General features: G+C 34.5%; 56 protein-coding genes and 1 pseudogene (2 of these 57 cut by a window edge). 40 read left to right on the forward strand and 17 right to left on the reverse strand.

Annotated features, from left to right (window positions below):
• From JF53_RS16100 to JF53_RS18095, 10 genes and pseudogenes are all read left to right on the forward strand, one after another.
• Positions 1-300, forward strand: partial view of a glycerophosphodiester phosphodiesterase gene (locus JF53_RS16100; protein ID WP_047982585.1) — the final stretch only. The gene continues 396 nt to the left of window position 1, outside the view; the window shows 300 of its 696 coding nt (coding positions 397-696); its start codon lies beyond the left edge, outside the window; its stop codon occupies positions 298-300.
• 431 nt (positions 301-731) lie between these two features.
• On the forward strand, positions 732-1931 hold the full coding sequence (locus JF53_RS16105) for a glycosyltransferase family 4 protein (protein ID WP_047982586.1): 1200 nt from the start codon (positions 732-734) through the stop codon (positions 1929-1931).
• Positions 1932-1941: 10 nt separating this feature from the next.
• Positions 1942-3222, forward strand: a complete 1281-nt coding sequence (locus JF53_RS16110; protein WP_047982587.1) for a glycosyltransferase — start codon at positions 1942-1944, stop codon at positions 3220-3222.
• Between the two features lie 29 nt (positions 3223-3251).
• Positions 3252-4508, forward strand: coding sequence for a nucleotide sugar dehydrogenase (locus tag JF53_RS16115; RefSeq protein WP_047982588.1), 1257 nt, complete (start codon positions 3252-3254; stop codon positions 4506-4508).
• A 26-nt stretch (positions 4509-4534) separates the two neighbouring features.
• Positions 4535-5359, forward strand: a complete 825-nt coding sequence (locus JF53_RS16120; protein ID WP_047982589.1) for an ABC transporter permease — start codon at positions 4535-4537, stop codon at positions 5357-5359.
• A gap of 21 nt (positions 5360-5380) precedes the next feature.
• Positions 5381-6289, forward strand: coding sequence for a teichoic acids export ABC transporter ATP-binding subunit TagH (tagH, locus tag JF53_RS16125; RefSeq protein WP_064965391.1), 909 nt, complete (start codon positions 5381-5383; stop codon positions 6287-6289).
• Between the two features lie 130 nt (positions 6290-6419).
• Positions 6420-9299, forward strand: coding sequence for a glucosaminidase domain-containing protein (locus tag JF53_RS16130; RefSeq protein WP_053072040.1), 2880 nt, complete (start codon positions 6420-6422; stop codon positions 9297-9299).
• A 202-nt stretch (positions 9300-9501) separates the two neighbouring features.
• Positions 9502-10932 (forward strand): glycosyltransferase family 39 protein, encoded by a 1431-nt coding sequence (locus JF53_RS16135; protein ID WP_053072045.1) that lies wholly within the window; start codon positions 9502-9504, stop codon positions 10930-10932.
• Between the two features lie 140 nt (positions 10933-11072).
• Positions 11073-11948 (forward strand): UTP--glucose-1-phosphate uridylyltransferase GalU, encoded by an 876-nt coding sequence (gene galU / locus JF53_RS16140; RefSeq protein WP_047982590.1) that lies wholly within the window; start codon positions 11073-11075, stop codon positions 11946-11948.
• A 106-nt stretch (positions 11949-12054) separates the two neighbouring features.
• Positions 12055-12368: pseudogene (locus JF53_RS18095) on the forward strand (IS256 family transposase); the annotation flags it as partial.
• Between the two features lie 291 nt (positions 12369-12659).
• Here the strand turns inward: JF53_RS18095 and JF53_RS16145 are convergent.
• The 8 genes from JF53_RS16145 to JF53_RS16180 all read right to left on the reverse strand — a co-directional run bounded on the left by JF53_RS16145 (position 12660) and on the right by JF53_RS16180 (position 20950).
• The gene (locus JF53_RS16145) at positions 12660-13679 is read right to left on the reverse strand and encodes an acyltransferase family protein (protein WP_047982591.1); all 1020 of its coding nucleotides are present in this window, start codon (positions 13677-13679) and stop codon (positions 12660-12662) included.
• A gap of 214 nt (positions 13680-13893) precedes the next feature.
• Entirely contained in the window at positions 13894-14292 is a 399-nt protein-coding gene (locus JF53_RS16150; RefSeq protein ID WP_047982592.1) for a GtrA family protein, read from the reverse strand.
• Between the two features lie 5 nt (positions 14293-14297).
• Positions 14298-15242 (reverse strand): glycosyltransferase family 2 protein, encoded by a 945-nt coding sequence (locus tag JF53_RS16155; protein ID WP_047982593.1) that lies wholly within the window; start codon positions 15240-15242, stop codon positions 14298-14300.
• 95 nt (positions 15243-15337) lie between these two features.
• The gene (locus JF53_RS16160) at positions 15338-17101 is read right to left on the reverse strand and encodes a glycosyltransferase (protein WP_047982594.1); all 1764 of its coding nucleotides are present in this window, start codon (positions 17099-17101) and stop codon (positions 15338-15340) included.
• 18 nt (positions 17102-17119) lie between these two features.
• The gene (locus tag JF53_RS16165) at positions 17120-17440 is read right to left on the reverse strand and encodes a hypothetical protein (protein WP_047982595.1); all 321 of its coding nucleotides are present in this window, start codon (positions 17438-17440) and stop codon (positions 17120-17122) included.
• Positions 17437-18588, reverse strand: a complete 1152-nt coding sequence (locus JF53_RS16170) for a glycosyltransferase family 4 protein (RefSeq protein WP_047982596.1) — start codon at positions 18586-18588, stop codon at positions 17437-17439. The genes JF53_RS16165 and JF53_RS16170 overlap by 4 nt, the downstream gene beginning before the upstream one ends.
• Before the next feature lie 209 nt (positions 18589-18797).
• Positions 18798-19811: an LCP family protein gene (locus JF53_RS16175; RefSeq protein ID WP_047982597.1), complete on the reverse strand. Its 1014-nt coding sequence runs from the start codon at positions 19809-19811 to the stop codon at positions 18798-18800.
• Between the two features lie 158 nt (positions 19812-19969).
• Positions 19970-20950: an LCP family protein gene (locus tag JF53_RS16180; protein ID WP_047982598.1), complete on the reverse strand. Its 981-nt coding sequence runs from the start codon at positions 20948-20950 to the stop codon at positions 19970-19972.
• 248 nt (positions 20951-21198) lie between these two features.
• Between JF53_RS16180 and wecB the strand changes: the two genes are divergently transcribed.
• Positions 21199-22323 (forward strand): non-hydrolyzing UDP-N-acetylglucosamine 2-epimerase, encoded by a 1125-nt coding sequence (gene wecB, locus JF53_RS16185; protein ID WP_047982599.1) that lies wholly within the window; start codon positions 21199-21201, stop codon positions 22321-22323.
• A gap of 46 nt (positions 22324-22369) precedes the next feature.
• Here wecB and JF53_RS16190 read toward each other — a convergent pair whose 3' ends face one another.
• Together JF53_RS16190 and tagD are read right to left on the reverse strand one after the other, a co-directional pair.
• On the reverse strand, positions 22370-23539 hold the full coding sequence (locus JF53_RS16190; protein ID WP_047982600.1) for a CDP-glycerol glycerophosphotransferase family protein: 1170 nt from the start codon (positions 23537-23539) through the stop codon (positions 22370-22372).
• The gene (tagD, locus tag JF53_RS16195) at positions 23532-23927 is read right to left on the reverse strand and encodes a glycerol-3-phosphate cytidylyltransferase (protein ID WP_047982601.1); all 396 of its coding nucleotides are present in this window, start codon (positions 23925-23927) and stop codon (positions 23532-23534) included. The genes JF53_RS16190 and tagD overlap by 8 nt, the downstream gene beginning before the upstream one ends.
• Positions 23928-24090: 163 nt before the next feature.
• Between tagD and JF53_RS16200 the strand changes: the two genes are divergently transcribed.
• Genes JF53_RS16200 through JF53_RS17610 form a run of 7 tightly spaced genes read left to right on the forward strand, consistent with a single transcriptional unit; the run spans position 24091 to position 31344 of the window.
• A complete protein-coding gene (locus JF53_RS16200) occupies positions 24091-24897 on the forward strand; it encodes an ABC transporter permease (protein ID WP_047982602.1) in 807 nt (268 codons plus the stop codon).
• 20 nt (positions 24898-24917) lie between these two features.
• On the forward strand, positions 24918-25715 hold the full coding sequence (tagH, locus tag JF53_RS16205) for a teichoic acids export ABC transporter ATP-binding subunit TagH (RefSeq protein ID WP_047982603.1): 798 nt from the start codon (positions 24918-24920) through the stop codon (positions 25713-25715).
• A gap of 59 nt (positions 25716-25774) precedes the next feature.
• The gene (locus JF53_RS16210) at positions 25775-26548 is read left to right on the forward strand and encodes a WecB/TagA/CpsF family glycosyltransferase (protein ID WP_053072047.1); all 774 of its coding nucleotides are present in this window, start codon (positions 25775-25777) and stop codon (positions 26546-26548) included.
• Positions 26549-26562: 14 nt separating this feature from the next.
• On the forward strand, positions 26563-27276 hold the full coding sequence (locus JF53_RS16215; protein ID WP_047982604.1) for an IspD/TarI family cytidylyltransferase: 714 nt from the start codon (positions 26563-26565) through the stop codon (positions 27274-27276).
• On the forward strand, positions 27273-28298 hold the full coding sequence (locus tag JF53_RS16220; RefSeq protein WP_047982605.1) for a ribitol-5-phosphate dehydrogenase: 1026 nt from the start codon (positions 27273-27275) through the stop codon (positions 28296-28298). Before JF53_RS16215 ends, JF53_RS16220 begins: the two co-directional genes overlap by 4 nt.
• 3 nt (positions 28299-28301) lie before the next feature.
• Positions 28302-29438 carry a CDP-glycerol glycerophosphotransferase family protein gene (locus tag JF53_RS16225; RefSeq protein ID WP_047982606.1) on the forward strand — a complete coding sequence of 379 codons (1137 nt, stop codon included), beginning with the start codon at positions 28302-28304 and terminating at the stop codon, positions 29436-29438.
• A gap of 13 nt (positions 29439-29451) precedes the next feature.
• A complete protein-coding gene (locus JF53_RS17610) occupies positions 29452-31344 on the forward strand; it encodes a CDP-glycerol glycerophosphotransferase family protein (protein ID WP_064965392.1) in 1893 nt (630 codons plus the stop codon).
• Positions 31345-31387: 43 nt separating this feature from the next.
• Here the strand turns inward: JF53_RS17610 and JF53_RS16235 are convergent, their stop codons facing one another.
• Positions 31388-32437: an LCP family protein gene (locus JF53_RS16235; RefSeq protein ID WP_047982607.1), complete on the reverse strand. Its 1050-nt coding sequence runs from the start codon at positions 32435-32437 to the stop codon at positions 31388-31390.
• 293 nt (positions 32438-32730) lie between these two features.
• On the opposite strand from JF53_RS16235, the gene JF53_RS16240 reads away from it, so the two are divergent.
• Together JF53_RS16240 and JF53_RS16245 are read left to right on the forward strand one after the other, a co-directional pair.
• The gene (locus JF53_RS16240) at positions 32731-34107 is read left to right on the forward strand and encodes a polysaccharide pyruvyl transferase family protein (protein WP_047982608.1); all 1377 of its coding nucleotides are present in this window, start codon (positions 32731-32733) and stop codon (positions 34105-34107) included.
• An 86-nt stretch (positions 34108-34193) separates the two neighbouring features.
• Entirely contained in the window at positions 34194-36674 is a 2481-nt protein-coding gene (locus tag JF53_RS16245) for a glycosyl hydrolase family 18 protein (RefSeq protein ID WP_047982609.1), read from the forward strand.
• A gap of 89 nt (positions 36675-36763) precedes the next feature.
• Here JF53_RS16245 and JF53_RS16250 read toward each other — a convergent pair whose 3' ends face one another.
• Complete coding sequence (locus tag JF53_RS16250) at positions 36764-38122, reverse strand: DUF2628 domain-containing protein (RefSeq protein ID WP_047982610.1); 1359 nt, start codon at positions 38120-38122, stop codon at positions 36764-36766.
• Positions 38123-38384: 262 nt separating this feature from the next.
• On the opposite strand from JF53_RS16250, the gene JF53_RS16255 reads away from it, so the two are divergent.
• From JF53_RS16255 to JF53_RS16305, 12 genes are all read left to right on the forward strand, one after another.
• Positions 38385-38609, forward strand: a complete 225-nt coding sequence (locus tag JF53_RS16255; RefSeq protein ID WP_047982611.1) for a DUF1659 domain-containing protein — start codon at positions 38385-38387, stop codon at positions 38607-38609.
• Positions 38610-38645: 36 nt separating this feature from the next.
• The gene (locus JF53_RS16260) at positions 38646-38858 is read left to right on the forward strand and encodes a DUF2922 domain-containing protein (RefSeq protein WP_047982612.1); all 213 of its coding nucleotides are present in this window, start codon (positions 38646-38648) and stop codon (positions 38856-38858) included.
• A gap of 65 nt (positions 38859-38923) precedes the next feature.
• Positions 38924-39058 (forward strand): YvrJ family protein, encoded by a 135-nt coding sequence (locus tag JF53_RS17365; RefSeq protein ID WP_083443666.1) that lies wholly within the window; start codon positions 38924-38926, stop codon positions 39056-39058.
• Between the two features lie 200 nt (positions 39059-39258).
• A complete protein-coding gene (locus JF53_RS16265; RefSeq protein ID WP_047982613.1) occupies positions 39259-39729 on the forward strand; it encodes a hypothetical protein in 471 nt (156 codons plus the stop codon).
• Positions 39730-40327: 598 nt separating this feature from the next.
• Positions 40328-40507 (forward strand): diguanylate cyclase domain-containing protein, encoded by a 180-nt coding sequence (locus JF53_RS18100; protein WP_157052555.1) that lies wholly within the window; start codon positions 40328-40330, stop codon positions 40505-40507.
• Complete coding sequence (locus JF53_RS16275; RefSeq protein WP_047982615.1) at positions 40497-40841, forward strand: PilZ domain-containing protein; 345 nt, start codon at positions 40497-40499, stop codon at positions 40839-40841. The genes JF53_RS18100 and JF53_RS16275 overlap by 11 nt, the downstream gene beginning before the upstream one ends.
• Before the next feature lie 72 nt (positions 40842-40913).
• The gene (locus JF53_RS16280; protein ID WP_053072049.1) at positions 40914-41669 is read left to right on the forward strand and encodes a hypothetical protein; all 756 of its coding nucleotides are present in this window, start codon (positions 40914-40916) and stop codon (positions 41667-41669) included.
• A gap of 105 nt (positions 41670-41774) precedes the next feature.
• On the forward strand, positions 41775-42209 hold the full coding sequence (locus tag JF53_RS16285; RefSeq protein ID WP_047982616.1) for a YkvA family protein: 435 nt from the start codon (positions 41775-41777) through the stop codon (positions 42207-42209).
• Between the two features lie 68 nt (positions 42210-42277).
• Positions 42278-43042, forward strand: a complete 765-nt coding sequence (locus JF53_RS16290) for a tyrosine-protein phosphatase (protein WP_047982617.1) — start codon at positions 42278-42280, stop codon at positions 43040-43042.
• Between the two features lie 330 nt (positions 43043-43372).
• On the forward strand, positions 43373-44287 hold the full coding sequence (gene galU / locus JF53_RS16295; protein ID WP_047982618.1) for a UTP--glucose-1-phosphate uridylyltransferase GalU: 915 nt from the start codon (positions 43373-43375) through the stop codon (positions 44285-44287).
• A 7-nt stretch (positions 44288-44294) separates the two neighbouring features.
• On the forward strand, positions 44295-45461 hold the full coding sequence (locus JF53_RS16300) for a nucleotide sugar dehydrogenase (RefSeq protein ID WP_047982619.1): 1167 nt from the start codon (positions 44295-44297) through the stop codon (positions 45459-45461).
• Positions 45462-45596: 135 nt separating this feature from the next.
• Positions 45597-46121, forward strand: a complete 525-nt coding sequence (locus JF53_RS16305; RefSeq protein ID WP_236686967.1) for a restriction endonuclease — start codon at positions 45597-45599, stop codon at positions 46119-46121.
• Positions 46122-46151: 30 nt separating this feature from the next.
• Here JF53_RS16305 and JF53_RS16310 read toward each other — a convergent pair whose 3' ends face one another.
• Positions 46152-46625, reverse strand: a complete 474-nt coding sequence (locus JF53_RS16310) for a competence protein ComK (RefSeq protein ID WP_047982620.1) — start codon at positions 46623-46625, stop codon at positions 46152-46154.
• Between the two features lie 82 nt (positions 46626-46707).
• Complete coding sequence (locus JF53_RS16315; RefSeq protein ID WP_053072051.1) at positions 46708-46959, reverse strand: helix-turn-helix domain-containing protein; 252 nt, start codon at positions 46957-46959, stop codon at positions 46708-46710.
• Between the two features lie 279 nt (positions 46960-47238).
• Between JF53_RS16315 and JF53_RS16320 the strand changes: the two genes are divergently transcribed.
• The 5 genes from JF53_RS16320 (at position 47239) to JF53_RS16340 (ending at position 52708) form a co-directional block, all read left to right on the forward strand.
• A complete protein-coding gene (locus JF53_RS16320; RefSeq protein WP_047982621.1) occupies positions 47239-47778 on the forward strand; it encodes a sigma-70 family RNA polymerase sigma factor in 540 nt (179 codons plus the stop codon).
• Positions 47779-48006: 228 nt separating this feature from the next.
• Complete coding sequence (locus JF53_RS16325) at positions 48007-49035, forward strand: ABC transporter substrate-binding protein (RefSeq protein ID WP_047982622.1); 1029 nt, start codon at positions 48007-48009, stop codon at positions 49033-49035.
• A gap of 14 nt (positions 49036-49049) precedes the next feature.
• Positions 49050-50171, forward strand: a complete 1122-nt coding sequence (locus JF53_RS16330) for an ABC transporter ATP-binding protein (protein WP_047982623.1) — start codon at positions 49050-49052, stop codon at positions 50169-50171.
• Positions 50168-51868, forward strand: a complete 1701-nt coding sequence (locus JF53_RS16335) for an ABC transporter permease (protein WP_047982624.1) — start codon at positions 50168-50170, stop codon at positions 51866-51868. Before JF53_RS16330 ends, JF53_RS16335 begins: the two co-directional genes overlap by 4 nt.
• 21 nt (positions 51869-51889) lie before the next feature.
• Complete coding sequence (locus JF53_RS16340) at positions 51890-52708, forward strand: HAD-IIA family hydrolase (RefSeq protein ID WP_047982625.1); 819 nt, start codon at positions 51890-51892, stop codon at positions 52706-52708.
• Here JF53_RS16340 and JF53_RS16345 read toward each other — a convergent pair.
• A complete protein-coding gene (locus JF53_RS16345) occupies positions 52665-53231 on the reverse strand; it encodes a glycerol-3-phosphate responsive antiterminator (protein WP_047982626.1) in 567 nt (188 codons plus the stop codon). The two genes, JF53_RS16340 and JF53_RS16345, sit on opposite strands and share 44 nt — an antisense overlap.
• 149 nt (positions 53232-53380) lie before the next feature.
• On the opposite strand from JF53_RS16345, the gene JF53_RS16350 reads away from it, so the two are divergent.
• The 3 genes from JF53_RS16350 (at position 53381) to JF53_RS16360 (ending at position 55839) form a co-directional block, all read left to right on the forward strand.
• Positions 53381-55081 carry a DUF2207 domain-containing protein gene (locus JF53_RS16350; protein ID WP_047982627.1) on the forward strand — a complete coding sequence of 567 codons (1701 nt, stop codon included), beginning with the start codon at positions 53381-53383 and terminating at the stop codon, positions 55079-55081.
• A gap of 79 nt (positions 55082-55160) precedes the next feature.
• Positions 55161-55430, forward strand: coding sequence for a ribbon-helix-helix domain-containing protein (locus tag JF53_RS16355; RefSeq protein WP_157052556.1), 270 nt, complete (start codon positions 55161-55163; stop codon positions 55428-55430).
• Positions 55417-55839, forward strand: coding sequence for a type II toxin-antitoxin system VapC family toxin (locus JF53_RS16360; protein ID WP_047982629.1), 423 nt, complete (start codon positions 55417-55419; stop codon positions 55837-55839). Before JF53_RS16355 ends, JF53_RS16360 begins: the two co-directional genes overlap by 14 nt.
• A gap of 147 nt (positions 55840-55986) precedes the next feature.
• Here JF53_RS16360 and JF53_RS16365 read toward each other — a convergent pair whose 3' ends face one another.
• Together JF53_RS16365 and JF53_RS16370 are read right to left on the reverse strand one after the other, a co-directional pair.
• Positions 55987-57159 carry a hypothetical protein gene (locus JF53_RS16365; RefSeq protein ID WP_047982630.1) on the reverse strand — a complete coding sequence of 391 codons (1173 nt, stop codon included), beginning with the start codon at positions 57157-57159 and terminating at the stop codon, positions 55987-55989.
• Between the two features lie 156 nt (positions 57160-57315).
• On the reverse strand, positions 57316-57671 hold the final stretch of the coding sequence (locus JF53_RS16370; RefSeq protein WP_047982631.1) for a metal-dependent hydrolase family protein. 910 nt of this gene lie beyond the right edge of the window; the window shows 356 of its 1266 coding nt (coding positions 911-1266); its start codon lies beyond the right edge, outside the window; the stop codon is at positions 57316-57318.

The following is a 57671-nucleotide window of genomic DNA, read 5'->3' on the forward strand; positions in this document are numbered from 1 at the left end:
TCGTTTAATCATGATTCATTATTTAAGTTACGAACTTTATCTAAAGACATTGCTCTTGGTCCTTTAGTTAATAAAATACGTCCTCACCATTTAAGACTAATTAAGAAATTGCATGCACAATACTTTGCGGTGAATTGTAATAATATAAAGGAAAAACATATTAAAAAATGCGAGAACACGGGAGTACAATTAGTCGTATGGACTGTCAATACGATTGAACAAATGAGAAGCTTCCAAGCGTATCCATCGGTTTTGATTACTACGGATGAATTGGAGAGGTATAAGGCACTATCTATATAGATTTGAATTTAAAGTGGATGTCATATTTAAGTATAATGGTGGTTTTCCTTATGTTAATCCGATTGTGAAGGTATTACTTGTGAAGAAATTAAGTCGAGAACAATATGTAAAAATATAGAAGGAACCTCTCTTTATAGTGTTTGTCGGGAGGTTCCTTTTGCGTATATTTTAGTACAATTAGATACTCCTACACTTCAAGAATAAATTTGCAAGAGTATCATTACTTCGCTATAATTCTACGTAGTAAATAACGTAAAATCAAATTTGGTCGAAATTTCGAGTTGAACCCGTGTTTTCTACATTAACACGGGTAGAATTGTTTTATTACATAAATGTAAAGTCTTGTAAAAGTATATTAATTATTCTAGAATAAACATTTGTGATAAAATGTGTTACAGACTGATCACTTATCCTTTTTAGGGGAATCAAAAATGACAAAGAAAGTATTAATCATGACACAGAATTTTTATCCTGTAATCGGTAGTGCTGGCAATAGGATGAAAAACATCTTTCAATTATTAAACGAAAATAATATTGAAACAAAAGTATTAACCATAGAACCTTCATATCCAAATAAAAATCTATATAAAAGCAAGGAATTTTGGGATGATGAGGAGTTAAATAAGGAAACAAAAAAGATTATTCGAGTACCAATTAAAAATAAAAAGTATTCGAATAGTATATTTAGCAGATTGTTTTTTTACTTAGAAATAATGGTTCGATTCATTATAACTCTTTGGAAGCTGAGAAAAGAAAAGATTGATTATATATTAGTAAGTACACCACCGATTTTTATTGTATTTTCAGCATTTATAGGAAGGTTTTTAACTAATTCCAAAATTATCCTAGAGGTTCGTGACTTGTGGCCAGATAGTTTGTTGGGGGTTAAAGCTTTTGACTCTCATTTAACGATTCGTTTCTTTCGTTTTTTAGAAAAGAAAATGTATCAGAAGGCGGATGCTATTGTTATAAATAGTAAGGGCTTTGAAAAACATATAACTGAAAAATTAGGACATGATGAAAAAACTATAGTATATATACCGAATGGACCAAGGGAAAGTGAATTAACAAAACATAGAGAATTCAGTTCAGAATTTAGTGTAGTTTATACAGGAAACATAGGATTAGCTCAAGATATTGGAAGACTGAAGGCTATAGCAAAATCTCTTCATGAACATAATATTCGATTTAACGTAATTGGATATGGAATTAAGGTTGCAGAGTTGGTTAATTTCATTGAAACAGAGAATTTATCTAATGTAAGAATTTTTAATCCGGCAACTCGAAAAAAGAGTTTAGATTTAATTAGGGAAAGTAATATAGCGATTGCTTTCTTGAATGATGAAGACGTTTTTTCAACTGTGCTCCCGGGAAAAATTATAGATTATATTACCTGTAGCACACCTGTTATTGCAGGTGTGGAAGGTACTGCTGCAGACCTTATTAACCACAATAAAGTTGGTTATGCATATGAATCACGAGACATTGCTAAAATGATTCATAAAATAATGGAGCTAAAGCAGGATAATAAAAAACTAGAAGAGTTATCGGATAACTGTGAGAAGGTAATACAGCAAGAGTTTTTATGGGAAACCAATATATCCAAACTAATTGGAATCATAGATAAATGAGGGAAAACTAATGAAACGAGTAGGAATGTTCGTGTGGAATCATTTTACGAACGATGCAAGAGTGTTAAGAGAATGCACAACCTTATCTCAAAATGGATATGATGTAGAATTAATCTGTATAGATGATCCAAATGATCCAACCATATCGAAATATGAAGAAGTGAATGAACACTTTAGGGTATATAGAATGCAACGGTATCCAACGACTTTACTACTGCTTCAGTCGTTATATCGTTTTATAATTGGGAAAAAATGGCCAATAATTCCCTTTTTAGCAATATGGGGTATATTAGTATACTTTATGCCTTGGTTAACTATTGGATTAACTATTTTAGCGGGCTTATTGTTAAAAACCAAGGTTCGGGTTATTTGGATAAGAGGTGCGCTCATCCTTCGCATGATAGTAAAAGGTCATCGAGGTAATTATGATATATACCATTCAAATGATTTAAATACAATGCCACAAGGTTATATCAGTGCCAAATGGCGGTTTAAGAAAAAACCTCTAATATATGATTCACATGAGGTGCAAACTAGTAGAACAGGGTATGATAGTGCTTGGTATAAGCGCTTCGAGAATTTCTTTATCAAAAGAATGGATAGTATGATCGTGGAGAATGACACTAGAGCAAAATACAATGAAGAACTTTATGGGTTTTACCCACATGTTTTGCACAATTATCCTTCACTTGAAATACAGCAGACTGATGAAAAAGTCGATTTGAATAAAATGTTAGGACTTCCTATTGATGAAAAAATTCTCCTATATCAAGGTGGAATTCAAGCGGGAAGAGGTTTAGAAAAACTCATAGAAGCGTTTCCGCAGTTTAAAGAAGGAACACTAGTTTTTATTGGCGATGGGAAAATCAAAGATAAGCTACAACATATGGTTCAAGAAAGAAATCTAGAAGAAAAAATTCGCTTTATTCCTAAGGTACCAGTTCGTGATTTACCTAAATACACTAAAAATGCTTATTTAGGATTTCAAGTGTTGAATAATATTAACTTTAATCATTGGTCTGCTTCATCTAATAAATTATTTGAATACATGATGAATGAAGTACCCGTTGTAGCTTGTAATTTCCCAGAAATTAAAAGAGCTGTGGAAGATGGAGAAGTAGGGGTTATAGTCGACCCTCATGAACCATCAGATATAGCTAGAGGAGTAAATTACTTGATAGACAATCCTGATTTGCGTGAAAAATACAGTGCTAATTGCAAAACAGCACGAAAGAAGTATAATTGGGAGAGAGAACAATCTAATCTATTAGATGTTTATCGTAACTATTAAATAATCACCAAGAAAGAAGGAATTTAGTAATGAAACTATGTACTGTTGGACTAGGATATATTGGGCTTCCCACATCAATTATGTTTGCGAATTATGATGTAGATGTAGTTGGGGTAGATGTAAAAAAAGAAGCGGTAGATATGCTAAATAGTGGTCAAATTCATATAGAAGAACCTGGGTTACAAGAAGCGCTTGAAAAAGCAATCAAAAAGGGTAAATTTAAAGCCTCTCTTGAACCAGAAAAAGCGGATACTTTCATTATTGCTGTACCTACTCCAAATAATGATGATGAATACATGTCTTGTGATTTATCTTACGTATTGCAAGCAACTAAAAATGTTATTCCTTACTTAGAAAAAGGGAATGTTGTTATTGTAGAGTCAACTATTGCACCTAGAACGATGGATGATCATGTTAAGCCTTTATTAGAAAAAGCAGGCTTTACAATCGGAGAAGACATATTCCTAGTACATTGTCCAGAACGTGTACTTCCAGGACAAATTATGCACGAGCTAATTCATAATAATCGAATTGTGGGTGGAGTTACACCAACTTGTACCGATAAAGGTGCTGAGGTCTATGCTACTTTTGTAAAAGGAGAGCTAATTAAAACTGATGCTCGTACAGCTGAGATGTCTAAACTTATGGAAAATACCTTCCGTGATGTTAACATTGCATTGGCAAATGAATTAACAAAAGTATGTAACGAGTTAAATATCAATGCATTAGAAGTTATTGAGATGGCTAACAAACACCCTCGTGTTAATTTACATACACCTGGACCAGGTGTTGGTGGACATTGTTTAGCGGTTGATCCTTATTTCATTATTGCTAAAGCACCAGAACAAGCAAAAATTATTAGCTTATCTCGACAAGTGAACAAATCAATGCCTGAGTATGTCATTGAAAATGTTGATAAGTTATTATCTAAATATAATGGTAAGAAAGTTACTGTATTTGGATTAACGTATAAAGGAAATGTTGATGATATTAGAGAAAGTCCTGCTATGGATATTTATGAAGCATTAAACAAACGTTCAGAATATGAAGTTGTAGCTTATGACCCACATGTTAAACTAAGCTTTGTAGAAAGTGACTTAGAAAAGGCGCTAACAGGATCAGATTTGGTTTTAGTCTTAAGTGATCATAATGAGTTTAAAGAACTAACTAGCGTATCTTATGAGAAAATGAATATAAAGCAAGTCTTTGATACGAAAAATATAGTAAAAGAGTATGCTGAGGGAATAAATTATATTAATTATGGAAACTTATACAAATTCGTCTAATTTTAAAACAAAGGAAGCAACTTTATATGTTTAAAACAGTAATTAAGGTGTTAAAGGAACAGATAGAATTTAGAGATTTAATCATTAGGATGGCCCTCTTTGAAAATAAAGGGCAATATCAAATTCATTATCTGGGTTCTCTATGGCAAATACTTAATCCAGTAATACAGATTGGAATATATTGGTTCGTTTTTGGAACGATAAGAGGAGGAGCTCCGGTAGATGGAACTCCCTTCTTCCTATGGTTAGTTATAGGGTTAATTCCTTGGTTTTATATTAGTCCGTCTATAATTCAGGGGTCTAATAGTGTTTATCAAAGAGTTGGACTAGTTTCAAAGATGAACTTCCCAGTAAGTATATTACCTACAATAAGGATTGTGGGTAATAGTATCCAATTTTTTGTGATGTTAGCTGTGTTATTTATAATTTTACTTTTATACGGAGTTCCCTTTTCTATCTATTATTTTCAGCTAGTTTATTACTTATTTTGTTTATTCATTTTCTTATTTGCTTTTTCATTATTAAGTTCAACAATAGCAACTTTAGTGAGAGATTATCAAACTGCATTACAATCGGTAATGAGAATGTTACTTTACGTATCTCCAATTTTATGGAATACTGACATGATTACTGAGACATTTGAAACTATTGGCCCGACTATACAAAATATACTGAAATTAAATCCAATATTCTATATTATAGAAGGTTTTAGAGATTCAATCCTCGGTAGAGGATGGTTCTTTGAGGATGGAATATATACTCTATATTTTTGGTCTGTAATAATAGCTTTATTATATTTTGGATCTAAAATTCATATTAGATTTCGTAAGGATTTTATGGATTATTTGTAATCTAGTAAGGAGTAAAAATATATGCCAAAAGTGGTATTTAAAAATGTTTCTAAGAAATTTCAACTTTATAAAAAGAAATCAGATAAGATACTAAATTTGTTCTCTAAGAGTTATGGCGGGGGAAAAGAATTTTTTGCATTAAAGGATGTATCTTTTGAAGTTGAACAAGGACTAACTATTGGGCTTGTTGGTTTAAATGGGTCTGGAAAATCAACTGTTTCAAATATTTTAAGTGGTGTGATTCAACCAAGTAGTGGAGATGTCCTTGTGAATGGTGAAGTATCATTAATCGCCATTTCAGCTGGGTTAAATGGAAGTTTAACAGGACATGAAAATATTGAACTAAAATGCATGATGCATGGGTTATCAAAAAAAGAAATAAAGGAAATTACTCCTGCTATTGTAGATTTCGCTGATATTGGAAATTTTATTAATCAGCCTGTAAAGGACTATTCAAGTGGTATGAAATCTAGATTAGGTTTTGCCATATCTGTCCATATAGATCCTGATATACTAGTAGTGGATGAGGCGCTTTCAGTGGGAGATTCCACATTTACTAAAAAGTGTTTGGACAAAATGAATGAATTTAAAGAACAAGGAAAAACGATATTTTTTATTAGTCATTCAGCTAGTCAAATGAGGGACTTTTGTGACAAAATTATATGGATGCATTACGGTACCATTAAGGAATATGGTGAAGCATCTGAAATAATTAATAAATATCAAGAATTCGTAAAGTGGTTTAATAGTATTAGTAATAAAGAAAAAAAAGAATATAAAAAACAAATGTTAAATGAACAAATAAGAATAGTTGAAAAAGTAGAAAAAATCATTAAAAAAGGTTCTAAATTAAGGTGGCTAGATTCTACTATTAGTATTATAATATTCTTGTTGGTTATTGTCTTTGCATATTTAGTTGTAATCAGTTAATTTATTTAACAACTGATTACAACTTATTTATTTTTAGATAAAAGAGTTGTGCTATAATAAAAGCGTATACTTTACTATACTATTTCTAGTAATAATGATATATCATTAGAAAACAGGGGGAGTAGAATCTTTGAAAAAAATAATGATTAGTTTAATGGTAATACTAAATACCTTGATCTTTATTAATATTACTATTAATGCTGAAACCTTAGACGAAAATTCAGACAGTAAAATGGAACTTTATGAAACTACCACTCCATTTACTTATAATAATTTACTGTTTGAAACAGGAACGTTATTGTATGGGGAATTTGACGCAGTTTCTCAGCAAGTAACAGTTAATTTCGATAGAACTGATATTGTAATTCCTAAAAAAAATTTAAAATTGGTGGATACTAGTAGTATTGAATATATTCCTGATTTCGAAGAAGTAAATGTAGAAGAAATAAATATAGAGGAAGCAATTACAATTATAGAACCAACAACCTATGAATTGCAAAGTGTTGTGAATGTAAACAAGGTTAAGATGCTTCAAAGCTTTGAAACTACTGTATATACTTCAGACGGCGACGATTTTATCTTAATTGGAAACATAAAATATACATTGGGTATTCTTGAAACAATTAATAAAGATTCAGAAGTTAATAGAAAGATAGAAGAATCAGTAGAATATCCGCTAGAAAATAAGACATCTGAGGAGCAAAAAACATTATCGATTAATACTATTACTTACTCCGCGGGCTTTTTCAAGGTCACTGATGAGAGTGTACCAGTATATGATTATAGTGTTAGTCCGCGAGTGAAAGTTGGGGAACTAAAGAAAGGTCAAGAGTATAAAATAACAGGAGATAGTGGAAATTGGCATAAAATACAATTCGGTTCCATAGAAGGATTTGTATGGAAAGAATCTACTATTCCAAGTACAGGTCAAGAAATAAAAAATTTAAACCATGAATTTCAAAGTAGTAATCATAATGTGATTACAAAAGGTAATGTAATAGTTTATGATAATTCGAATGGAGGTCTAGAAGCTTTTGCAGTTATTTCGAATAACGTTAAGTACCCAATAGTAGCAGACACGGGGAACTGGTTACAAATATTATTTGGAGATCGGATTGGATATATATATAAAAGTAATGTTGATGTTGTATTAGATTTTGATACAACAGGCTTTTTCAAGGTCGCTGATGATAATGTACCAGTATATGATTATAGTGTTAGTCCGCGAGTGAAAGCTGGGGAACTAAAGAAAGGTCAAGAGTATAAAATAACAGGAGATAGTGGAAATTGGCATAAAATACAATTCGGTTCCATAGAAGGATTTGTATGGAAAGAATTTACTATTGCTAGTACAGGTCAAGAAATTAAAAATTTAAACAAAGATTATCAAAATAGTAAACTTACTTTTATTACTAAAGGTAATTTAATAGTTTACGATAATACGAGTAATACTTTAGAGCCATTTGGAGTAATATCAGAAGGTGTAAAATATCCGGTGGTCGATGACACTGGTAATTGGTTAAGGGTATTATTTGGTGATAGAGTAGGTTATGTATATAAAAGCTCTGTACAAATGGGTTTTAAAGAATCAGATAGATCTTTTAAAGTTTTAACAAATAATGTTCCGATATATCATAATATCAATGGTATTTTAGAAAAAGTAGGATATTTAGTCGAAGACCAAGCATATTTAAGAACAGGATCGAAAGGGAACTGGCATATAATTAATTTTGGTAATAGTTCTGGTTATGTCTGGATGGACTCTACTATTCCTGATAGTGCAAGGTCAGTGACAAATTTTAATCCCGGATTAATAAATTCAAACAATAATTATATTGCACAAGATGACTTAGTCATAAGGGATGAAAGTAATGGAATGGAAATTTTCGCAAGAATTTCCAAGGGTACTGTGTACCCAATAGTGAAACAAGTAGGTAGTTGGTACCAAGTTCTGGTTGGAGGAAGAGTAGGTTATGTTTACTATTCAGGATTCTCACAGAATAGTGTTGAATATAGAAATTATAATATAAGTTTAGCAGCAGCTGTAGAAAAACAAATGGCGTTTAGACCACAAACAACTCATTATGAATATGCCTATGTTCATAAAGATTGGATTGATGGTTATAGTGGTACCTTTCCTTTTGAAGGGAAAGTAACAGCTACTTCGCTGCATGTTAGAGATATTCCAAATGGCAATTCATATGGATTATTATCAGTTAATACCAAAGTAAATGTGGTGGGTATAAGTTCTATGGATAATCAGTGGTATAAGATTGAAAATCCTTTAGATCCATACGCTCAATTTGTTAATGCTGATAAGGATTTAGTAACTTATTATATGGATCCGAACAATTTTATAGGGAATGAGATTCAAAAATACCAATTTTTAGAATTAGATAAGTTTACTAATACAAGTATTACTGAACTAGAAAAACTTTTGAAAGGAAGAGGAGTCCTAGAAGGTAAAGCTTCTATCTTTAGTAATTCTGCAAAATCAGTTGGAATAAATGAAGTTTATTTGATATCTCATGCTTTGTTAGAAACGGGTAATGGTACTTCACAGTTAGCATCAGGTGTCGGAGTAATAATTTTGAAGGATGAAAAAGGAAATCCTGTAATTGAGAATGGTAAAACTAAGATAAGAATCGCAAAGGCTTCTGAAAGACCTGATTCAGTTGTTTATAACCTCTTTGGCATTGGTGCATATGATAATTGCGCACTATTATGTGGGGCAGAATATGCCTATAATGCTGGTTGGACAACCGTTGATAAAGCAGTAGTTGGTGGGGCGGAATTTATTAGCTCGGGGTATATAAGGAATGATTATTACAGACAAAATACTTTATATGATATGAAATGGAATCCTAGATATTTGTCAGGAGAAATTCCTGATATTCATCAATATGCCACTGACATTGGATGGGCAACTAAACAAGTTACACGAATATATAATTTATACAGTCTACTAGAAGTGTATAATTTATATCTAAAAGTTCCTAAGTATCAATAGTAAATAATATATAATAATAAAACCCTATTTCAAATAAAAAATAGATCTTAGTTTTATTTGATAAATAGGGTTTTTTGGAAAGTATACAAACTATTTTTTTGTTAAAATATGGATATATGCTATAAAAAATATATATGATATTATTTAATAGTGCTTTATGTTTGGGTAGATATAATTATGTTATGGAAGGGATACATTCTAAGTGGTTTTTAAAACAAATAAAATTAGTTGGTTCTTAACTAATTCATTAATAGTTTTTGGTTTGTTATTTTTTTGTTTGATTTTTGTAACCTCAATGATTTATACTTTACCGTTATTTGAAAATAAATCTATATTAGTAATTACTTTTTTATTATCTATAATTTTTGTTTTAGCTGCTTCATATTTAATAAATAAGTATTTATCAAGGAAATTCTTTCTTTTTTTTCTGATTGCACTAGGGTTTATAATAAGGCTTATGTGGATTGGAAAAATAAATACCCAACCTGTTTCAGATTTTATAGTTATGTATAACGCAGCAATAAATGCAATTAACGGTGATTTTTCTTTCGGGATGAATGAGTATTTTGGTAGATGGGTATACCAACTTGGGTTTACTTTTTATCAATCGTTTATATTAAACGTTTTCGGAGATCAATTACTAATTTTAAAGTTATTCAATATCTTTTTTAATATAGGTATAGGAATTATAATATATCTTATAACATCTAAAATGTTTAATGAAGAAAGCGGCAGAATTGCATCCTTTCTATATATTATCTACTTACCTAATGTAGTGTTAGGATCGGTATTAACCAATCAACATTTGTCCACATTTTTATATTTTTTAGGTATATATTTTATTGTTAAATATTGTTTAAAGGATAATTATAGTTGGATTCTTATTGGTCTACTATTTGGGTTAGGAAACATTATAAGACCATTGGGTAGTTTCTTTTTGCTCGGTTTAATAGTTTATATAGTAGTCTATAAGATGTTACCAATAAAAAAGAAAACAATAATAAAATATGCTTCAAAATTAGTTGGAGTTATTGTTATTTATTTACTTGTACAAAATATAGCAAGTTATGCCCTAATTTCTGCAGGGGTTTCAGAAAAGCCTTTATCTAATCAAGACCCTTATTGGAAATTTGTTGTAGGACTTAATCATGAAAAAAATGGTATGTGGAATAAAATTGATAGTGAATATGTACAGCAATTTGAAATGGGAGAAGAAAGAAACAGAGTAGAGATTGAAATGATTAAAGAGAGAATTAGTGACAAAACCGAACTCTTTAGTTTATTGAATACTAAATTTCAATATTTTTGGGGTGGAGTAGATACTGCAAGTCATTGGAGTTTAGTCAATATTAACAAACTCGAATTGAAAGAAGTAGTGGATAAATATGAAAGAATTAACTATTTACTACTAATTATTTTTGCTTTTATAAGTGTAATTTCATTAGTAAAAAGGAAAGAAATCTACTCTCCTTGGTTATTATTAATATTATTGGGTGGGTATTTCCTTATTCATTTAATTATAGAGATTCAAACTAGATATCGTTATGATATTATGCCAATTTTCTTTGTCTTAGTTGGCTATGGAGTCTTTATCTCATATCAATTTATAGCAAGAATGTTAAAGAAGGAATAAAAGATAAACGATTCCCTAGAATCGTTAACAAACTCAAAGTACATTACTAGTAATCTAATTGTGATAGTGTAAACTACTGTTTTGGATAGTGCATAAACATATTTTCAAATTTTTCGATTAAACATAAGAGGTGTAAGTAAATGATTAAAAAAGCAGTAATTCCTGCAGCGGGATTAGGAACAAGATTCTTACCAGCAACAAAAGCAATGCCAAAAGAAATGTTGCCAATTGTTGATAAACCAACTATACAATATATTATTGAAGAAGCGATTGAATCGGGTATCGAAGATATAATTATTGTAACTGGTAAAGGTAAGAGAGCAATTGAAGACCATTTTGATTATAATCATGAATTAGAAGATAATCTTATAAAAAAGGAAAAATATGAGTTATTAGAAAAAATCAAATCCTCATCAAGCCTAGATATACATTATATTCGACAAAAAGAACCTTTAGGTTTAGGACATGCAATATGGTGTGCGCGTAAATTTATTGGTGATGAACCTTTCGGGGTTTTACTTGGAGATGATATTGTACAAGCAAAGATACCAGCTTTGAAACAATTGATTCAGCAATATGAAACATTTCAATCACCTATTTTAGGAGTTAAAAGTGTTGGTGAAAATGAGACCGAGAGGTATGGTATAGTAGATCCAGGAACTAAAAATGGTAATACTTACAAATTAAATTCTTTAATTGAAAAGCCTAAAAAAGGTACAGCTCCTTCAAAATTAGCTATTATGGGAAGATATATACTAACTCCAGAAATATTTAATCATCTGGAGAGGTTTGAAAAAGGATCAGGTGGAGAGATTCAACTAACTGATGCAATAGCGAAGTATTTGGAAAATTCTGATGTCTACGCTTACGAATTTCAGGGTAAACATTTTGATGTGGGTGAGAAACTAGGTTTTGTAAAAACTACAATAGATTTTGCTCTAAATAACCCAGAAATACAAGAAGAAGTTAGACGATATATTAAAGAAATAGCATTGCGAGATCTTGTTATAAGATAAATTGAGAGTGGATATAAACTGCTAAGTAAGAGAGCCGTAGGCTCTCTTACTTAGCAGTTTTATTATTGTTAAAGTATCATTATTATAAATGGGGGAGGTGTTTCTAATGGTAAATTCTATGCTTGATCCAAAATCAGTACTGTTAGCTAATAGGATTATAGAACAAATACAATACAAAACAGAGTCCTTACAAGACATGCAAAAAGCACTAGACGACTACTTGGCCCTATAATATTAAATACTAGTGCTGAGAAGTAGAAATTGACGCACCAAGATGATCATCCCGAAACGTAAAAGGATGTTTCTAAAATAGAGGACAACGTTATTGCCATTTATGCGAGGGACATGCCCCAATGAGATAAATCATCTACCATTGAAGACATTTACGACTTTTCTGTGTCTCATGAACTAGGTTCAGAGAATGCTCTGCTTAAGGTTTTTACTTACTTGCTATAGAATTGGAAAAGAAATGAGAAGGCGGTCATATTTAAAACTAATCTTTAACCATGAACCAGCTATTAATAGATGACTGAATAAAGGATAGTGTTCCCAAATATCTTTGAGTATGTTTTAGGATCTGCGCACCTTTTTGACAAACCCGATAAATTTCAAAATTTGAATTATGACCATGAAAGTGGAACTAATAAAACTCAATGCCCTTACTTTAAACTGTTTCTTGGGCAAAATTTAATTTAAGCAATATAAAAAATATTAAGATATTGATTTGCTTTTCCGTTTAGGTATTTTCATTTCAATAAACTCCTGAATAAATGCTAGTAAAAGTGCTATTAAAAAAAGGAAAATAAATCTGGTCACAAAATTATAATTGATAAATTGCATATTGGAACCAAACAATTTCAAAATGAAAAGTGGGATAAGATGCCAAAAGTACAACCAAATAGATTTCCGTGATAAGAATGAGTTAAACTTATTAACGAATAATTTTTTGATAAAGGATATATCGAGTAAAACATAAAATAATAAAGTTACCATTAAACCATATGAAAAATAATATAAGGTTGGAGGATATTTAAATACCTGTGTCTGGGTAAAATCATTCTTAAACAATAGGAATGAAAATATTACAATAAAAAGAATAAAATAGAATAATAATTCACTTTTATTGAGTAATTTCAATCTTATGCCAAATGCAGCGATTATTGAATAACCAACACCCTGAAGGATGAAATGATCAAAATATATTTGTATATTATCCGGAAAATACCCATGGATTTTCAGTAAAACAACATAAAATATATAAAAACCAATTAATAGAATAAAATATTTTTTATTATCTTCTATTTTGCGGCTTACATATAGAAGTAATGGACTAACTATAGCTACGAAGAAAAAAACCCACATTATCCACACGTAACCTATGCCGGATAAAGTTGTATAAGAATTTACAATTTGACCTTTGTCAAAATAGTAGTCATGCTGGAAAAATAGTGATATCCCGTAAAAGGTAACGAAAAATAGTGTTAAGAATTTCCATGTAGGAATTATTAAACGTTTAAATCTTTTTCTAAGATAATTAAAATATTTGATTTCTTTTTTACGATTGCTTAAATAGAAAGATATCCCCATAATTACTACCATAAGAGTAACATCAAAATTTCTTAATTGAAATATAATCCCATTGGGTCCACTATGTGCAAAAATTATAGAAACAATAGCGATACCACGTAATACATCAATTTTTGCATCTCTTTTGATATCTACTTCTTTCATTAAATACCACCTTTTGATTAGAAATCCGACTTTCTAGTCTTCGTTTAACTATGAGCCATATTGTAAATTGATAATAACTGTAAGTGGCTCCAATTATCTCTAAAAAATAATTTGAGCCTTACATTAGGTTCTAAATTTAAAAATTCTTATGTAACATAATTTCGAGATTATTTCTTTTAGAGAATCATTATTACAATACCTAATAATAAAATATTTATACTCTTTTAAAAATATATACCTTACTTATAATGTAATTTATTACAATTATTAATATGTTAACTAATATTTTTGAATAGCTTTCATTCATATGTAAATAATTTATTAACACTATCATTAGACCAATATCAATAAAATACGATAAAAGTCTAAAGCTATAAAATGATAATAATTCTTTTAACATCCCCCCGAAATTAAATGTTTTGCTTTTAAATACTATTATTTTATTTGTAATATAAGCAAATAGAACAGAAACTATCCATGCTATACTAGTAGCAATTTTAAAATCAAATTTCCACCAATATAATAATAAATAGAACGTAACAAAATTAATTAAAGTAGTTAGGATCCCCATTACTATATACCAAAACAATTCTCGTGAAATAAAATTACGCATTATGTTTACTCGTTTCTAACTTTATTATCATTGTATTCATCTATAAAATAAAGCGGGCGATTCTTAGTTTCACTAAAGACTTTACCTAAGTATTCACCAATTATTCCTAAAGAAAAAAGTTGTATACCACCTAAGAATAAAATCACTGTCATGAGGGAAGGGTATCCACTTACATCAGCACCATAAATAACAGTTTTAAAGATTACAAATATCATGTAAAAGAATGCAGATAGGGAGATAATTGCACCTAACAACGCAGAAAACCTTAAAGGTGCAGTAGTAAATGAAGTAATCCCGTTAATTGCTAAGTCTGCTAATTTAAAGTAATTCCATTTTGTTTTCCCAGCCGCTCTTGGATCACGATCGAAAAGAATTTCCTTTTTGTTATATCCTATCCAACTATACATACCTTTGGTATATCTTTCATATTCTCGAAATTTTCTAAGAGCTTTAATAGCTCTTCGATCTAGTAAACGAAAATCACCTGTGTTTTTTTGTACAGGAATTCTTGTTGTTTTTTGAAGTATCTTGTAAAAGAGAGAAGCTGTTAGTTTCTTTAACTTTGTTTCTCCTTCTCTACTTCTACGTTTTGCATAGACATCATCATATCCTTGTTCCCAATATTTAATCATTTCAGGAATCAATTCTGGAGGATCCTGAAGGTCTGCATCTATAATTACAACTGCATCTCCATTGGCATAATCAAAACCTGCAATCATGGCAGTTTCCTTTCCGAAATTTCTAGACAGATCTATATACGAAACCCTATTATCTTTATTTCTCATCTCTTTAATAATGGATAAAGTATTATCATTACTTCCATCATTTACAAAAAGTACTTCAAAACCGTAATTTTTCACCTTTTCCATAACTGTAAGCAATCTATCGTATAATTTGTAGAGTACTTCTTCTTCGTTATATGCAGGAATCAATAATGTTATAGTTTTCATTATACTACTCCAATCTAATACTGTAATATGCACTTATCATTTTTGCCTTTAAACAAATATTCTACACATTAGTGTAGAATATTTGTATTTAATTACTACTTTTTATTGAATTTCTTTCTAGCATTCCAATAGGCTATCGTAAGTTTGCCCAATTTAGAATCCCTAATTGCATTGTATTTTCTTTCTATTATCTCTAGTTCCCTTATTCTTCTATTTAAACTCTTTATATTTGCTCTAGATGTATCGTTTTTCCAAAACTGTGATCCGACGTCTTCATTATGTTGATTTTCAAATTGTGTTCTACCTTTAAGAGAGAGGTTTTTAATGAAAGATTCATTTTGCTGATTATAGTTTATCAGAAGTAATAATCTGTCTAAAAGTTCTTTCAATAACTTGTTCTCGAAGTTGCTTAATAAGTTCTTTTCGACGGGCTCATCCGTCCTTTTGATAATAGTATAAACATTACTGTTCTCTGTGTATATGTTGTAAATAATACCAATATTACTGCATGAATTAACATAATCAATAACGGATTTACCGTCTTCTAGAACTAATGAAAAAATATAATATTTATCCTCACTGTTACTTTTTGTAATTGACTGGGGTTTATTGAAATTATATTGCTCGAAGTTTTTTGGAATAACAAATTCATTCGAAGTAAGAAAATTATTTAATCCAGTCTTATATAAATACGGAGTCAATTTTTTTAAAGTTTCACTATATGTGAATTTTTTACTAACTTCAAACATTCTCTCTGCTGCTATGTAATATATTTCTGGACTACTGATTACTAAATTAATCTTGTCCACGAATTCTGAGAGAGTATTTGTATATAATGGATAGTCTTCTCCAAAAATACTAACGTGCATAGGAGTTTTATTCATAAATACTGGTTTACCAAAACTACCATACTCTAATAATTTTGTAGAAAGTTCTAAACTCTCATCCATACTTTTATCTCGCCAAGAAATACCAACATCATTATTTATAATTAAACTTCTTGCATCTTCTCTAGACAATGCTCCATACCAAAAAAGGTTCTCGGTATTTTCTAATAGATATTTAAGGTCTTCATTGTAGTGTGGAATTTCTATATGGTTACTAAATTTATCACCAGCTATAGATAAATATGCGTTTGGGTTTTTCTCAAGGACCTCTCTGAATCCTACAATCATCGGTATAGAATTCCAATCCTTATGAAATTTTCCAACATAACAAAATTTATTATATACTTCCTTTTTCTGTAGAACTGAACTTAACTCAGATGTAGTATCGGGTATCATAGGATTTAGTGTTATTATCTCAGTGTGATTTAAGGTAGAGTAAAATTTATTATGAAGAAAATCTCTCATCTCATTTGTCTGACATAGTAAATACTTACTATTAGTAAAAACTTTATTAATATGAGAAATTTCTGCAGGACTAAAATCTTGGTTGTTGTTTGTTATACCAGTTACATATGTCATTAGTTTGTTCGAAATGTTTGAATCTTGAATATCAAGAAGTTTATCTACAACTTCCATACCTCTTATAATTAACCAATCATATTCTTTTTTACTCCAATAATAACCTATAATATTTGCTGCCTCATTGTGAGTAAGACGCTTATTCCTATACCACTTGGGATTTGAAGAAATTAAAGAATTGTCATCGAATGGTGATATAATGTTAATATTTTCAACGTTATATAAATCCTTTAGAAGAATATCTCTATTTATTGGAGTAGCTAAAACTAAATCTATTCTAATATCAGGATTTAGTGAAAGCATTTTTGCCATACCAACTAAAAAAACAGCAGACCCATCCATTACATTTAAGTTAATAAATCCATGTAACAAAATATTTATTTTTTTACGCATAAGATCACTTCCAAATTATTATTTTCCCTTAACAATTGCCCTTATTCTTCTCTTTAGAGCAATATAAGCTAGAGTTAATTTTCCAAGCCAAGTAACTTTTATTCGATGTTCAAATAGTTGTAATCGTCTAAACTCTTTTCGGGAATTGTGTGGAACATTAAAATTATTAAAGTTGGGTTCAGCATTTTTAGATGGCCACTTGTTTACTTCACTATCTATTAGTTCTACTGTCATTTCCATCATATTATACATTTGAGCTTCTAACTCATCATACATTTTTTTCCAATAAATTTCAGTATCATCTATAGAATTTATCTTGTGATTTATTTCAGGTTTCAACTTAGAATCAACTCCATCTCTTTAGTAATAACCTTACCTTTACTACATTTCTCTCTTATGGATGTAGCTGCGTTCTTAGATAGATTTAAAAATAATTCCTCATTAAAATATAGTGCCTCAATATTGTTTGCAATATCAATTGGATTTTCAGGAAGTGACAACAAGCCTGAATATCTGTGCTCAACAAACTCAGGAATAGCAGTAACATTAGTTGCAAGTGGAACTAATCCGCTTGACATAGATTCACACATAGACACTCCTTGTGAATCGAGTCTCGTTGGACATAAAAACACCCCGTACTCTTTATGGAGATTCGCTATCTCATCTTGTTTTAAAAATCCTTTATGGATTTCAACATTACTGAAATTACGCAATGGCGCAAGTGTTTCGTTGAATAATTTGCCATCTCCATAAAATGCAAAATGTAGTCTTTTAAAATAGGGACGATTTGCAAGTTCTAAAACTGCCTCCACTGACTGATCATTAGCATATTTTTTTGATGCATAGGGACGTATTGATAAAATTTTAAGTCGATGATTAGGACTTTTTTCTTGATAATTAAAGAAATCTTCATCAATAAGATTGGGTATTATATAAGCATTTTTTGAATAGGATCTTGCATCTACTTCGGCAATATGTTCTTTAAACCACTTGGACACATGGATAAATTTAATATCTAGTTCGTCAGTCTCGTATAAATAATTCATTAACTTCATTTGTGTTGCATAATAATTTTTAGACATTTCCAATATCCTTACTAATTGTTCACGACTTTCTAGATAATTAAACCAACGACGATGCCAAGCTTCTGCTTCAAAACCATGAATCCAAATAATTAACGGAATTTTTGGTTTTACATTTTTTATTGTTTCAATCATGTCAGGTGACACAAAGTGTATTAAAATTTTCGCATAATCATTTTTGATAAGATAATTGTAGAAGTGCTCCTTGTTTCCTCTTGTTACTTTTACATCATCAAATACATAGGACTCTTCAGTAGGATATACAGGGCTTAAGACAAAAACTTCCATATCAGCGTTATATTCTTCGTATGATTTTACTCTTCTATGGATAAATCCGTTTCTATATAATTGATCTTCAGAAGGATAAGCGTTGGTTAAGATTAAATATTTTTCACTAAAGGTCATAGTTGTTGTTCCTCCACTTACTATAATAATATAAAAATGTTCCATTCCTCACATATACTTTAATGATACCATTTTATATGTCGAAATTAAAGTATTGATTCTATACAGTATATCCGATTTACCTGCAAAATTTTATTTTAAAGTGTAAAAAATGACAAAAACATAAAAGCATTTCATTCGTTTGAATAATCCCGAATGAAATGCTTATTTTAATTGTTTGAAAAAGTTGTACTGTTTGTTTCGATTGGATCAATTTCTAAATGTGCTTCTAATTCTCTTTGTACTTCATCAAGAGACTCCTCGTCCGCAATCTGGTAGCTTACCCCATTAATCATATCCCCATATGTTTCAAGTGTTAGTTTATCAATATTACTAGTTCGGAAATCAGAATACTCTTTAAGGAAAGATAGTCCTTCGCTTACCTTCATATTCGTTTCTACATTTTTACCAAACTCTTTTGCTAAATCGTCTATCTTAGTTATTGTACCTAATGATAACGATTCTTTAATAATTGCAGAGACAACTTCTTGTTGTCTTTCATTTCTTCCGATGTCCCCACGAGGATCTTGTTTTCTCATACGAGCATACGCTAATGCATATCTACCATCTAGTTCCATTTCACCTTCATAGAATTGTAGTTTTTCAGCGACGCGATCATCACTATTTTGGTAAAAATCAAATGGGACATTGACGGTAATCCCACCTAATATGTCAACAATATTTTTGAATGTTTCAAAGTTTACAGCAGCATAGTAATCAATTGGAATACCTAAAAAGTTCTCAACAGTTTCAATCGTCATTTGTTTCCCGCCATACACATGTGCATGTGTAATCTTGTCTTGTGTTCCTCTACCTGCTATATCAACTAAGGTATCACGGGGGATGCTTAAAAGTTTTAGTTTTTCATCTTTAGGATTAAATGTTGCTACCATTAAGGTATCTGTACGACCATTTTCACCACCAGATGAGTAATCTTCAACTCCCATTAGTAAAATGGAGACCGGATCATCACTTATGGAAACCGCCTGATCACGTAGATTAGATTTTTCTCTTCCGCCTAAATCATTATATGAATCACTTGCAGCTTGATAAGTCTGCATGGTTAGATAAACACCGAATCCTAAAACTGATAAAAATATAATTAAGACAACTATAAAAGAGGTTCGTAATCGTCTTTTCTTTTTCACTTTTTTTCTTTCCGCTCTATATTCTATTCGACCCATAATAAAACTCCTTCTAGTCAATGAATCTATTTACCTAGTTAATAATTCTTGAACAAATTATAGCATAACATAATAATTAGACGTTTACTATTATAAATTTGTTACATTATATAGGTAAAAAAGTGGAAAAACAACTAATGAAAAATGTATATCTTTCACTAGTTGTTTACGCCTAAATGAGAACGAAGCTCTATTTCAGTTGTCTTCCTACTTCCTTCATCAACTTGAAAGTACCAAAGGCCATCACTTAAGTAGCCACCGGAACCATCAAGATTAATCGTGGTGATGGTTGGATCTTTGGTTAAGCCATAAGATGTTAATGATTTCATTTCTTCAAAATTTAAATTAGTTTTCATGTTATTGCCAATTGCTTCAATGAGGTCCCCAAGTTTTAGAACGGAAGAAGCTGATGTAGCTTTTTTGATTATAGTTCTTACAATTTCTTGCTGTCGCTTTCCACGTGCAACATCACTATCATATTTTCTTGATCTTGCTAGTGCTAATGCCTGTTCTCCGTTTAACACTTGATAACCTGGCAATAAGTGTATGGCGTTTTTATTGTCATGCGAGTCAGGTTCATAAATCTCATAGGGAACATCAAAACGAATACCACCTAAAGAATCTACAACTTCAATAAAAGCCTCAAAATTAAATCTTATATAATAATCTACTGGGACATGTAAAAATTGCTCGACTGTTTCAATCGTAGCTTTTGGACCGCCATAAAAGTGCGCGTGGTTAATCTTAGTATTGTAGCCTAATTCTGGTACATACACATAGGAATCTCGAGGAATACTCAACAATTTAATGCTATTATCTTTTTTATTAAAAGTGCCTAATATTAAAGCATCTGACCGACTTTGCTCATTATAATTACGGTCTTCACTGTCATCGACTCCAATAATTAATATTGAAACATTATCTTTTATAGGATTTACCATATCTTCACGCAATGATGAACGTTCGTTTTCTCTTTTAACTTCTTCGTAGGCATTATTGATGGAATCATGTGCTTTATCATATAGGTATAAAGCATATCCACCGACACTAATAGTTATTAACATGAGAATAGATATAATTGTAAAAATAATTCTTTTTTTCCTCGTAAGTTCCTGAGGTGTCTTTCGCTTAAAAGGCATCTAATTTCTCCTTCTAAAATTCATTGTATTGTTCATTATGACCTTTTTTATAATCTTAATTCCTTTTACAAGTTATAAATCGTTTTCTTATAAAATTTTAGTTTTAAAAAATACTAATAATCAGTAATGAACATATTTCTTAAAATAAATGATATGATATATGTTATAATGTCGAATGATGAAATGTAATTACATAGAAAAGAAATAGGACAATACAAAAATAAGTAGACATTAGGAGGATCATATATATGAAAAAGCCTATAAAAGTTATGACAATCTTTGGTACAAGACCTGAAGCGATAAAAATGGCTCCACTTGTATTAGAATTACAGAAAAGATCGGACGAGTTCGAATCAATCGTTACTGTCACTGCTCAGCACCGTGAAATGCTGGATCAAGTACTTGAGATTTTTGAAGTAACTCCAGATTATGATTTAAATATAATGAAAAAACAACAGTCATTAGCACAAATCACAACAAGAGCATTAGAAGGCCTAGATGAGGTGATGAAAAAGACTCAACCCGACATTGTATTAGTTCACGGTGATACCTCTACTACTTTTGCTGCGTCTCTGGCAGCTTTCTACAATCAAATTGCAGTCGGACATGTTGAGGCGGGTCTGCGTACTTGGAATAAATACTCACCATATCCAGAAGAAATGAATCGTCAGCTAACAGGCGTAATGGCGGACCTACACTTTGCACCAACTGAAAAGTCTAAACAAAATCTTCTTAATGAAAACAAACCAGAAGAACGAATCTATGTCACAGGGAATACGGCTATCGATGCACTAAAGACGACAATTAGCGATTCGTATTCTAATCCAATACTAGATGAATTAGGAGATAAACGATTGGTTCTTATGACTGCCCATAGAAGAGAGAACTTAGGGAGCAATATGAAGCAAATGTTTAGAGCCATCAAACGATTAGTCGAAAAGCATGATGACATTCAAGTTATTTACCCGGTTCATCTAAATCCGGTGGTGCAGGAAACAGCTAATGAAATCTTGGGTAATGATGATCGCATTAAATTAATTGAACCATTAGGAGTAGTAGACTTTCATAACTTCGCTTCACGAGCGCATTTAATCCTAACTGATTCAGGTGGAGTTCAAGAAGAAGCGCCATCTCTAGGTGTACCGGTATTAGTACTTCGTGATACAACAGAACGTCCGGAAGGTATCGAAGCGGGAACATTGAAATTAGCAGGTACTGAAGAGGATACAATCTTTAATTTAGCTAATGAATTACTAACTGATGAGCAAGCATACGAAAAAATGTCTAACGCATCTAATCCTTATGGAGATGGTCATGCTTCAGAAAGAATTGCAGATGCAATTAATGATTTTTTTGGAAAGATAAATAAATAAATAAACGTAAAAAGGAAAATCTCTGGGATTTTCCTTTTTACTTGGGTTATGCAGTATCAACACTTCGAGAATCAATAATTAATCGTGCAACATTCAAACTCGAATGCCCCTTTGAATATAAATTCCATTCTTCTGAGAATGCTCTTATCCTATCTGTTTCATAATTATTGCTTTTAATAATTTCAATTATTTCCTCAGTGGTGCTTACGACCTGGCCAGGCATTCGATTTTGATAATTTGAAATCAGTCCATTTTCTCCTTCGTATGCTTCTTTATCATACGCATAAAAGATCATTGGTCGTTCTAACAAGGAAAATTCAAATGGAATGGAAGAATAATCGGTAATTAATAAATCCGTGCAAAGTAGTAAATGATTAATGTCGTAATAATCCGATACATCGTACAGAAAATTCTTATAAAGAATTGTTAGATTCGATGTTACAGCAGGGTGAAGTTTAAGGAAAAGGACATAATCAGTTGATAACGAATTATATAACTGCTCTATATCTATTGCCAGTTGAAATTCATTCAATTCTTGTAACCTAAATGTTGGAGCATATAGGATTACTTTTTTTTGTTTTATAATTGGGTAACGGTGCAATAGTTTCTTCAATACGTTATCAGTTTCGGTACTCTTAAAGAAGAAATCGCTTCTTGGAATTCCGGTGCGTTTAATCCTAGAATCAGGTAAACCAAAGCTTTTTTGGAAAATAGCAGCCATTGTTTCTGAACCTACAATTGTATAGTCGAAACGGTTATAGACTTTTACAAAGCGTTTTCGTGAAATACTGCCTCTGTCATTAGTGGATGGTTGCTGTAGTCCAAACTTCTTAATAGCACCAGCGGCATGCCATAATTGAATACAGGTTGAGTCTTCACGAAATTTTGTAACAGATAAAAAAGCGAAATAATTATCTACCAAAATAGTTGTTGCAGTAGCTAAGTGGTAGATGGACTTTAAGAAAGAAAACGGTTTGCCTATAGTAAAAGGAATTACTTGAGAAGTATTTGTATTGAAGGGGTAGTGACATGACGGTTCTTGCAATACAATAATTTCTTCATCTGAAAGAGTTTTAAGAGCTGCAGTGGTGTAATCGATATTGTCTCCAAATGATGCAACACAAACGGTTTTTATTTGTAATGGAAACACTTTAAAAAAGTTGAAGGCGATTTTAAAAAGAAGTAAATATATAAAGATAATTAATTCTCTAACCATTACTTTTAGAGAAGTCTTTTTTAATTTTAGTAGTGGATATACCTACAGTTCTAGGTAAATAGTTAACCACGCAATATTCCTTCAGATAATCAAATTTTCCTTTCCAATCATCGCCCATTACAAAAACATCAATATCATACTTTTTTACATCTTCTATTTTTTGATCCCAACTAGTTTCCGGAATCACTAAATCAACAAATTTAATTGCTTCTAGAATACCTTTCCTATCTTCAAAACTATAGTATGCTTTCTTATTTTTTACCTTGTTAAATTCGTCTGTAGAAAGTGCAACAATTAAATAATCACCCATTTCCTTAGCGCGTCGAAGTATATTAATGTGGCCATTATGAATTAAGTCAAATGTTCCGTATGTGATTACTTTCTTCATTTAAACTTACCTCCCCTTAATAATGGCATTTCCCTAATTTTAATATATAATTATATTAGCACAACTTTACAATAAATTTACATTAGGTTTACAATAAAATAAACATAAAAAATTTATCGTATAATTACTTGGAAACTTATTTCCCAAAAAAGAAAGGATATTTATGAAATCCGTTACTAAAGTACTTTCAGAACAGATTAAGTATTTTTACTTATTAAGAAGACTAGCGTTATACGAAATTAAAATATCGAACAAAAATAATAATCTTGGGCTAGCCTGGGAATTAATAAATCCATCTATACAGATAGCAATATATTGGTTTATTTTTGGCTTTGGAATTAGGGAGAGAGAACCTATTGATGGGGATCCTTTTTTTCAATGGATGTTAGCAGGTATAGTTATATGGTTTTTCTTTAACCCATCAATCATTGAAGGATCAAAGTCGATCTATCAACGAGTTAAAATGCTTTCTAAAATGAATTTTCCCATGAGTCTCATTCCCAATATAGTTATTTTCTCGAAATTTTACTCGCATATTGGATTGCTTGTATTGACCATGTTGCTATTGAATCTTACAGGTTATCCTGTTAATGTATATTATTTACAATTACCATTGTATATATTTGGTGCATATATGTTTATATTCTCTCTATCATTAATTACATCAACTCTTAATACATTTATTCGAGACTTGCAAATGCTATTGCAAGCAATACTGCGTATGCTACTATATATGACTCCTATATTATGGGCAACAAATAATTTACCAGAGTGGATACAAATAATTTTTAAGTTAAATCCTTTGTATTATCTAGTTGAGGGATACCGCTATGCCTTATTAGGGAAAGAATGGTATTTCATTAACCATTGGGAATATACATTGTATTTTGTGGGGATCATTCTAGTCCTGTTATTAATAGGTTCCTCCTTACATGTTAAGTTTAGAAGAAGATTTATAGATTTTATATAAGACAGTAGAAGGGATTTACTATGGAAAAATCAATAATAATTTCTAATGTGACCAAAAAGCATAAATTATATAATAAAACATCAGATAAACTTAAAGATATTTTGTTTCCAAAAGAATATGGTGAGGATTTTTATGCGTTGAAGGGAGTAAACTTTGAAGCCGGGAAAGGAGATGTGGTTGGATTTGTTGGTATAAATGGTGCTGGTAAATCAACCCTATCTAACATTATTGCCGGAATACTTCCTGAGACAACTGGAACAGTCCTTGTAAATGGTGAGGTTGCTTTAATAGCAATAGCTTCAGGATTAAAAGAAGATTTAACAGGTAGAGAAAACATTGAACTTAAATGTTTAATGTTAGGTTTTAGCAAAAGAGAGATTTTGAGATTAGAGCCTGAAATAATTGAGTTTGCTGAATTAGGTAAGTTTATTGATCAGCCTGTAAAGTCTTACTCAAGTGGGATGAAATCTAGATTAGGATTCGCAATCTCAGCCTCCATTGACCCAGATATTATCGTGATTGATGAAGCTTTATCAGTTGGGGACAAAGCTTTTGCAGAGAAATGTTTTAAAAAGATGGAGAATTTTAAGCAAAAAGGGAAGACGATTATCTTTGTCAGTCATTCTATTGCACAAATGAAGAAATTTGCTGATAAGATACTTTGGCTAGAGTATGGGAAGGTAAAGGCTTATGGACCTAAACAAGAAATTATTCCGCAATATGAGGAATTTATAAAGGAATACAAGCAAATGACCGGTAAAGAAAAGAAGCAATATAAGGAAATGGTACTTAGGCAGCACGAAATTGTAGGAAATTAAAAATAAAAAATAAAAAATCTGATAGTTATATGAGAGTATAACTGAAAGGTTGTTAAATTATGTCTATTAGTACTCAATATAAAAAGCCCGATTTTAAAAGTAGTGATTTGGTCGATAAAGTTAACATTATGGATATTAACTTTATTAATCTATCAAAGCAGGATTTGTTAGAGGAGCATCTATATCCTCAATTACTTAGCGAAGAAAAGTGTTTTATAGTAACGGCAAATCCTGAAATTGTAATGAGAGCTAGGGAAGATATTAATTATAAAGGTAACGTGGAATTAGCAGACTATGTTGTGCCAGATGGAGCAGGTGTAGTATTAGCTTCAAAGATTTTAAAACGGCCAATCGAGGAAAGGATAGCAGGATTTGATTTGATGTTGGACTTACTGGAATTTGCTAATGTTCAAAAGTTATCCTGTTATTTATTTGGTGCCAAGGATTATGTGAATGAGAGAGCGGTATTGGAGATAAAGAGACGATATCCAAATCTAAATATAGTAGGTTCCGAGCATGGCTATTCTCCACATGCAGATAAAATTGTAGCTGAACAGATAAAATTGTTGCAACCCGATATTATTTTGGTTGCCTTAGGTTCTCCTGCACAAGAAAATTGGATAACAGATAACCTCCATCAATTCGCGAAAGGCGTATTCATGGGAGTAGGTGGGAGCTTTGATGTACTAGCTGGTGAAGTTAAACGAGCTCCTGCTATCTGGATAAAATTGAACATGGAGTGGCTATATAGATTACTAAAACAACCATTTCGTTGGAAGAGAATATTAAAAGCGATAGAGTTTATGCTTAGGATTGTTCTAAGAAAATTTTAATGAGGAGTGATTGAATGATATACGCAGGTATTCTAGCGGGAGGAACAGGAACTAGAATGGGAAATGTTCCAATGCCAAAGCAGTTTTTATTATTAAATGAAAAACCGATTATTGTTCATACAGTTGAAAAGTTTATTTTAAATAGTAGTTTTAACAAAATTATTATAGCTACACCGAAAGAATGGTTGAATCACACACAAGACATTCTGAAAAAATTTGGTTTAGATTTACCTAATATTACTGTTATCGTTGGGGGAAATGATAGAAACCAAACGATCATGTCTATTGTTAATTATATTGAATCAAATTTCAATTTAAATAATGAGGATATTATTGTAACCCATGATGCCGTTAGACCGTTTCTAACGCATCGGATTATACAAGAGAATATCAATAATGCGCTTGAATTTGGATCAGTTGATACGGTTGTGGAAGCAGTTGATACAATTGTAGAATCAGAAGATAATAACTTTATTAGCTCTATTCCACGAAGAGACTTTATGTATCAGGGGCAGACTCCGCAGTCCTTTAACATTATGAAACTAAAGGAATTATATAATGCATTAACAGAGTCTGAGAAAGAAGTATTAACTGATGCTTGTAAGATATTCGCAATTAAAGGCGAAAGAGTAAAGCTGGTTCGGGGAGAAAACTTTAATATTAAAATTACTACTCCATTTGATTTAAACGTTGCGAATGCAATAATTAAAGGGAGTCTAGACAAATGATTAACCAAGTGTATCGTTTAGTCTCTCCTAGACAGTTCGAAATAACCTATACGGATAAGTCCATTATGTCGGATTGTATAATCGTAAGACCTACACACCTGTCTATCTGTGCAGCGGACCAACGTTACTATACGGGTACAAGAGGAAAAGAAGCAATGCAGAAAAAACTTCCAATGGCGTTGATTCATGAAGGAGTAGGAGAGGTTGTTTTTGATCCTATCGGCGAAATGGAGGTAGGGACAAAAGTAGTAATGGTACCAAATATCCCCAATGAATCTAATCCGATTATTGCAGAGAATTATTTGAAATCAAGTAAGTTTAGGTCAAGCGGTTTTGATGGATTCATGCAGGATTATATATTTTTAGGGCGAGATAGGATTGTGGAATTACCTAAAAATATAAATATGGATGTAGCCGCTTTTACTGAATTGGTAACTATTACGGTTCATGCCATAAGTCGTTTTGAGAAGAAATCCCATCCTGTAAAAGAGGCTTTTGGAGTATGGGGAGATGGAAATCTAGGGTATATAACTTGTTTATTATTAAAAAAAATATACCCGCAGAGTAAGGTTATCGTTTTCGGTAAAACGGATTATAAGTTAAGTCATTTCTCTTTCGTAGATGAGATTATAAAAATTGATGATATACCAGCGAATACTCAAGTTGATCATGCTATCGAATGTGCAGGTGGAAAAGGTAGTCAATATGCAATTGAACAAATTATTGACTATATAAATCCTGAAGGAACGATTTGCTTGTTAGGAGTTAGCGAATATCCAATTGAAGTGAATACTAGAATGGTGCTTGAAAAGGGTTTAACTTTCATAGGCAGTAGCCGTAGTGGAGCAATAGATTTCAGGAATACGATCGATATTTATAAGAAATTTCCTGAGATTATAGATTATTTAGAGACGTTAGTTGGAGAAGTGCATGAAGTAGTAAAGATAAAAGATGCTACGGTTGCGTTTGAAAGTGATTTATCAAGTTCTTGGGGTAAAACAGTAATGAGATGGAAGATTTAATCGATGAATCCAATAAAGAAAATATATATTATTATATTTAAGCTAATGTTACGTTTAGCTTATAAGGTTTTTAGCTTAATATTGAAGCGGGATAACAATAAGTTTGTCATTGCATTATATCGAAGTGATGAGTTAGATGGTAATCCCAAGTTCATCTATGATCAAATCATGGAACAAATTCCAAACGCTAAGGTTCATTTTGTTTATAGTCAAAATAAAATGAACCTTAAACTTTATCGTGAAGTTTTAGAGTTATCGAATGCTAGTTATTTAATCCTAGACGATTATTATTTACCTATCTATCTTTTAAAGCCTAGAGCTGACTTGAAGGTTATACAGCTTTGGCATGCTGCAGGTGCTTTTAAGAAATTCGGTTATAGTACCTTGAACACCAAATTCGGACCAGATAAAGAGTACTTAAAGTTGGTACCTATTCATTCAAATTATACAAATGTATATGTCTCCTCTACTAATATTATTAACTATTATGCAGAAGCTTTTAACATGTCACCAAGTAAAATATATGCCCTAGGTATACCAAGAGTAGATTTTTTTAGTAATAAGCAGATTTATAATGAAGTAAGAGCGGATATTTCTAGAGAATATGTATTAGATAGATCCATCAATATATTGGTTGCTCCAACTTATCGAGCAGAAGGTCGACATATGGAAACCTCCATAAATTTTAGTGAGGTCATTATAAGGGTGTCTAGTAAAATTACAAAGGGAATAAGACTGATCTATAAACCACATCCATATACAAGTGTAGTGGAAATAAATAGGCTTAAAGCTTGCAAGAATGTATTGGTAGTTGATAAGTTTTCTATTAATGAGTGGATGCTGGTTGCAGATGCTTTTTTAACGGATTATTCTTCAGCCGTGTTTGAATTTGGTTTATTAGAAAAACCTTTGGCACATTTTATGCCTGACTATAAGGAGTATCTTGACAATAGAGGATTTTACCAAGACATAAGAGAAATATCAGATGGGTCAATACTATTAACAGAACAGGAATTATTAAACTGGTTAAGCGCAAGGAGAAAAGGTGAACATTTTAATACAACTAGAATGATTAACTATAACTTTGATAACCTAGAAAATATTTCTGAAAAAATAGTAAAGCATTTTACATCTGAGTAATAGGGGGGATATTATGTTGTTAACATTAATGGATAATAAAAACTTAAAAATTAGAGCAGATAGAACAGTCAATAGCAGTGTTACTAAATTAGAGATAAATGGGTCCTATCTTGAAATAGAAGGATATGCTAGCTTCGAAGGAATTGAATCATACCAAGAAGATAGAATTCGAAAAACTTTATACTTAGTTCCGGATATTGATGTAGAAAAGATTAGAGAAGAGCAATCTGAGAATACGATGGAATTAGAGGACCAAGAAATTCTGGAGCAATATATTATTAAAATTCCATTGGATAACTGTGCTCTTAATGAGCTTGGAAATGGAATTGAAATTGTTAGTGATAATAAATCATTGTTAGCAGGATATAAAGCTACAATAAATCTTTCTGTTATTAGTAGTGGAAAACCTCTAAAAGAAGGAAATTACAATGTTTATATTAAAATAGAACAGATGCTTGAAACTAATGATCAAATCAAATATGAAAAACTTATTTCATTGTCGGATGTAAGAAAATATTTGAATAACGATATCCTAAATACCAAGCTAAATTATTTCTCAGCTACGAAAGTGATGAAATATAATTTATTGGCAGCGTTTAATAAATTTAGCAAGACGCTTGAATTAAAAAATACACTTTTACAGGAGTTTGATCCTAGGGATTTACCCGATAATACCGATACGAAAGAAAATAAGTATTTAAGATCACTAAAAAGAAAATTCTTTAAAGTAATGTATACTTTATTTTCCGTTCTGCCCATTAATAAAAGAAAAGTGACGTTTGCTTCAGATAGTCGCTCAGAACTAAACGGTAACTTCTTTTTTGTATATGAAGAGTTGTATAAACGGAATTTAAACTTAGATATAAGGTTTGTTTTTAATGAACGGATAAATAACAAGAAAAACATAATGGATTTGATGAAAATTGCATATGAGTTTGCAACTTCAAAGATCATTTTATTAGATGATTTTTACCCGCTAGTATACCCTTTGAAAATTCGAAAAAATGCAGACCTAATTCAAGTTTGGCATGCTGCAGGTGCTTTTAAAACGTTTGGATATAGTCGAATGGGAAGACCTGGTAGCCCTTCAGCAAAGTCTAAGAATCATAAAAATTATACGAAGGTAGCAGTGAGTAGTGAAGGGGTGCGTGAAAATTACGCAGAAGGATTTGGAATTGCAGTCGATAAGGTTTTTCCTACTGGTGTACCTAGATCTGATATTTTCTTCGATGAAAATTATAAATCAGAAGTTCAGCAGACGTTATATAATAAATATCCTTTTATAAAAAACAAGAAAGTTATCTTATTTGCACCAACGTTTAGGGGCAATGGTCAATCATCAGCTAATTATCCATTCGAAGTATTGAATCTAAAGAGAATTTATGAAGAGTTTCATGAGGAATATGTTTTTCTATTTAAGATTCATCCTTTTGTAAATAATAAACTTACCATTCCTTATGAATATGCAGACTTTTTCTATGACTTTAGTGACTATCGAGAAATTAATGATTTATTATTAATAACGGATTTATTAATTACCGATTACTCATCCGTATGTTTTGAATTTGCTCTGTTAAATAAGCCAATGCTATTTTTTGCATATGATGTTGAAGAGTATATAGAGTCTAGAGATTTCTATTATGATTTCTTTGATTTCATTCCTGGCCCATTAGTTAGAACAACTGAAGAAATTATAAATCGTATAAAGGGTGAAAATTATCAGTTAGAAAAGATTAAACCATTCGTTAAGTACTTTTTCGGAGAAACATTGGGACATGCCTCAGCGAATGTTGTAGATCAATTGATAATACCTAGCTTAGATTCTACCCAAATTGATGTAACTGAATCTGACTTAACGCCTCCAAAATCAAGGATAGATCTATTTCAACGATCATTGGATAAATAATTGTCACGGCTATAAAGAATTGAAAAAGAGTGATTCGCGTGAATCACTCTTTTTCAATATATGGACCTCTCAAGTCACTATTCTCGTAGAGTTCCAAGTTATCGGAGGCAGGTAAACCTAAATGAGTTCTAAGTTCATCCTCTACACTTTTTCTGCTTTCTTCATCAACCTGATAATACCAGAGACCATCATCCATATACCCACCGCTCCCCTCTAGTTTTACGGAATTAATAGCGATGTTTTTGTTAAGACCATAACTAGCAAAAGACTTCAATTCGTCAAATGTTAAATTAGTAGTCATATTATTTCCGACGGCTTCTAATAGATTATCCAGTTTGAATAGAGAAGATGCTGATGAAGCTTCTTTAACGACCGCTTTAATAATTTCTTGTTGTCTCATTCCCCGTTCAATATCGCTATCGTATTTTCTTGTACGTGCTAAAGCTAATGCTTCTTCTCCATTTAAGCTTTGGTAGCCGGGAAGTAAATGTATTTTATCTTTCCTATCTTTTGAATCTTGTTCATACATTTCAAAAGGAACGTTATAATTTATTCCTCCAATTGTATCTACTACTTCAATAAAAGCGTCAAAATTTACTCGTACATAGTAATCGATAGGGACATTCATAAATTGTTCTACTGTTTCGATTGTTGCTTTAGGTCCACCAAAAAAGTGGGCATGGTTGATTTTAGTGAAGTATTTTACTTCGGGGACAAATACATAGGAATCTCTAGGTATACTTACCAATTTAATATCCCCTTGTTCCTTATTAAATGTAGCTAATATAAGAGTGTCAGAACGACTATTTTCCTCATAGCTTCTTTTTTCACTGTCGTCCACTCCAATAATAAGCAAGGAGACATTATCCTCGATCGGATTTACATCTTCCTCTCGCAATTCAGAGGTGTTATTAGGACGCTCAACTTGTTCGAAGGAATTGTCTACTATTTTTTCAGCCTTTGTATATATGCTGACTCCATAAATAATAATGCCAAGAATTATTGTACTTATGACGATTGATAGATATGTAATTATTTTTTTTCTTTTTCCTCTTTTATTTTTAGCTCGTCGTGAATTTTCTTTTTCTTCCATACGATATTCCCCTTAATATTCCATTTACTTTTAGTTTACAATTAATATTTCTATTCGTAAATGGTTATAGTGGTTACATAAAATAGTAGAATTATATTGAAATTAAATTCCTTGGTTGTCTTTACAATTGTTTCAGTCATTCATATATGATTTACTTATAAAAGTATAGAAAGAATCAATCTTGAATCAATCAAGAATATGGGGTGGCATATAATTTAGATATTTTGTTTAACACTTCATAATATAGGGAAATATTTTCAAGAATTGAAATAATGGAAGAGAGGACTAAACATATGAAAAACTTACTAATAAGAGCAGGAATGTCACCTTTGGATACCTTTGACCCCTCTTTTATGATCCTAAATAACTCTATAGGAGGTAATGTAGGAAATTTAGTCTATCAATTTAGTGTATTTCGCACTTTAATGACAGAAGGAACTACCATTACACCAGATTATTATGAGATAGACCCTAAAAAAGCAGAAGAGATAAATGAAAAGTATGATTGTTATATAATTCCATTAGCTGACGCCTTTCGAAAAGATTTTGTACCTTCATTACGAAAATATACCAAGTTGATTCAAAAACTAACAATTCCAGTAGTGGTTATTGGTGTTGGGCTAAGAGCGCCATTTGAACCACAATTAGATGAGGGATTTTCTTTTGATGATGATGTAAGAGCCTTTGTGAGTGCTGTTTTAGAAAAATCAACTACTATTGGGGTACGAGGTGAAATAACTGCTAAATATCTTAGTAGGCTAGGTTTTAGAGAAGGAATAGATCATACTGTTATTGGTTGCCCATCTATGTATACCTTTGGAAGGGATTTAACTATTCGGGAGACTAAGATAACCAAAGATTCCATGGTAACAGTTAACTCATCATTACTCTCTCCAAATAATGTATTAGATTTTATTTCGAGAGGTATGGAGGAATTCCCCAATCATTATTTTATTCTACAATGGTTGAAAGAAATGAGACTGACTTATGCAGGTGCACCTGGAATATCTAATAAGTCAATCGAAAATTATCCTATCAAGATGTCTGATGATGCATATATGAATAATAAAGTACGATTCTTTCTAAATGTACCAACTTGGATTGACTTTCTAAAACAAGCTGATCTTAGTTTTGGTGCTAGGTTGCATGGAAATATTACTGCCACTATTGCAGGGACACCAAGTCTTATAATACCTAAGGATGCAAGAATGAGAGAATTAGCAGAATATCATGGATTAACGCAAGTTTGGCATAGTGAAATATCAGAGAAAACTTCACTAAGTGAATTGATAGAACGATCTGATTTTCATTCTCCAGAGAGAAAGCAAAGTATTAACTTCGACCATTTTATTAGTTTTCTCAATACGAATAACTTAGATCATATTTATAAAAAGGATACAAACCCTTCCGTCATTCCTCTTGACGATCAATTAACTGAGGTTCAACTTAAGCAACCTTTAATGCCTGTCAGTGCATGTAGTATAGAGGAAATGGCAGATAGATGGGAAAATTATTATCCTTTGCTGGAAAAGTCATATGAAGAGAAAATCAAAGATTATAAAGGGAAACTAGTGGAAAAGGATAAAAAAATAAAAAGACAACAAGCAATACTAAATAGAAAGGCAGTACGAATAGCCTTAAAAACTGCAAATATGTTTAGAATTAAATAAAACTTTAATACCTTTATAAAAGCCATGAATTTTTAGTTCATGGCTTTTAGCATAATGAACCATACTACCAATAAGGTGGTGTTCAAATGACATTCGACTTCAGAAATCTTGAAATTGTAGAAGTTAAAGATGGTCAAGTAATCCTTCAATTGAAATTACCTACAAGTAAATACGACACAGAATTTAGTACAGAATTCTTAGCATCTAAATTGGGGAAGCAAAACCTAAAAGATGCAGCTAGAGAAGTAGTTAAGAAAAACCTACCGAGAATAAAGGTAGCTACAGTTGTGATTATGGCAGGGAGTGTAGTGCTAGCTAGTTTTCCCATTAACAAAGCAGAAGCACATGAAATTGATTTCAATATGTCTTACCTTTATTTCGGCAATACACAATCCTACATTTCACAAATTGACCAAACACAGGGGAATCTTAACCATGTGGCACCAAGCTATTTTGATATTAATCCAGATGGCTCGTTACTTGTTACAAAACAGTATGATCCAGCGTTTGTATCGGAAATGCATAAACGAGGGATTAAGGTAGTACCGTTTCTAAGCAATCACTGGGATCGTACTATTGGACGAGCCGCATTACAAAATAGAGAAAAGTTAGCACAACAAATTGCTGAATTTATTATGAAGAACAATCTGGATGGCGTCCAAATTGATATAGAAAATGTCACTGAAATTGACAGGGATAATTACACAGATCTTGTAAGATTAATCCAGGAGAAGCTACCTGATAATAAAGAAGTATCCGTCGCAGTTGCTGCCAATCCAAATGGATGGACAAAGGGCTGGCATGGTTCTTATGATTATGAGGAATTAGCGAAGTATAGCGATTATTTAATGATAATGGCTTATGATGAAAGCTACACTGGTGGTCCAGAGGGGCCAGTAGCTAGCTATGGCTGGGTGGAACGTTCAATTCAGTATGCGCTTAACCAAGGAGTCCCATCCGAAAAAGTTGTACTAGGCATTCCATTCTATGGTCGATTTTGGAAGGAAGGAGCTACTTCGGGAGGAGTGGGGATATCCAATAAACGTGTTGATGAATTATTAGCGAAGTACGGCGGTAAAGTCACTTTTGATGAAGCCTCCAAATCGCCAATGGCAACAATAACTGTTAACGAAGGGGATCCACCAACTACAATTGCTGGTAATTTACTCACTCCAGGCACGTATCATATTTGGTATGAAAATAATGAATCCCTTCAAGCGAAATTGCAATTACTTCATAAATATGATTTAAAAGGAACGGGTAGCTGGAGCTTGGGACAAGAGAATACAGCCATTTGGCAGAATTATCGTTCTTGGGTCGCTCATGATGGCATTGCGGTGCAACCATCTGTACCTGAGCAGCCAAAAGAACAGATTGGAACAGTCCAACCTTCCGAAACGCATAGTTATACAGTTAAATCAGGTGATTCACTATGGAAAATCGCAACCCAGTTTAAGTTAACAGTCAATCAATTAAAAGAATACAACCAGCTTACTACAGATGTGATTTTTGTTGGGCAGGTTCTTTCGCTTATTCCAAAAACACAGCCAGGAGCAGATCAGATTATTATATCTAATCCAATTGCAAGTACTCCTGGGGCAATAACAGCACCGGCCACACCAGTTCAACCACCAAAAACTACTGCACCATCCACTAAAGTAAGTCTTGTTGGGAAATATATGGTTCCCAAAGCTACGAATACGTATATGAGAAGTGCGGCATCTTCTAAAAATAAAATCGTGAAGACATTAAAAACTTCGGATTCATTAAAGGTTATCCAGGAATATACAGATAAGTCAAAGGTAAGTTGGTTAAAAGTTCAAACCGGAAGTACAACAGGGTGGGTACTTGCATCACAAGTCAAGACAAAGCCAGCAACAACAGCCTCAACTCTTGTTGGTAAGTATATGGTGCCAATAGTAACAAAGTCATATATGAGGAGTGCAGCTTCTACTAAAAATAAGATAGTAAAAACGCTAAAGACTACGGATTCATTAAAAGTTATCCAAGAATACACAGATAAATCCAAAGTGAAATGGCTAAAGGTGCAATCTGGAAGTACAACCGGTTGGGTGGTAGCATCGCAAGTGAAGACAAAGCCAGCGACAACTGTTTCCACACTTATTGGAAAATATATGGTCCCAAAAGTATCAAAAACCTATATGAGAAGTGCAGCTTCTTCCAAAAATAAAATAGTAAAGACATTAAAGACCACCGATTCAGTAAAAGTTATCCAAGAATACACAGATAAATCGAAAGTGAAATGGCTAAAGGTGCAATCTGGAAGTACAACCGGTTGGGTAGTAGCATCGCAAGTGAAGACAAAGCCAGCGACTACCACACCTGCAAAAAAATATACGGTTTTAAAGTATGGCTTAAAAGGGACAGCTGTAAAGGAATTGCAGACGAAGCTTAAAAAGAATGGTGTTTATAAGAAGTCGATCAATGGAAGTTATGATGCAGCAACAAAGGCAGCTGTTATTGCTTTTCAAAAGAAATACAAACTGTTAGTTGACGGAATTGCTGGTCCACAGACACAATCAAAATTAGACGCTGTTGTAAAATAGACTCTGGTCATTAAGTTGTTTGACAAGCACTACTTAAGCTTTAAGGGAATCCTCATATAAAGGATTCCCTTAAGTTTTGATAAAATTATTTACTCCATCCCCGACAACCACTCCACCAAAATCGTCAATTCTCCCTCAGTCAATTGCGATTGTGCAGGCATTAATCCACTACCATATTGGATAATATCCTGTAAATTGGGTGGCGTGTACTTGGCTCCGATAGTATCGAGGCTTGGTGCAGCATATCCTCCAGCCAACTCAATTCCGTGGCAGTCCATGCAGTTTTGTTCATAAATGGCATATGCTTCGGCATTATAACTCACTTGGTCATCATAGGAAGAAGCATTTCCTTCATTACTGTATTGAATATCTTCTACTTCTGTCCGATAAAACTTCCACATGCCTTCTTGCTTTTTGAATGTATTTAGTGCGATAGCGGTATTATCAGAGTAGGCCATTCCTGATACCTTTACAGATGTCTGTTGGATTCTTACTGTCACCTCATCCGCCCTAATGGTTACAAACTCAATACCATCAATGGTGTATGCTATGTCATAATCGCCAAATAACTGATGCGTGACTTCCTCCGTTTGAAAATAAAGGTCTGGAGAAACTTCGTCATAATAAATCGTATCCATGTAGGCTGATGCGTCTTCATTCCGCAGCGCATCGATGTTCGCATGGATAACATTGGTAACATCGATTTTGATTTGTTCTTCATTAATAGTAGCTGCTGATTCATTCTCATTGTCAGCAGGTTGTTCATTTGCTATTACTGGCTCATCCTTTAGCATGGATAGAGTTGGAATGTATACTGTTACGATAGAAATAACAACATAGATTGCCATAACGGCAAAGACTGATTTTAAGCTTGTTCCACCTTTTTGAACGACGATTGCTGCGATGTTTTCTGTAGGTGGATATGTACCCTTAATCTGTTTTATTTTCTTTTTGGCAAATTGTTCATAGAGCTTGTTGCTACATAAACCGAATACAACTATGTATGCGACGGAAATGCCAGCTGACACACTGATTTCAACATCGAAAAGCGTGGTCAAAGTATAAAACGCGATAAAAAATCCTAATAAGACGAATGTATAGCCATACATTTTTCGGTAAGTCATCCAATAGATACTGAAGAAAAATGCTGCCCAGTTCCAGGAATTTCTCTTCTTCCATTTGGTCATATAATAATCTTCTTTAGAAGGACCAATAAATAGTCGAAGTAGTTCCTCCTCTTCCTCGATTACTTGTTGTTCTGTTCCAGCTGGACGGTCCTCGTCTAGAAGCTGATGCGCTATCTGTGTAATTGGTTGGCCGGTCTCTGTAGTACTATTTCTCTCTGTCTCTACTTGTTCCTCACCACTAATTGATACGATTGCTTTGCCGCATGAACTACAAAACCTTGCGTCTTTTGGTAGCTTTGCACCGCAGTTTGTACAAAACAAAGTTGTTTCCCCCATTCTCGTGCTGTTCTATTTTTCTCTGAATCTTATTTTTGCTCAGATAATTAATTATACAAGAATACCGCTACTATTTGCATCAAAAATTTGGGCGCCTAGGATAAATTTGGTATGGAATAGGACGCTTTTCTTCTATAGTATAATTCGAACAAAACGTTCCCAAAGTAGCATCTTCGAAAAAAATTAAATTTACATGCCACCTTTTGCCTCTCCCGTTCGATTATAGAGGTGAAAGGAGGTGGCAAGTATGGCAGTAGCAAATATGACTAACTCTCAGCTGCGTCTAGTTCTTCATGACGGGGATGACCCGGAATCAGGAGAGCCGATTTACAAGTTTAAAAGCTTTAACAATGTAAAGACTGACGCAACTGCGGATCAATTGTATACCATTGCAAATGCGTTTGCAGGTCTACAAGAGCGCCCGTTATACAATGTAGAGCGTAAAGATAGCTCTGACATTATTGAGGCGTAATGCGTTATGACATGATAATAGAGGGGAGGTTAGCGCGTGAAAAAGCTTGAATTGAAATTTGAGAATGAAGATGGAAAAGTGGTTACCTATACATTAGATAACCCGATTGAACCAGTCGATCCAACTGCAGTTGATGCGGCAATGGATGAGATTCTTTCCCAAAATGCATTCACTACTAGCGGTGGAAACTTAGTAGCGAAGAAAAGCGCTCGTGTTGTTGAGCGTATTGTGGAAGATATTGAAATTTAATTACGTGTGATAAATCTGGCCAGCAATTCGTTGCTGGCCAATTTTGCTAAACGGAGGTGAATGAGTTGGAAAACTGGACATCGCTCCTGACAGAGGTTGGCTTTCCTATTGCGGTAACGTTCTATCTATTGCACCGAATCGAAGGCAAGCTCAACACCCTAATCGAGTCGATCCACGCCCTGCCAGAAAGAATGAAATAAAAGATCAGAGGTGGTGCCTGGACCACTAGGCGCCTGGCCCACCCGAATTATGTCGAATAATGTCAAAAGTTTCTAACAACAAATTAGGAAAATATAACCAATTATCGGAAATTTTGTAGTATACTAGTAATAGGGATGAAATCACTACTAAATATAGCTTGCATATCTATTCGTGTATGAGCGATAGTTGGGGGTTAATCATGGGACGCAATCAGGGGCAGAAGCATGGCAAATATCGGCCGAATAATTGGTTTAAGGGAAATGCTGATCATTACCGGGCAGAGGTAATCGAGACGGCCAAGCAATTAGGAAAGCTACAAGACTTAGAACGGGAATCCTATATAAGCGAATTAATGCAGCGATCTGATACAATCAAGTTCGCGACGCAAATACTGGACCATCTTAGTCAGTATATCAACACTAACGAGAAACTATCGGACAAAGCAAAAGAGCTGCATACGGATACAATCGAACATCTAATGAAACGGCTCCAAAAGAAAAACAAACTATCACCGATGGAAATACGATCGATTTATATTGAAATTGCTGAGCTTCGGAGGAATATTGATTCGAGGTTTCGATTCTGGCTCTTGCAGCTAAAGAACAAATTAACACCGCCAAAATCCACTCTTAAGGTTTCTGAATCGGGATATTCCCGTAAGAAAAAGTAATGTGGAGGAATACGATACAGCATGTTAGCAAAACCAACGTTAGCTCATAGAAAGAAGTGACACATTGTCGTGCAACCCTAAAAGGAGTGCTTAAAAACTACCTTTTTCGGGGCACGTCAACGTGTTACTTCTTTTTGTTTTGCCTATAAAACCACTAGGTGCCTTCCTCGATAAAAAAATAGGAATTCATTCTTATCTCAATCCCGCTAGAATAAGAAGTACGGGCTATAGTAATTTCCATAAAAAAAGCCAAAATTAATATATCTATTAGCTATTATCTGTAGTACTATATTCTAGTGCTATAGAAAGGAGACATTATGATGGGCTTTAAAGATTTACGAGGGAAATGGAATCAGTTAAATCCTTTATCACAATTAAAACGAAATACGAGCTTTGATCCGAAAGTTTTACTACATGGATTACAGGCCATAGATAGATTAATTTTTATTGTAGAAATTCGAAATGGTACATGTGTTTACACCTATGCAAATGAGGCTGCCTTAAAGGTGCTTCGTTATGACACCACACTATACGGTAAAACGTTTGAAGAGGTGCTTTCCAAAGATAGTGCTACATATTTAACAAATGAATACATCAAATGTATCATGGAATCTCTTTTTATCCGAAAAACGGTGGGGATTATGATGCGGTCTTCAAAGCGGCAGATACGAGTTTATATCAAGCGAAGGAAAAGGGGAGAGATACGTATTTTTACGTGGTTGGCTCCTCAAATATAGAATTGTTAAAGGAAATGGAAGGTGAACAACATGAGGTTTAAACGAGAAGAGGCATTTCGATATGAGTTTCAGGAACCACTAGCAGTCGAAATTCAACTTGCTGCAACCGATGAAAAAGAAGAAGCTAAGAAGATAAAAGGCAAGATTATCGAGTTGAGTCCTGACGGAGCGAGATTGACTACGGAAGATGAAATTGCTGGAGAGGAAATCACCATTTCCTTTAAGCTAAACGATAAAAATTATTACTTTACGAGTAACATTGTTTGGACGAAACAACTGATGACAACGTATACCTATGGATTAAGTCATAATATTGATGAAGAGCTGCAACGCGAGATTATTGAGGAAATCAAAGTGTACGCTAGAAATCATTAAGTAAATTTTAAGTGTCATTCATAACCCGAATTCAAATGGTTCATACTAAAACCACTAAGGAGGGATCTATGAATGGCTAATGAAGAAAACAAAAAGCCGTTTTATAAGAAATGGTGGTTTTGGTTAATTGTATTAATTATCGTAGCGTATGCAATATTTAATCAGGATGAGGAAGACCCGGAGGAGACTGATACGGGAACTGAGGAAACACAGGACGAAGGCACTAATGATGAAGATGCTGGCGATGAAGCGACTGACGAGGGTACTGATGAAAATGCCGCAGAAGAGGAAGAACCAGCTACTGAGGAGAACACGCGTGATAATGCCTCGGCCGAAGAGACTACGCTTAATGCTGGTAGATTCACAGTTGGCACCGATATTCCGGCTGGTCGTTATGTGATTACGGGAGACGGAATGGGTAACTTTTTCATCTATGATGAAAATGGACTACCAAAGGTGAATGAAATTTTGGATTCGTCAGGTGAACTTGGCGTGACCAGTGTGACGACTAACATTGTAGACGGGCAAGAAATCGAAATCTCGGGATTGGATGCTGTGAAATTCACCCCAGCTGAGACGAAAGCTTCCACTACCCTATCAGCCGGAAGCTGGGAGGTTGGCCTGGATATTGAAGCGGGTAGATACGATGTAACCGCACCAAGTGGAATGGGTAACTTCTTCATTTATAATGAGATGGATCTGCCTGCGACGAATGAAATTCTTGATGCGTCTGGTGAACTAGGCGTGAAGAAAATTACTGTCACCTTAGAGGATGGTCAGCGTATTGAGATTAGTGGCTTGAATGAAGTTAATTTTGAAGCGAAGTAAGGCGTGAGTGACGAAGGACAGTACCAATTCCGAAAGGGCGAGGGGCTGTCCTTTTTCTCATTCTATGGTTAAAATAAAGTTATGACGAAATGGGGAGTGTGGCACATGGCCGAGAAGAAAAAGTTTAGTTTTCGTAAATTTAGTAAAAAGGAAGCGGATTACGCAGAAGGCTCAAAGTTATTCGAGGAAAAGGCACAGGATTACTTTGAGAATGAAGAGAAAACGACTGAATTAGTAGAGGAAGCTGCTACCAAGGCAGATGCGAATAAACATGCATTAGGGGAAGCATGGGATAAAATCCAACTATTCTTCGAGCTTGTGAATGCTTGGCGTAAAAAGGAATACCGTGATATCTCGAAACGTTCGATTATTATGGTTATCGCGACGATTATATATTTTGTTTCCCCAATCGATTTGATTCCAGAATTCATCGTTGGGCTGGGCTTGTTTGATGATGCTGCTGTGATTGCGTTTACGTTTAAGCAATTGGGAGATGAGTTGGAGAAGTTTCGGGAGTGGAAGGTAAGTGAGGAAGAATAGGTATTAGTTAAAATTAATTAGCATGCTAATTTTTATAATTAAATATAGTTAAATAAGGGGTGGATGAGTTGATTGATATACATTGCCATATCCTGCCTGGAATTGATGATGGTCCTAAGACAATGGTGGAAAGTCTTGTCATGGCTCAAGCTGCAGTCAAGCAAGGAATCCACACCATTATTGCCACGCCACATCATCAGAATGGCTGGTATATAAATACGAAGAAAGAAATTGAACAATACATAGTGAATTTGAATGTAAGTCTTCAAGAGGAAAATATTCCACTTACGGTGCTTTTAGGTCAAGAGACGAGATTACATGCTAATATGATCGAAGAATTGCAAACTGGTGTCATGGTAGCCTTAAATAATACTAAGTATGTGTTTGTTGAGTTTCCCTCTGGAGAGGTTCCTAGCTATTCGGAACAAATGCTATTTGATATTCAAATTGCGGGATACACGCCAATCATTGTACACCCTGAACGGAATAGTCAAATAGCCGAGCATCCGTCCATTCTATTTAATCTGGTACAAAGGGGTGCGCTTACCCAGATAACTGCTGGAAGTATTGTGGGAAGTTTTGGGAAAGCCGTCCAGAAATTATCTCATAAGTTAATTGAATCGAATCTAACCCATTTTATTGCGTCCGATGCACACAATACAACGACTAGAAAGTTCTTGCTACAAGATGCATATAAGGCCGTTCGAAGTGAGCATGGTACGGGTGTTTTTTATAAGTTTATGGAGAATGCACAGCTGCTTATTAATGGGGATTCAATTCAACGTGATGAGCCGGAGATGGTTAGGAAGCGGAAGCGGTTGGGGTTGTTTTAGGTAAAGGGTAACTGGTATAAGCATGATAAATTTTAAGTTATATCCTAATGAGCCATGTGAAAAGTAATAGGAATGAAAATTAAATCAGTATTAAAGATCTAAAATCATGGCGATTCTCCATGATTTTTTTTATTGCGTGATATAGCTGAAGAATTCGTATAAGTATCAGGTAACAGAGAAATGTAAACTATACATATCTTTTACAATTAGATAACAGAATATTTAGGGTAGTGTGTTATGTTTCATGTAAGTATAGAAAAATAGACACGATAATTTCCTTTTTTAGGAAATTGTTTGTTCGTGGAATTTTATAAATATGGGGGGATAAGCTTGAAAACAGTTAAAAAGGCGATTATTCCAAGTGCAGGACTAGGGACAAGGTTCTTACCAGCTACAAAGGCAATGCCAAAGGAAATGCTACCCATACTAGAAAAGCCAACTATTCAATATATTGTAGAAGAAGCCATTGCATCCGGAATAGAAGATATTATTATCGTTACTGGTAAAGGCAAACGTGCGATTGAAGACCATTTTGATCGGAATTTTGAACTAGAAGAGACGCTAATTAAGAGAGGTAAGTTGGGATTACTTGAGAAGGTAAGGCAGCCTTCAGAAGTAGAGATTCATTATATACGTCAGAAAGAGCCTAAAGGACTAGGTCATGCAGTTTGGTGTGCGAGAAAGTTTATTGGTAATGAGCCTTTTGCAGTTTTGTTAGGAGATGATATTGTACGGAGCGATCAACCTGCTCTTAAACAATTAATTGAGCAATTTGATGTGACACAAAGCTCTATAGTTGGTGTCCAAATGGTTGAAGATTACGACACGCAACGCTATGGAATTGTAGATCCTGGCCTAAAGGAAGGAAAACTGTATCAAGTAAATAATTTCGTTGAAAAACCAAAGCTAGGAACTGCACCCTCTAATTTAGCAATTATGGGACGATATGTATTTAACCCAGAAATTTTTGATTTTATTGCTAGTCAAGATACCGGGGCAGATGGCGAGATTCAGTTAACGGATGCTATTCAAAGAATGAATCAGGTTCAAAGTGTCTATGCATTTGATTTCAGTGGGAGAAGATATGATGTAGGGGAAAGGTTAGGATTTGTAAAAACTACTATAGATTTTGCTCTAGAAGATCAACTCATTCGAGAGGAACTACTGAACTATTTAGTGAGAAAAATTGAAGAAGTGAAATTGGCGGATAAATCATTAGGCTATAATTATCAAAAAATGGAGTGATATAGGGATGAAGATAACAATTGCTGGTACAGGATATGTAGGCTTATCTAATGCTATATTATTAAGCCAACAACATGAAGTTATTGCTCTCGATATTGTTCAAGAAAAAGTAGATATGCTTAACAATAGAAAATCTCCAATTTTGGATAATGAAATAGAAGAATTCCTAGCTAATAAACGACTCAACTTAATTGCAACAACTGATAATTATAAAGCTTATAAAGATGCGGATTATGTCGTTATCTCTACACCAACAAATTATGATTCTGAGAAGAACTATTTTAATACGGAATCAGTCGAATCAGTAATCGCTACTGTAATATCTACTAATCCGAATGCTATAATGGTAATCAAATCAACCGTTCCTGTTGGATATACAGAAAAGGTAAAAGAAATATTTAAAACTGACAATATTATTTTCTCTCCGGAGTTTTTGCGGGAAGGAAAAGCTTTATATGATAACTTGTACCCATCACGTATTATTGTTGGTGAGCAGTCTGATAGAGCTCAGGTTTTTGCAGAACTTTTGGTAGCGGGAGCAATTAAAGACGATATCCCAGTTTTATTCACTAATTCTACCGAAGCAGAGGCTATTAAACTATTTGCCAATACGTATCTTGCTATGAGAATTGCATTTTTTAATGAGCTAGATTCATATGCTGAGGTTAGAGGTCTGGATAGTAAGCAAATTATTGATGGTATTGGATTCGATCCTCGAATTGGAAATCACTATAATAATCCTTCTTTCGGTTATGGCGGTTACTGTTTACCTAAAGATACGAAACAGTTATTAGCCAATTATGAGGATGTTCCGAATAATATAATGACTGCTATCGTTGATGCCAATCAAACGAGAAAAGATCATATTGCGGAAATGGTTATTCGATGCAATCCAACTACTGTGGGGATCTATCGACTAACGATGAAGGTGGATTCGGATAACTTCAGAGAGTCGGCAATCCAAGGTGTAATGAAACGAATAAAATCTAAGGGTGTTGAACTTGTGATATATGAACCAGCACTTCATGAAACATCCTTCTTTGATTCTAGAGTAATACATAATATTGAAGAGTTTAAGCGAGTATCCGATGTGATTGTGGCGAATCGAAAATCGGATGAATTGCGAGATGTAGCGGAAAAGGTGTACACCAGGGATTTGTTTAATAGGGATTGAGCAATAGCTTAGGTCACGAAGCAAAGGTAGGACGCTTGGTGGCTTTTTTATTTTGTAATAAATAGTAATTAATTGTTTGATATAATAAGATTGTATTTTTTGTATCTAATTATGCTATTTTGGGGAGAAGATGCTTTGAGTTTTTTCGATGGTCTTGAAATGGGATTCGATTTATTTTGGTCAATTATTTCATCAGAACCATTATTAACGATTGGTTTTCTTGTGTTCTTTGTAGTGTCGTTATTACTTGCATTAGTAGTAAATATTGTAAAAGAACAGAGACTAAGAAAATCAGGAATTTTAGAAGTTGATAAAATGTCAGGAAGAAAGTTTGAAGAATTTCTTCATGCTTTGCTAAAAGCGAAAGGTTATTCTGCACAATTAACACCAGCGAGTGGTGATTTTGGTGCGGATCTTGTTTTAGCAACAAAAGGTAAGAGAATTATCGTACAAGCAAAGCGCTATAAGAAAAACGTTGGTGTGAAAGCTGTGCAAGAAATTGCATCAGCAAAAAACCATTATAAAGCAGATGAATGCTGGGTAATTACAAACAGATTTTTTACAGAACAAGCTAAAAAGTTAGCTAGTTCTAATCAGGTTAGATTGATCGACAGAAGCCAGTTAATGAACTGGATGCTAGTAGAAAATAAAGGTGCATAGTTATTGTGTTGATTAGCGTGATATTCCTAATCAAACTCCAACCACCTTCCCAAACCGAAACACACACATCGCCGTCCGATGAATCTGCTTCTCCAATACATAAAAAGAAATCCTTACTTGCAATTGCTCTCCGCTCGTAAAAGTAATAATGGAATGGTTAGGCGATTTAGTCGAAGCACTGATTTTGAGAATATGATGATAAAATATCCAATGGCAGTTGTGATTATCAGGAGAATGCGTTGGGAAGGTAAAGAGGTTTCTACTTGGGTTAATGGCAATTGGGACTTTTCGTTTATAGCCAATTTGATGGGTGACGGCATCCCTTCTTCCTTCAAAGGAAGCCAGGTGATCGAGGCAATTTTGTTTCATGATTTGCTTGGGGTTTTGGTTAATAAATAGTTTCTGATCTTGTTCAATAGCAATAGTGGCGTAATCGATATGTTTTGCAGGAATTAATGCCATGGTTTTCTCGTGGATTTGGTACTGCGGTAATATATTTTGCATGTGGAGCACTCCTTTAGGGGATATGGTTTTTGAAAAGGAAATCGCGGGGGGATGGAATTGGTAATCCGAGAGAATAATCGGGTTATTCTCTCTGTTTGGAATCTAGAATTCTTGCAATCTCATTGAAAAGTTCATCTGAGCTGAAGCCTAATTCACGACTTAATTTGTAGAACGTAAAGAGTTGTGGGGATTTTTCTCCTCTTTCAATTCTACCAATATGCTTATCGTCCATTTGAATGTCTGAGGCGATGTTTTCAAGTGTTTTCTGGAGTTCTATTCTATTTTCTCGAATGGCTTTACCGATTAATTGTGAAAATATTTCCTGTTCATCCAATAGAGATCTTCCTTTTTCACCTATTATCTTGGTGCTTGGCTGAACGCTCCACGTCCTGTAGGACACTTTCACGCAAAAAAATAAAATAATATTTTCTACTTAATTGAAAGAACCTCGAGAGAAACGTCATGTTTCTTCTGAGGTTCTTCTATTTTTTCAGCTAGAAATCGTATTTTGGCGTGGAATCTATTAAGTTGTGTTTCTGAAAGGGGAGCGGATTTGGTTTAAGGTGGGTTCATGAAATCGAAATAGAACCTATACTGAACTAGGAGGAGAGCTATGGAACCCAAGCGGAATTTTACCTTTGAGGAAATTTTTAAACAAAACGAGAAAAGGATTCATTATCATATTCATAAACTAGGACTTCAGGATCCACACCAGGAGTATTACGTGGAGGGCATGTATGCGATGTGGAATGCGTATAAGAATTACCAGCCAGACAAAGGACCAATGTCGACTTACTTCAATTACGTCATCCGTAATCGTTTAATTGATATGCTTCGGAAGGTTAATCGGGATAAGGAGAATCAAGTGAAAGTAATACAGGAGGAAATGACCCAAATTGATTCAGGCAATCGGAATGTGAAGACGGGTATGCCAATAGAAACGATAGAAGGGATTGTGTTAGCTGATGAAGGAGTCTGGGAGGAGCTACAATCGTTGCTATCAAGTAATCAAATGAAATGGGTGGAAGGCCGTGTGTTGGGATTGTCTACTTGTGAGATAGCGTTGCGGGAAGGTGTTTCAGAGGATGCGGTGAAGAGTTGGGGGAGGGAGGTTAGGCGGAAGATGCGGCAGAGTAAAGGGAAAGAGATATAATCAGTGTATCTCTTTCCTTTCAGTAAGGGATTGTTATAGAATAAATTATTAAAAAATTCCCTATTTACAAACATGAAAACGTTTGCTAAACTGATGGTAGTTGAATATCTCTCAGAGAATATAAGAGAAGAGAATGAAATGAAAACCCTTTCCTTGGCGAGGGTGTGTTTTTCATTCTCTTTTTTGTATGCTTTAGGAGCTATTCGTAAAATCAAAGGGGGATCACTCATGAAAAGAATTTTATCATTATTATCAGTACTATTATTAGTAGGTTTTCTAGCGGCATGTGCAGGGGAATCCTCAGGAAACGGTGATGGGGGCGATAGTGAAGCAATTACACTATATTCACCTGAGACTCCTGATTTAACTAAAGAACTGGCACAAAAGTATGAGGAATTGTACGACCAAACCGTCAATGTTCAATATGCTGGGACTAACGTTTTAGTGAATCAAATGATGGCGGAAAAAGGAAATCCACAAGCTGATGTTTGGTATGGTGGTGGCGGTATTCTTCCGTTTGAAACAGCAGTAGATAAAGGTATTATTGCTCCATTTATCCCGGAAAGCGCTGAAGACTGGGAAGTAGTTGAGAACGGAGTCAAAATGAAGCACCAGGATGGCTACTATGTAGGTACAGAAATATTTGTACTAGGTTTTGCTTATAATACGGAATTAGTTTCAGAAGAAGAGGCACCAAAAACTTGGGAAGATTTACTTGATCCAAAATGGAAGGGTAAAATCCAATTCTCGAACCCGGCGGCTTCTGGTACAGCGACACTAATGGTACTTAGCTATATGATGCAGCATGGGGAAGAAGAAGGTTGGGAATATTTCAAAGCACTTGCTGAACAAGCGAATTCTATTCCTGACTCAGGCTCTGCTCCTACTAAGGGCGTAGCAATGGGAGAGGCACATATTGCTGTTGGGTTTGATTTTATGGCGTATGAGCATCAAGCAAAAGGGGAAACAGTAGACTTTGTTGTTCCAGATAAAACACCTATTCTAGTAAACCCTGCTTCTCTAGTAGAGGGTGGGCCAAATCCAGAAGGCGGTAAGAAGTTTATGGAATTCATGCTAAGTGAAGATGCGCAGCAAATTCTAGCTAACTGGTACCATATTCCAATCAATCCTGAAGTTGAATCTAAGACACCATTGAACTTAGATACACTGAAAGAAAATGCAGTTGATTTAGATATTGATTGGGTAAATGAGAACTTTGATCGTATCCGTAGTGAGTGGCAAAATAATATAAATTAAAGGAAGTTGATAGCATGGGGGCAGTTGTAGTAGAACAACTAAGGAAGGACTTTTCAGATGTAACTGTACTTCAAAACATTGATTTGGACATTAAAGAGGGCGAATTCTTTGCCCTCCTAGGTCCATCTGGTTGTGGTAAAACAACGACAATGCGATGTATAGCTGGTTTTGAAAGTCCTACAAGTGGAACAATTAAAATTGGAGATCGGGATGTAGCGAAATTAGCACCAAACGAGCGAAACTGCGGCATGGTGTTCCAAAGCTATGCACTCTTCCCGCATATGAATGTGTTTGATAACGTAGCCTACAGCTTAAATATTAAAGAGCTACGAAAAGCCAATCCATTCAAAAAACTAGGTGTTTATACTAGAATGCTAAATAGTAAACTAGTGAAATATCCGAAAGAGATTGAAAAGAAGGTAATGGATATTTTAGAGTATGTGGAGCTAACACAGCATGCGAAGAAGTTAACAAGTGAGCTGTCTGGTGGGCAGCAACAACGTGTTGCTTTAGCGAGAGCGCTAGTAATGGAACCCGAAGTTTTATTAATGGATGAACCATTATCCAATTTAGATCTTAAACTTCGCCATACAATGCGTAATACGATTAGACGCATTCAGCAGGATTTAAAAATCACGACTATCTTTGTAACACACGACCAAGAAGAAGCGATGAGCATGGCCGATCGTATTGCGGTTATGAAGGATGGCGAAATTCTGCAGATTGGAACACCAACAGATTTATACAGTAATCCGAAAACGCCATTCATTGCGGACTTTGTTGGTACATCTAATATCATTCCAGGTAAGGTCGTAACCAGTGAAGCTGGTATGACGGTTGTTCAAATTGGTGATCAACAAATTAAGTCTGTTACTCAGACAACGAATACAGATGTACAAGTAATTATTCGACCTGAAAATATGAATGTTTTAAATGGTGGTGGAGAAGAATTTGATAACGCCTTTGAGGGGGTTATACAGTTTGCCACTTATCTTGGATCAACGGTTCGATACGATGTGAAAGTTGGGGATTATCAGCTAGTGGTAGATACGACGTATGAATCCGGAAATAGTATTAAACAAAACGGCTCGACCATTCGGTTAGGTGTATCACCTGAGAGGGTGTTACTGATATGAACAGATTGAAACGGAATTTTACTGGGATAGGCTTAGTTAGATTAGTTATCTATGCTTTCTTTCTTTTGTTTCTAATCATCCCTTTGTTATCCGTATTTCTCGTAAGTTTTACGAATGAACCGATTAATTTATTTGGTTCTTTGATCAGTATGGAACAGTTCCAAACGACGATCGATCAATTTAAAAATGCCACCCTTGATAACTTTAAAACAATCTTCACAGGGAATTATTTTGAGGGATTGTTGAATAGTTTGAAGCTATCCTTTATTGTATCGCTTTGGGTGTTAGTGATATGTGTTCCAATCGCTTATGGCATTGCTCGTACGAAGATGCCATTCAAGAAGACAATTAGTGCATTATGTACCATTCCACTAGTTGTTCCAACCTTTATTTCAGCCTATGCATTCATTATCATGTTTGGGCGTGCTGGATGGGTAACATATATTTACGAGAAATTAGGCGGGGAAGGAATGTTGATTGATCCTTACTCCATGACGGGTATTGCGATTGTTCAAATTTTTTTCTTCTTCCCATATGCCTTGTGGCCAATGGTGGCAGCGTTTAAAATTAGTGACGTTTCGCTAGAGGAAGCTTCTCGTAATATGGGTTCCAAGGGGATATTAACCTTCTGTACGGTTACATTTCCACTTGCCATTCCAGGAATGCTATCGACAGCACTTGTTATCTTTGCGGTAAGTTTTTCTGATTTTGGTACGCCAATTATATTGGCTCCAAGTGATTTAAATCTAATCGTGGTGCAAGCCTATCGTGAAATTGCCGGGTTCTTTAACTGGGGCGGTGCTGCCATCTTAACGGTAATCATGATTGCGGTCGCGGGTGTAGTTTATTGGCTACAAAACTACTTATTGAAAGGGAAAAACTACGATACCCTCTCTGGTAAACCGAAGAAAATTAAGCTAAGTGAAAATAAGGGGTTAACGGTACCGTTAGCGATTTTTTCTGGATTTGTTGTCCTTATTCCACTATTGGCGATGATTACCGTGTTCTTACAATCTATCGCAACTACTTGGGGGAAAGACCCATTACCAGAGGGCTACACACTAGAGCATTACAAAACAATCTTTACTTCCTCTTTGGGGAATATCCAAAATAGCTTGATTTTAGCTGGTGGTGCCCTTGTATTGAGTGTTGTTATTGCTACTTTTGTATCGTATTTCGTGGTCAGACAGAAATCAACTACCCTTGATTTTATGACAACTGTTCCATTAATTGTGCCGGGGATTGCGTTTGGTATTGCATTAATCCAAACATTTAATGCTGCGCCACTGCAATTAACGGGTACGGCGATTATCTTAGTCATTGCGTACAGTGTTCGCCGACTTCCGTATATGGTCCGTTCGACGGTGGGTACGATGAAGGCAATTAAGCAAGATATTGAGGAAGCAGCAATCAATCTTGGTGCGACCACTTTAACTGCAGCTGTTACGGTTATTGGACCGCTAATGATACCAGGTATTGCAGCTGGATCCATTCTAGTATTTGTTACAGTTATTAAGGAAACAAGTATTTCCATTCTGATGGCACCTGCAGAGTGGGCGCCGATGAGTTTGGCGATTTTCCAAAATGTGTTGCGGGCAGAGTATTATTCTGCAGCAGCAATGTCTGTTATTCTTGTCGTTATGGTCCTTGTATTACAGGCTCTTGCAAGCAGGATTTCTGGTGGGAATAAATCATAGGTCTGTATAGGGGGAATCAGGATGCAAAAGGGGTTTATTTTCGATTTAGATGGGACGATTTATGTAGATAATAAATTGATTGACGGTGCAGCAGATGTGTTAAAAGAGCTGAAAGAACGCGGCGATAAAGTCGTGTTCTTAACGAATAAATCCATTGAGACCATAGCTACTTATGTTGAAAAGCTAACAAATCTGGGAATTGAAGTGGAACGTGAGAACGTCGTAAACTCCAACTTTTTAACTGCTCGTTATTTAGCGAAGAAGCTGAGTCGTGAGGAAAAGGTGATGGTCATCGGTGAACAGCCGCTATATGAGGAGTTGATTCACCATGGAATTACGATTTCTGAGGATGAATCAGAAGTTAGTTATGTTGTCTTAGGATGGGATCGAACATTCACGTATGATAAGCTAAATCGTGCATTTCAAGCCTGGAGAAATGGTGCTATTATTATTGCGACGAATCCGGATCGAACATGTCCAGTGGAAGATGGTGAAATTCCTGACTGTGGTGCGATGATTGGTGCGATTGAAGGCGCAACAGGTGAAAAGGTTGAGCTTATCATGGGTAAACCGTCACCACTTGCCGCAAAATTCATTGTCGAGGATGTTCTAAAACTATCACCTGAGGATTGTTATATGGTAGGTGATCGTTTGGAGACGGATATCCGTATGGGAAATGATTTTGGATTACATTCTGTGTTAGTGCTAACTGGCATAACGGAAAAAGGCATGCTTGAGCATGCCGAATATCAACCAAAATATGTTTTAAATAGTGTTCGGGAAATAACTGAATTAGTTAAAGATCCAGATTCCAAAGCTTTGGATTCCCAGATGAAATAGCTAATGCTCCTGCTTCAAGACCACAATCAATTTCTGTTTTCGTACTAACTAGCCCTCCTGCTATTATTGGTAGGTGGGTTAGTTTCGTTAATTTATCAATGATAGTAGGCATAATTCCTGGTAGAACTTCAATTGCATCAGGCTTGCAAGAGTGTGCTATTTCGATTCCTTTTTTCATTGCGTTTCGGTCTATCAAGAAGATGCGTTGAATTGTCATCAACCCCTCTTCTTTTGCAAATTTTATCAAGTTGCTTTTTGTTGTAATTATCCCCTGTGGCTTCCATTCTTCAGCAATATATTTGATGGCGCTTCTCGTATTGGATAAACCATCGATAAAATCGATATGGACAAATGTGGTTTTCTTATATTTCTTAAGTCGCTCTAAATAATTCTTCGTTGTCATTAAATCTCCAGTTAATAGGAAAACTATATTTGCATTCGAATGTGTTGCCATATCAATATCATCTTGATGTTTTACGGAGGCAATTACCTGTGACTGAACCAAATCTACTATGTTCCCCATGAGAAATCCCCTTAAATAGTAATTTTAGATAGATTATAGCATAGTTAAATTAGTGGAGGTAGTCGTCGGTGGATTGTGATAACGAGAGTAAAATCACTTGAAACCAAAAGCCCCCAACATCCGTATATACACTAAAGGAGATTTGGCTTATGAAAAAACTAACAGCGTTACTTATTTTTTTATCTGCATTTTTCGTTTTTGCAGTACCGGCATTTGCAGATGTTGAATATGCCATAAAGGATGTTCAAATAGATGCTTTTTTAAAGGAAAATGGGGATGTTGAGGTAACGGAACGATTCACCTATGATTTTGAAGATGATTTTAACGGGATTACCCGTACGATCATACCGAAGAAGGGTACATCTATTACGGACTTTGAAGCGAGTGAAGATGGAAACGCACTGAGGGTGGAAAACGATGATAATGAATATAAAATTTATCGAAAAGGTAATCAAGAAACAATAACGGTAGACCTGCGTTATACCATCCATAATGGGATAGAGGTATATCCGGATGTTGCACAGTTCTACTGGCCATTTTTTGATAGTAGCAATGAATCGGTATACGAGAACATGACCATTTATGTCCATCCAACTAGTGAAACGGGTAACGTTATCGCTTACGGTTACGATGAGGCGTATGATACAGCGGAGGTAACAGAAGAAGGGGTTGCTGTTTTTTCATTAGGGCATGTGGATGATGATAAGAATGGAGACATTCAAGTCGTATACGATGCCACGTTATTTAGTGCTGCGCCATTAACGAGTGACAACATGATGCGGGATTCGATCGAGGCAGATATAGCCGATAATGAAGCGAAATTAGCAGCGTTTCAGGATCGAAAAGAGTGGTTAGCTAGTATTGCGCCTTATGTTGTTGGGATATTTGGTATTTATTTCATTATATTGCTCTTCATAGGTTGGCGGAAGAAGTTGGAGAGAAAGCATTATGTGCAAAGCCGCCTAATCAATGATTTAAAGGTGCCAAAGCTTGAAATGAGCTTACCTGCAACAATTTTATATACGAATCCATTCACACCGAGTCAGCAACTCTTAACGACTTCATTATTAGAATTAGTGCGAAAAGGGTATGTGCAATCAGACGATAATAAAGCGTTCGAATTAGTAAATCGTCTTACAGCGTTTAAACATGAGCGTATGTTACTAGAGTTTTTGTTTGATACAATCGGTGATGGTACAACATTCCGTTTTGAAGATCTGAAAACATATACAGATAATAAAAAAAACCACCAGGCTTATCATGAATATATTCAAGCATGGTTACAGGCAATTCGAGAAGAAATACAATTGAAACAACTAACCCAAACGAAAGCGGGCTTTAGATGGACGATTGCGTTCTCTGGTCTTCTGCTTATTCCATTGAGCGTATTCTTTGGTATACACGAGCTATTGATGTGGATGTTTATTTCGATTGTCCTACTTATATGCTTACTAGCGTTCAGTATTTTTTATAATCCGAGAACACTGGAAGGTGCAGTCATATGGGAGCAATGGAAACAGTTTAAAAAGGACTTTACTGAACTTTCTTCAAATCAAAGTGCAAAATGGAGTAAAGAGGAACAAATCATCGCTATTAATTATGTACATGGTATTGCTGATAAAAGAATGATTGAACACAATAAAACACTCTTCTATCACGAGCCATCAAACGGTGATTCTACTGGGAGTATGGATACAACGAACATCATGATTTTCTTTCTTATTGCAACATCGGCGAATCAACACTTTAAGGAAGCTGATACAGCTGTCGCTGCAACTACCGGTTCCACTACTACAGCAGGAACAGGTACTGGTGTAGGCGGTGGTGGTGGGGGATCGGGTGCTTTTTAATTGAGAGGGGACTGTCACCTCTTTATACAAGTTAGTATACATCATCAGTTTTTGGTATAATGTATACGAGGTGATGATGGTGGATAATCAAAGAAAGATAAGAAAGCAAATTTATCTGGAGCCTGAACAAAATAGGCTAGTGAAGCAATTGTCAGCGCGGAAAAATAATACAGAAGCAGAGATTATTCGAGAAGCTATTGATAATTATTTGCTTCAACATAATCAAGAACAAGAAGACCCATTAATGGAATTAGCTGCGATGGTGAAGAGTAGAATAACGGATGGTTCTACTTTACATGATGAAGCAATTTACGTGTCTAAACAGGTAGATGATCATGAAAAGAAATAAACTATTTATCGATACAGGGGCATGGATTGCATTGATGGTAGAGGCAGATTTCTATCACCATAAGGCTCGCTCGTATCTAGAAAATCTAGATATTTCTGTACAGAGACTTACGTCTACCTTTATTATTTCGGAAACCTATACTTGGTTACGATATCGTGTTGGTTATAAATATGCTGCTTCCTTTTTGGATGTCATAAGTAGATCCAAAGCTAGTGGTGCATTGGTGGTAATCGATTGCGATATGGATACCCTTGAATTAGCTGAGCAACTATTGAAGGATTTTTCAGACCAACGATTGTCTTATGTGGACGCCGTTAGTATGGGAATAATGAAAAATGAAAAGATAAATAAAGTATTTGGATTTGATCAGCATTTTTATCTGCTTGACTTTGAGGTGGTCCCGGTTTAATGTCGGGGCTTTTTTGTTTGGGGATTATTAGGAAGTTTTCATTAGTTAAAGAAATCTACTGCTTGTAAATGCGTTTATTCCAGATGAAAATTTTAATAGTGGCTTGTGAAATGACAAATGGACGGTTCAATTCGAACCGTCCATTCCTCATATCGTCTGAATCAATATACTAGCAATCACAATTGAAGCCGTCGTAACCGTAGTAAACCCACCAACCAACATCGGCGTAAGGATCTCATTGAAAATTGCTTTCCGCTCTTCTTCATTTTCCCCTACGCTCCGACTGACTTCTTCACAAAGTATATAATCACCAGGGAATCCAAATAGAGCGGTTAGTGCAACTGGAACCCCTTTGTTCAGATCCCACTTCATTAGCTTAGAGGCAAGGATTCCGCCAATGATAATCCCTGCCACACCGACGACCATAATCGTGAGTACCACTGGAATATAGCCTACAAACATGCCTGGGGTAATGTCGCTCATGGCACCAAGGGAATAAATAATCAGACCAACCATGGCAATCCCAAATGAATTGGAACGATCCATCATCTTGTCATTATAAAACCCTAATAGTGCACCAACGAGACCGACAACAAGTGCCCAAAGGCTAAAGCTGATACCGGTAAGATTACCTAAGAGGATTGCTAGTGATCCCCCGATAAAAAGTTGTAATAAAAGCATGACATTGGTTTGATATTTTTCCGGTATCCATGTTTTTCGATTTGTGTCTTTGATAAGTGCGACATCACTTGCCGCTGCTGCTTCGAGATTTTCAGTAGAGGATAATTTTCGCTTAATATGATAAGCATGTCGCCTTAGGTAGAGTGTCGCTAATGGCATACCGATTAATCCTTGGACGGCAATGACTAAGGCAGGAATGGTGACTAAGCTAACCAATCCTAGTTCCTGAAGACGGCCAATGGTCAGGATAAAAGCGATTGTACCACCTGTTAGCGGTCCTACTCCTGCGACTGCAGATGGGTAGTCAAAGATTAGTGGTACAACGAGCAACACTAGGACTGCCGCAACGATAATCCCGCATAATGCGATAAACACAGCCCGAATTTGGGCCTTGAGGAGTTTGAAAGGCACCAATGTTCCCATATGGACAATTAATGGTGCTACCATAAGTGCGCCAAATGCCGTTAATGCCGAGGAACCAACTAGATCCTTTGGAAAAACTCCAGTCCACAGAAGCACTAAGTATCCTAACATGACGACGAGAAGCATTGGAATCCGTGCTTTCGATTTAATTGAAATAAATTCACCTACACCTAACAAAAGCAAAATTAACATCGTCGCAACGACAGGATCGTTCATGACAAACCACTCCTTAACCGTATTTTAATGGAATTTTCAAACTTTAAATGATGCAGTTCTCCTCTTGTCTACGCTCGAATTGTTGCGTTTTATCTAGTTAGTTACAAGAGAGGAGAGGCTACTTTACCAGTCCCTCTCCTCCACTTATTGCATTTTTTAATAGCTAGTTGCTGGTACTTTATCGAGTTTATTCTTAACCAGCTTACCATCTTTGAAAACCGCGACAATGTTATCGTTGTTCTCGAGTGACCGTATATCGGCTAATGGATCTGTACTTGTAATCACGATGTCGGCTAATTTTCCAGCTTCTACTGTGCCAAGTTTATCCTCCCAGCCCATACATTCCGCAGCAGTTTTAGTCGTCGCTACGAGTGATTCCATAGGGGTCATTCCGATATCGCACATCAGACCTAGTTCACGAAGGTTCGTCCCATGTGCCATAACGCCAGCGTCTGTTCCCATGGCGATTTTAACACCAGCTTTATAGGCAACGGCAATGCTTTCCTTATGGT

This window comes from Ornithinibacillus contaminans (assembly GCF_001038425.2).
Taxonomy (GTDB): domain Bacteria; phylum Bacillota; class Bacilli; order Bacillales; family Amphibacillaceae; genus Ornithinibacillus; species Ornithinibacillus contaminans.

Excerpts from the sequence above, each read along its gene's own strand:
- JF53_RS16245 (WP_047982609.1), top strand. The coding sequence starts at position 34,194 with ATGACATTCGACTTCAGAAATCTTGAAATTGTAGAAGTTAAAGATGGT.
- JF53_RS16285 (WP_047982616.1), top strand. The coding sequence starts at position 41,775 with ATGGCCGAGAAGAAAAAGTTTAGTTTTCGTAAATTTAGTAAAAAGGAA.
- JF53_RS16335 (WP_047982624.1), top strand. The coding sequence starts at position 50,168 with ATGAACAGATTGAAACGGAATTTTACTGGGATAGGCTTAGTTAGATTA.
- JF53_RS16345 (WP_047982626.1), bottom strand. The coding sequence starts at position 53,231 with ATGGGGAACATAGTAGATTTGGTTCAGTCACAGGTAATTGCCTCCGTA.
- tagH (WP_064965391.1), top strand. The coding sequence starts at position 5,381 with ATGCCAAAAGTGGTATTTAAAAATGTTTCTAAGAAATTTCAACTTTAT.
- JF53_RS16275 (WP_047982615.1), top strand. The coding sequence starts at position 40,497 with ATGAGGTTTAAACGAGAAGAGGCATTTCGATATGAGTTTCAGGAACCA.
- JF53_RS16325 (WP_047982622.1), top strand. The coding sequence starts at position 48,007 with ATGAAAAGAATTTTATCATTATTATCAGTACTATTATTAGTAGGTTTT.
- JF53_RS16265 (WP_047982613.1), top strand. The coding sequence starts at position 39,259 with ATGGGACGCAATCAGGGGCAGAAGCATGGCAAATATCGGCCGAATAAT.
- JF53_RS16110 (WP_047982587.1), top strand. The coding sequence starts at position 1,942 with ATGAAACGAGTAGGAATGTTCGTGTGGAATCATTTTACGAACGATGCA.
- JF53_RS16180 (WP_047982598.1), bottom strand. The coding sequence starts at position 20,950 with ATGCCTTTTAAGCGAAAGACACCTCAGGAACTTACGAGGAAAAAAAGA.
- JF53_RS16170 (WP_047982596.1), bottom strand. The coding sequence starts at position 18,588 with ATGACCTTTAGTGAAAAATATTTAATCTTAACCAACGCTTATCCTTCT.
- JF53_RS16190 (WP_047982600.1), bottom strand. The coding sequence starts at position 23,539 with ATGGTTAGAGAATTAATTATCTTTATATATTTACTTCTTTTTAAAATC.
- JF53_RS16280 (WP_053072049.1), top strand. The coding sequence starts at position 40,914 with ATGGCTAATGAAGAAAACAAAAAGCCGTTTTATAAGAAATGGTGGTTT.
- JF53_RS16330 (WP_047982623.1), top strand. The coding sequence starts at position 49,050 with ATGGGGGCAGTTGTAGTAGAACAACTAAGGAAGGACTTTTCAGATGTA.
- JF53_RS16215 (WP_047982604.1), top strand. The coding sequence starts at position 26,563 with ATGATATACGCAGGTATTCTAGCGGGAGGAACAGGAACTAGAATGGGA.
- galU (WP_047982590.1), top strand. The coding sequence starts at position 11,073 with ATGATTAAAAAAGCAGTAATTCCTGCAGCGGGATTAGGAACAAGATTC.
- JF53_RS16105 (WP_047982586.1), top strand. The coding sequence starts at position 732 with ATGACAAAGAAAGTATTAATCATGACACAGAATTTTTATCCTGTAATC.
- tagH (WP_047982603.1), top strand. The coding sequence starts at position 24,918 with ATGGAAAAATCAATAATAATTTCTAATGTGACCAAAAAGCATAAATTA.
- JF53_RS16120 (WP_047982589.1), top strand. The coding sequence starts at position 4,535 with ATGTTTAAAACAGTAATTAAGGTGTTAAAGGAACAGATAGAATTTAGA.
- JF53_RS16220 (WP_047982605.1), top strand. The coding sequence starts at position 27,273 with ATGATTAACCAAGTGTATCGTTTAGTCTCTCCTAGACAGTTCGAAATA.
- JF53_RS16310 (WP_047982620.1), bottom strand. The coding sequence starts at position 46,625 with ATGCAAAATATATTACCGCAGTACCAAATCCACGAGAAAACCATGGCA.
- JF53_RS16365 (WP_047982630.1), bottom strand. The coding sequence starts at position 57,159 with ATGAACGATCCTGTCGTTGCGACGATGTTAATTTTGCTTTTGTTAGGT.
- JF53_RS16350 (WP_047982627.1), top strand. The coding sequence starts at position 53,381 with ATGAAAAAACTAACAGCGTTACTTATTTTTTTATCTGCATTTTTCGTT.
- JF53_RS16115 (WP_047982588.1), top strand. The coding sequence starts at position 3,252 with ATGAAACTATGTACTGTTGGACTAGGATATATTGGGCTTCCCACATCA.
- JF53_RS16200 (WP_047982602.1), top strand. The coding sequence starts at position 24,091 with ATGAAATCCGTTACTAAAGTACTTTCAGAACAGATTAAGTATTTTTAC.
- JF53_RS16210 (WP_053072047.1), top strand. The coding sequence starts at position 25,775 with ATGTCTATTAGTACTCAATATAAAAAGCCCGATTTTAAAAGTAGTGAT.
- JF53_RS16225 (WP_047982606.1), top strand. The coding sequence starts at position 28,302 with ATGAATCCAATAAAGAAAATATATATTATTATATTTAAGCTAATGTTA.
- JF53_RS16340 (WP_047982625.1), top strand. The coding sequence starts at position 51,890 with ATGCAAAAGGGGTTTATTTTCGATTTAGATGGGACGATTTATGTAGAT.
- JF53_RS16255 (WP_047982611.1), top strand. The coding sequence starts at position 38,385 with ATGGCAGTAGCAAATATGACTAACTCTCAGCTGCGTCTAGTTCTTCAT.
- JF53_RS16360 (WP_047982629.1), top strand. The coding sequence starts at position 55,417 with ATGAAAAGAAATAAACTATTTATCGATACAGGGGCATGGATTGCATTG.
- JF53_RS16320 (WP_047982621.1), top strand. The coding sequence starts at position 47,239 with ATGGAACCCAAGCGGAATTTTACCTTTGAGGAAATTTTTAAACAAAAC.
- JF53_RS16240 (WP_047982608.1), top strand. The coding sequence starts at position 32,731 with ATGAAAAACTTACTAATAAGAGCAGGAATGTCACCTTTGGATACCTTT.
- JF53_RS16235 (WP_047982607.1), bottom strand. The coding sequence starts at position 32,437 with ATGGAAGAAAAAGAAAATTCACGACGAGCTAAAAATAAAAGAGGAAAA.
- JF53_RS16300 (WP_047982619.1), top strand. The coding sequence starts at position 44,295 with ATGAAGATAACAATTGCTGGTACAGGATATGTAGGCTTATCTAATGCT.
- JF53_RS16175 (WP_047982597.1), bottom strand. The coding sequence starts at position 19,811 with ATGGGTCGAATAGAATATAGAGCGGAAAGAAAAAAAGTGAAAAAGAAA.
- JF53_RS16150 (WP_047982592.1), bottom strand. The coding sequence starts at position 14,292 with ATGCGTAATTTTATTTCACGAGAATTGTTTTGGTATATAGTAATGGGG.
- JF53_RS17610 (WP_064965392.1), top strand. The coding sequence starts at position 29,452 with ATGTTGTTAACATTAATGGATAATAAAAACTTAAAAATTAGAGCAGAT.
- JF53_RS18100 (WP_157052555.1), top strand. The coding sequence starts at position 40,328 with ATGTATCATGGAATCTCTTTTTATCCGAAAAACGGTGGGGATTATGAT.
- JF53_RS16155 (WP_047982593.1), bottom strand. The coding sequence starts at position 15,242 with ATGAAAACTATAACATTATTGATTCCTGCATATAACGAAGAAGAAGTA.
- tagD (WP_047982601.1), bottom strand. The coding sequence starts at position 23,927 with ATGAAGAAAGTAATCACATACGGAACATTTGACTTAATTCATAATGGC.
- JF53_RS16145 (WP_047982591.1), bottom strand. The coding sequence starts at position 13,679 with ATGAAAGAAGTAGATATCAAAAGAGATGCAAAAATTGATGTATTACGT.
- wecB (WP_047982599.1), top strand. The coding sequence starts at position 21,199 with ATGAAAAAGCCTATAAAAGTTATGACAATCTTTGGTACAAGACCTGAA.
- JF53_RS16160 (WP_047982594.1), bottom strand. The coding sequence starts at position 17,101 with ATGCGTAAAAAAATAAATATTTTGTTACATGGATTTATTAACTTAAAT.